Below are 57,671 nucleotides of genomic sequence, written 5' to 3' on the forward strand. Positions count from 1 at the left end.
TGGCTCAAGAGCCTCACCTGGCCCGTCGACGAGTCCTACCACCCGAATGTGAACGGTCAGGCGCTCGGTTACCTGCCCGCCCTGGAGGCCGTCACCGGCTGAGCCCGCCCGGGACCTGGACGCCGGGGTTAGCTAGCGTTAACATCCTCAGTGACGTTAACGGCAGCTAACCCCAAAGGGGTGGGATGGACACTCCGGCGCTCACCAGCTCAGCCGATCCGCAGAGCGACGCGTTCGCCCGTAATATCAGCGGGCACGCCGAACTCGTCGAGGATCTCCGCAAGCGGCTCGCCGTCGCCCGGCTCGGCGGATCCGAGAAGGCCCGTGCCCGGCATGTGGAACGCGGCAAGCTCCTGCCGAGGGACCGCGTCGACGCGCTGCTCGACCCGGGCTCGCCGTTTCTGGAGCTCTCGCCGCTCGCCGCCACCGGCCTCTACGACGACGAGGCGCCCTCGGCCGGGATCATCACCGGCATCGGGCGCGTGTCCGGCCGCGAGTGCGTGGTCGTCGCCAACGACGCGACGGTGAAGGGCGGAACCTACTACCCGGTCACGGTCAAGAAGCACCTGCGCGCGCAGGAGGTGGCGCTGCACAACAACCTCCCGTGCGTCTACCTCGTCGACTCCGGCGGCGCCTTCCTGCCCCGGCAGGACGACGTGTTCCCCGACCGCGAGCACTTCGGCCGCATCTTCTACAACCAGGCCACGATGTCCGCGCGCGGAATCCCGCAGATCGCCGCCGTGCTCGGCTCGTGCACGGCAGGCGGCGCGTACGTGCCCGCGATGAGCGACGAGGCCGTGATCGTGCGCAACCAGGGCACGATCTTCCTCGGCGGGCCGCCGCTGGTGAAGGCCGCGACCGGTGAGGTCGTGACGGCCGAGGAGCTCGGCGGCGGCGACGTGCACGCCCGCCAGTCCGGCGTCACCGACCACCTCGCCGCCGACGACGCGGACGCGCTGCGCATCGTGCGCTCGATCGTGTCGACGCTCGGCCCGCGCCCGTCCCGGCCGTGGGACGTCCTGCCGAGCGAGGAGCCCGCGCTCGACCCGCGTGAGCTGTACGGCGTGGTGCCCACCGACCCGCGCACGCCCTACGACGTGCGCGAGGTCATCGCCCGGATCGTGGACGGCAGCCGGTTCGCCGAGTTCAAGAAGGAGTACGGCGCCACGCTCGTCACGGGCTTCGCGCGCATCCACGGGCACCCGGTGGGCATCATCGCCAACAACGGCGTGCTGTTCGCCGAGTCGGCGATGAAGGGCGCGCACTTCATCGAGCTGTGCGACAAGCGCTCGATCCCGTTGCTGTTCCTGCAGAACATCACCGGGTTCATGGTCGGAAAGGACTACGAGGCGGGCGGCATCGCCAAGCACGGCGCCAAGATGGTCACCGCGGTAGCGTGCGCGCGCGTGCCCAAGTTCACCGTGATCATCGGCGGTTCGTTCGGCGCGGGGAACTACTCGATGTGCGGGCGGGCCTACTCGCCCCGGTTCCTGTGGATGTGGCCGAACGCGCGGATCTCCGTGATGGGCGGCGAGCAGGCGGCCTCGGTGCTCGCCACCGTGCGCAGGGACGCGATGGAGGCCAAGGGCACCGAATGGTCCACTGAGGACGAAGAGGCGTTCAAGGACCCGATCCGCGCGCAGTACGAGGAGCAGGGCAACCCGTACTACTCGACGGCCCGGCTGTGGGATGACGGCGTGATCGACCCGCTCGACACGCGCATGACGCTGGGGCTTGCGCTGTCCGCAGCGGCCAACGCGCCGCTCGAACCCGTCGGCTACGGCGTCTTCCGGATGTGAGGGGACACATGTTCGACACAGTTCTGGTCGCCAACCGCGGGGAGATCGCCGTCCGCGTCATCGGCACGTTGCGGCGCATGGGGATCCGCTCGGTCGCCGTCTACAGCGATGCCGACGCCGGGGCGCGGCACGTGCGGGAGGCCGACGCCGCCGTGCGGATCGGCCCGGCCGAGGCGGCGAGGAGCTACCTGTCCCTGCCCGACGTAGTGCGTGCCGCGGTGGAGTCCGGGGCGCAGGCCGTGCACCCGGGCTACGGCTTCCTCTCCGAGAACGCCGCGTTCGCGAAGGCCTGCGAGGAGGCAGGCCTGGTGTTCGTCGGCCCGCCCGTGAGCGCGATCGACGCGATGGGCGACAAGATCCGCGCCAAGGCCACGGTCTCGGCCGCCGGCGTTCCCGTCGTTCCCGGCGAGTCCGGTGTGGACACTGTGGGCGACATCGCCGCCGCCGCCGAGCGGGTCGGCTACCCGGTGCTGCTCAAGCCCTCCGCTGGCGGTGGCGGCAAGGGCATGCGGCTGGTGACGGAGCCCGGCGAGCTGGCCGAGGCCGTCGAGTCCGCGCAGCGCGAGGCCAGGGGCGCGTTCGGCGACGACCGGCTGCTGGTCGAGCGGTTCGTGGAGAGCCCGCGGCACATCGAGATCCAGGTGCTGGCCGATGCGCACGGCAACGTGATCCACCTCGGCGAGCGCGAGTGCAGCCTGCAGCGGCGGCACCAGAAGATCATCGAGGAGGCTCCGTCGGCGCTGCTGGACGAGGCGACGCGGGAGCGGATGGGTTCCTCGGCCGTGGAGGCCGCCCGCTCGGTCGGCTACGTCGGCGCCGGCACGGTCGAGTTCATCGTTTCCTCGGCCCGGCCGGACGAGTTCTTCTTCCTGGAGATGAACACGCGGCTGCAGGTGGAGCACCCGGTGACCGAACTGGTGACGGGCCTCGACCTGGTCGAGTGGCAGCTGCGCGTCGCGGCGGGGGAGCCGCTGGGCGTGAGCCAGCAGGACGTCCGCCTCGAAGGCCACGCCGTGGAAGCCCGCGTCTACGCCGAAGATCCCACGCGCGGCTTCATCCCCACGGGCGGCACGGTGCTCGGGCTCGCGGAGCCGTCGGGCACCGGCGTGCGCGTGGACTCCGGGCTCTCCGAGGGCAGCGTGGTCGGCTCCAACTACGATCCGATGCTCGCGAAGGTGATCGCGTGGGGCCCCGACCGCGCCTCGGCGCTGCACCGGCTCGACCGGGCGCTCGCCGACACCGCGGTGCTCGGCGTGCACACCAACGTCGCGTTCCTCCGCGCGTTGCTGCAGGACCCCGACGTGCGGGCGGGCGACCTCGACACCGGGCTCGTGGAACGCAAGCTGTCCGCGCTCGTGTCCGACGGCGTGCCCGGCGACTTCCTCGTCGCGGGCGCGCTCGACCGCCTGCTGGCGCTGTACCCGAGCGGTCCCGTGGTGGACCCCTGGGACGTGCCGAGCGGCTGGCGGCTCGGCGCGAGCGCGAGCGTGACGTTCCGGCTGCGGGCCGAGCAGACCGAGTCGCTCGTGCGCGTGGAGGGCTCCCCCGAGGACGCGCGCGTGAGCATCGGCGACGCCGAGCCCGTCGAGGCATCGGCCGAGCGCACCGCGGCGGGGCTCGCCATGCGCCACGACGGCGAGTACCTGCGCTACCGGCGCGCCGAGTCGCCGGACGGCACGGTGTGGCTCGCCCGTGAGGGCCGCGGCGTCGCGCTCGGCGAGCGGCCGAACCTGCTGGCTTCCCACGCCGAGGACGCAGAGGCCGGACCCGTCACGAGCCCCATGCCCGGCACGGTGCTCGTGGTCAAGGTCGCCAAGGGCGACGTCGTGGCGGCGGGAGCGCCGCTGCTCGTCGTCGAGGCCATGAAGATGGAGCACACCATCACCGCGCCGGTCGACGGCGTCGTCACCGAACTCCACGTCCAGGCAGGCCAGCAGGTCGCGCTGGACGAGGCACTCGCCCTGGTCACCCCCGAGGAGCACGCATCATGATCGACTTCAGGCTCGACGACGAGTACGAGGCCCTGCGCAAGACCGTCCACGACTTCGCGCAGAACGAGGTGTCGCCGGTGATCGGCGGCTACTACGAGCGCGAGGAGTTCCCGTACCCGCTCGTCGCGAAGATGGGCGAGATGGGCCTGTTCGGCCTGCCCTTCCCTGAGGAGTACGGCGGCATGGGCGGCGACTACTTCGCACTGTGCCTCGCGTTGGAGGAGTTGGCGCGCGTCGACTCGTCCGTGGCGGTGACGCTGGAGGCCGGCGTCTCGCTCGGCGCGATGCCGATCTACCGCTTCGGCTCCGCCGAGCAGAAACGCGAGTGGCTGCCCGCCCTGTGCTCGGGTGAGGCGCTCGGTGGGTTCGGGCTCACCGAGCCGGGTGGCGGCTCCGACGCGGGCGCCACGCGCACCACGGCCAAGCTCGACAACGGAGAATGGGTGATCAACGGCAGCAAGGCGTTCATCACCAACTCCGGCACCGACATCACGCGTCTGGTGACCATCACGGCCATCACGGGCGAGGCAGGCGGGCGCAAGGAGATCTCGGCGATCATCGTGCCGTCGGGCACGCCCGGGTTCACGGTGGCGCCGAAGTACTCGAAGGTCGGCTGGAACGCCTCCGACACGCACGAGCTGGCGTTCTCCGACTGCCGCGTGCCCGAGGAGAACCTCGTGGGCGAGCGCGGGCGCGGCTACGCGCAGTTCCTGTCCATTCTGGATGAAGGCAGGATCGCGATCGCCGCGCTGGGCGTCGGACTCGCGCAGGGCTGTGTGGACGAGTGCCTGCGCTACGTCGGCGAGCGCGAGGCGTTCGGCAACAAGATCGGCTCCTACCAGGCGATCCAGTTCAAGATCGCCGACATGGAGCTGCGCGCGCACACCGCGCGGCTGGCGTACTACGAGGCGGCCTCGAAGATGCTGCGCGGCGAGCCGTTCAAGAAGGAGGCGGCGATCGCCAAGCTGGCGTCGTCCAACGCGGCGATGGACAACTCCCGCGACGCGACGCAGATCTTCGGCGGCTACGGCTTCATGAACGAGTTCGCCGTGGGCCGGTTCTACCGCGACGCGAAGATCCTCGAGGTCGGCGAGGGTACGAGCGAGGTGCAGCGCATGCTCATCGCGAGGGAACTCGGCCTGCGCTGAGTCCCCCCTCGACCGCAATGAAGGCCACCTTGCCTGCGTTCAACGCAGTGAAGGTGGCCTTCACTGCGGACGGGGTGGCCCCTGCCGGCCGTGGGGCGGGTTGGGCGCCGCGTATCCTCATCGCGCTATGACGGAACCGACGATCCGGCCCGGCGTCGCCGCCGACGCCGGCCTCCTGCTGGCGATGTTCGACGGCGCGGTCGCGTGGCTCACCGAGCGTGGCCGGGAGGGTCAGTGGGGCTCGACGCCGTGGTCGCAGGACCCGAAGCGCGTCGAGCGCGTCAACGGCATGGCCAGCGGCGGCAAACTGCTGATCGCCGAGCTCGACGGCGACGCCGCGGGCGCGCTCATCCTCACCGAGCAGCCGCCCGCCCACATCCCACCGGTCACCGAGCGCGAGCTCTACATCGACCTGCTGATCACCGCGCGACGGCACACCGGGCGGGGCGTCGGCTCCTTCCTGCTCCGCCACGCGCGGGACGAGGCACGCAGGCGCGGCATCGGCCTCGTGCGCGTCGACTGCTGGGCCGGTGGTGACGGTGCGCTCGTGCGCTACTACACCGGGCAGGGATTCACGCCCACTGAGCGGTTCCACGTGGGGGACTGGACCGGCCAGGTCTTCGAGGACCGGCTCGACGGCGCGGGCGTGGGTTAACGTATCCCTGGCAGGCCGAGGGGAGACGCGATGACATCACCGACATCACCGCCCGCGCGACTGGTGTCGGCGGCGTCCAACGTGGCGGCGAAGGTGCTGCGGGGCGGTGTCGCCGACCTGCGCCCGGTGCCGAGGGTGCTCATCGACCAGGGGCCCAACCGGTCGGTCTACCGGCTCACCGGCACCGGCGGCGGACGTGCGCCCTCCGGGCCTCCCGTGCTGCTCGTGCCACCGCTGGCCGCACCCGCGCTGTGCTTCGACCTGCGCCGCGGCTGCAGCCTCGCCGAGCACCTCGTGGAGGGCGGCAGGCGGACCTACCTCGTCGACTACGGCAACGTCGCGTTCTCCGACCGGCGCCTCGGCATCGAACACTGGATCGAGGAGGTGCTGCCCAGGGCGATCCGCAAGGTCAGCGCCGACTCCGGCGGCCAGGGCGTGCACGTCGTCGCGTGGTGCCTCGGCGGCATCTTCTCCCTGCTCACCACGGCCGACCAGCCGAAGCTGCCGGTCGAGTCGATCACCACCATCGCGTCGCCCTTCGACTTCACGGCCATCCCGCTGGTGGCGCCGTTCCGGCCGCTCGTGGAGTTCACCGGAGGGCACCTGCTCACGCCGTTCTACCGGGCCCTCGGCGGGGCACCGTCCTATTTGGTCAGCAAGGTCTTCAGGGCGACGGGCTTCAACAAGGAGATCACCAAGCCGCTCGCGATCCTGCGCAACCTCGACGACCGCGACTTCCTCGCCCAGATCGAGGCCGTCGACCATTTCATGGACAACATGATCGCCTACCCCGGCCGGACGTTCGGCCAGCTCTACCACCGGTTCTTCCGCGCCAACGACCTCGCGGAGGGCAGCGTGGACCTCGGCGGCAGGGTGATCTCGCTCTCCGGCGTCAAGGTCCCCACGCTCGTGATCGCGGGCGAGAACGACACGATCGCGCCGCGGCGCGCCGTCGAGCGGCTGGTCGGCCTGCTGGACAACGCGCCGCAGGTGCGGTTCGAGGTCGCTCCCGGCGGGCACCTCGGCGTGCTGACGGGCCGCAGGGCGCGCGGGACGACGTGGCGCTACGTCGACTCGTTCCTCGACGCGCAGTTGACCTCCAGTTAGCTGGAGGTTGCAGGCTGGCGGAATGAGCCCAGCACCCATCATCGAGGACCGCTCCGAGCACGAGGCCGACCTCGCGGAGATCAGGCAGATCATCGCCGACACCGAGACCGCCTACAACACCAACGACGCCGACCTGCTGACCGCGCACTTCGCCCGCAATGCGACGGTCGTGAACGCCTTGGGCGTGCGGCTGTCCGGCCGGGACGCCCTGCTCGAGGCCAACCGCGCGGGGCTGGCGGGGTTCCTGCGCGACCAGTACGCGAGCTACGAACTGTTCGATGTCCTGTTCGTCCGGCCCGATGTCGCGCTCGCGCACAAGGGTGCGCGGGCGACGGACGCCACGGGGGAGCTGATCGATCTGGACCACGCGATGGTCGCCCTGTACGTGCTGGTGAAGGAGGACGGCCGCTGGTGGGTGATCGCGAGGCAGAACACCCTCGTACCGGAGAAGACGGGGTAGACTGGCGCGCATGACCATCCGCCGCGAGTGGTGGTGGCTGTCCTAGGACGGCCACCACTTCCGCATGCGCGAAATCCGGGCCGTCTTCGTACGGCCCCCGCGGCGGATCCGCGTTCCCGGCCGGCTCGAAGACCGCCCCTGACCTCGAAGGGGTAGCCATGACCGGCATCCGGGTGCTGACGGGCGACCGGCCCACCGGACCGCTCCACATCGGACATTACTTCGGCAGCCTGCGTAACCGGGTCCGCCTGCAAGGGCAGGGCGCCGACCTGTTCGTCGTGATCGCCGACTACCAGGTGCTCACCGACCGCGACGTCGCCGAGAACCTCCAGGAGTACGTGGAGGAACTGCTGCTCGACTACCTCGCGGTGGGCATCGACCCTGCCGCGAGCACGATCTTCACCCACAGCCACGTCGCGTCGCTCAACCAGCTCCTGCTGCCGCTGCTGAGTCTCGTGAGCGTCGCGGAGCTGCGGCGAAACCCGACCGTGAAGGACGAGATCGCGGCGAGCAGGCAGGCACGTGTCAGCGGGCTGATGTTCACTTACCCCGTGCACCAGGCGGCCGACATCCTGTTCTGCGGCGCCGATGTCGTGCCGGTAGGCCAGGACCAGCTGCCGCACCTGGAGCTGACCCGGCTGCTCGCCCGCCGGTTCAACGAGCGCTACGGGCAGCTGTTCACCGAGCCCGAGGCGCTGCTCGGGGAGGCGCCGGCCCTGCTCGGCGTCGACGGCAGGAAGATGAGCAAGAGCAGGGAAAACGCGATCGCGCTCGGTGCGGGCGAGGACGAGACGGCGAACCTGATCCGGCGGGCGAAGACCGACGCGGAGCGCGTGATTACCTACGAGCCGGAGCGCAGGCCCGAGGTGTCGAGCCTGGTGCTGCTGGCCGCGCTGTGCCAGGACCGCCGACCCGAGGACGTGGCCGAGGAGGTGGGCGACGGCGGTGCGGGACGGCTCAAGGCCGTGGTCACCGAGGCGCTCAACGAGCACCTGCGGCCGATCCGGGCGAGGCGCGCCGAGCTCGCCCGTGACCGCGGTGAGTTGCGCCGGATCCTGTGCGCGGGCAACGAGAAGGCGAACGCGGTCGCGGACCGCACGCTCGAGGCCGTCCGTGACCGCATGGGGATGGTCTACAGCTAGCTCTCCTGCCAGGCGCGCTGGGAGCGGGTGATGATCTCGAGTGCGGTTCTGAACGTCCGGTAGGTCTGCTCGCCCAGCTCCTCGCGGTGCCGCTGTTCGATCGCCGCGAGGATGGCGCGGGCCTTGGCGACCTCGTCCAGACCGATCCCGAGCCGAACGCGGGGTGCCCGGCACCCCGCGTTCCGCTCTGCTTACTGCTGGGCCCGCAGGGCCGCCAGCTGCTGTTCGAACGGGATCACCTCGTCCGTGGCGTGACTCGTGGCCGGCCTGCCCGCCATGAGCTCGGCCAGTTCCCCCGCCGCGCGGGCGATGCGGCCGGAGAGCCCCTCGGCGTCGGCCGCGCCCCAGTCCTCGGCCGCGGCGTAGACGGCCGTGGGCACGACCACCGCCCGCAGGTAGGCGAACATCGGGCGCAGGGCGTGTTCCAGCGCGAGCGAGTGGCGGGGCGTGCCGCCGGTCGCCGCGATCAGCACGGGCTTGCCGGTGAGCGCGGTGTTGTCCACGACGTCGAAGAACGACTTGAACAGCCCGCTGTAGGAGGCGGTGAAGATCGGGGTGACGGCGATGAGCGCGTCGGCCGCCGTCACCGCCTCCAGCTCGGCGTTCAGTGCGGGGCTGGGGAAGCCGGTGACGAAGTTGTTGGCGATGTCCACGGCCAGCTCGCGCAGCTCGATCACGTGGACGTCCACCCCACGGCCCTCGTCGGCGAGCTGCCTGGTGACGGCCTCGCCGAGCCGGTCGGACAGCAGCCGCGTGGACGACGGCTGGGTGAGCCCGGCCGTGACGACCACCAGCTTCAGCGGGTTCATCGTGCCTCCACGGGGACCTCGTCGGGCTTGTTGGCGAGCAGCGACTCGTGCGTGGGCGCGTCCGGGACCTCGGCAGGCCGGTTCTTCGCGAACTCCTTCCGCAGCACGGGAACCACCTCCTCGCCCAGGATGTCCAGCTGCTCGAGGACGGTCTTGAGCGGCAGGCCGGCGTGGTCCATCAGGAACAGCTGGCGCTGGTAGTCGCCGAAGTACTCGCGGAAGGTGAGCGTCTTGTCGATCACCTGCTGCGGGCTGCCGACGGTCAGCGGCGTCTGCTCGGTGAAGTCCTCCAGCGAAGGGCCGTGACCGTACACCGGCGCGTTGTCGAAGTAGGGACGGAACTCGCGCACCGCGTCCTGGCTGTTCTTGCGCATGAACACCTGCCCGCCGAGCCCGACGATCGCCTGCTCGGGCGTTCCGTGGCCGTAGTGGGCGTAGCGCTCGCGGTAGAGGCCGATGAGGCGCATGTAGTGCTCCTTCGGCCAGAAGATGTTGTTGGCGAAGAAGCCGTCGCCGTAGTAGGCGGCCTGCTCCGCGATCTCCGGGCTGCGGATGGAGCCGTGCCAGACGAACGGCGGAACGCCGTCGAGCGGGCGCGGGGTCGAGGTGAAGCCCTGGAGTGGGGTGCGGAAGCGGCCCTTCCAGTCGACGACGTCCTTGCGCCAGAGTTCGTGCAGCAGGGCGTAGTTCTCGATGGCGAGCGGGATGCCCTGGCGGATGTCCTGCCCGAACCAGGGGTAGACGGGACCGGTGTTGCCGCGGCCCATCATCACGTCGACGCGGCCGTCGGCGAGGTGCTGGAGCATGGCGAAGTCCTCGGCGATCTTCACCGGGTCGTTGGTGGTGATCAGCGTGGTGGACGTGGAGAGGATCAGCCGCTCGGTGCGCGCGGCGATGTAGCCGAGCATCGTCGTGGGCGAGGACGGCACGAAGGGCGGGTTGTGGTGCTCACCGGTGGCGAAGACGTCGAGCCCGACCTCCTCGGCCTTGAGCGCGATGCGGACCATCGCCTTGATGCGCTCGTACTCGGTCGGCGTCGTGCCGTTGGTGGGATCGGTCGTGACGTCGCCGACGGTGAAGATCCCGAACTGCATCCCAATCACCTTGCTCGGAAGTAGTTGCTTGCTCAACTACCTACCCTAACGGCAAGGTGGCCGGAGGTATTCCTTGGCTGAGGGTGGGTTCCTGACCTGCAGTGAAGGCCACCTTCACTGCGTTGAACGCAGGCAAGGTGGCCTTCACTGCAGAGGGAGGCTTGTGGCTACCTCAGCTCCGCGCTCGTCTTTCCCAGGAGCCTGCGGGCGACGATGAGTTGCTGGATCTGCTGCGTGCCTTCGAAGATGTCCAGGATCTTGCGGCCGGTCAGCGGCCACCTGGCGAATTGAGCTAGAAACCGCCTCTGACCTGCGCAGACGTTTGCCGTCGTTTCTCGCGGCTACTCGCCTCTGCTCGACCTCCCACGGCCTGGAGACGGCCTGGCGCGAGCCTGCCCAGCTCACCCCGTCCACCCCGACATGAAGCCGAACACGCGGCCGGTGGTGCCGTGTCAAGGGTCGAAGATCGCGCAGCGACGCGCCAGCGCCCTTGACGCGGTGCGACCGGCCGTTGTCACGATCCGGCGTCGGGGCGGAGGGAGCCCGTAACGGATCACTCGCAGTGAGCGACCGACGAGATACGACGCTGATGAGGGGACTGGGGCTTGCTCGACGTGGACATGCGCGCCGCTGGCGGCTGGCGACCCGTGCCGGGCGTTGCGGGCCGCACCGGCCGGCCGCCGGGCGTAGCGGAGCGGGAGCCCGGTGTGCCGGGATGGGTGCGGCCCGCCGCCCGAGCACGATGTCGCGAGGCGACGTGCGCGCCGCCGTCGGCGGCGCGCCTTGATCCCATAGAGCCAAATTCGGCAAGGAATTATCATGTAACCCGATCGCGAGGTGGCTTCACGTTGAGCGACGAGGCGAAAGTCAGTAGTGCGCCCTCAGAGAACGAGATAGAAACACTCGTGCGCTGCTTCCATCTCGGAGACTTCATTGAGCTGGGGTTCTTCGATCATGAATACGATCCGCCTCGGGCGTTGACCTCGCAGATCAAGTTGACGCGGCTTGGAGCTCGGATTGCGAACCAGGAGAAAGGCGGAAGTGTTGGGCTTCACGAATCTCAGCTTGCCGTATTTCTAAACGGTTGGTCAGGGGCTGACATACTTATCGATCTAGAAGCCATCGACGTCGAGGCCCTTCGCGCGCATATCTCATCTGAGATAAAGAGGAAGAAGATAGTACTTCCGTGGGTTTATGGTAGGCGAATATACGACCTAATAGCCGATTCGGCTTTTCATGGTCACATTAGGCCAAGTTACGACGAAAGCAAGTCGCTTTTGGCGGATCTGCCGCAAGGTGTGTTTCAGCTGGGCCCCTATGTGTCCGGTCCGTATGGGTTGCTCGAGACGAAATACTGGCGAGACATTCCGCCGCCGTATGCTTTGCCTGGGTTTCATTGTGAAGAGATCGACTGTCACTCGGTTCATCCTATCTACTTGACATCCGGAGAGTGCAATTTAGAGAAGTCTACAGAGCAGATTAGAAAAAAGCTTTCGAAGAAGCATCAAAGGAATGAAGAATTTTTAGATGCCGTCACTAGATTCCTTGCAGCTAAGGTGCCGCCGTTCTCCTGGTCGCATAATGGTAGCCTCCCCTATTTCTTATTAGATTGCTTTACGACTGATGAGATTAGGTTGCTCCTTACTTCGCTTCTTGATTCTACGAATGGGAGCTTGAGGCGGCAGATTCGTGAGTCGATCGATATCGAAGTTCGTTCTGCGGCAGAGTTCGCGGCAAGTCTTGATGAAGCTCAACTACTGCAGATTACGTTGCTCGCTTCGGATAGGCAGATACATACCTGCTTGAATCGACTTATTCGAACGAGGGGAATTGAGATCCCAGCGGGAGAAGTTAGGAGTGCCCGTATAAGACAGGATGGATCAGGGCCGATGGATATCCGGCTGCAAGCTTCCGCTCTGGGGGTTCGGTACTCGCCACCGGAGGGGTTGATTCAACTTCGTCTCCGACAGCTAGTCTCTGCAATTTTCGCGCCTGGCGACCAAGATTCGACGAACAGAATTCGTTGGGCTCTTAGAAGATTCGAAGGGGATACGGCTGAGAAAAAGCTCTCTGTGGCGATGTCGGATGAGCCGCCACTGTCGATAGTAAGGAAGTTGATTGTTGCGGATGAAAAGGCATGTACTACGGTCCTCGAGCTTCTTGATCTCTCTCCGGAGCTGATTTCTAATCTGAGTGATGACGACATATGTGCGATTATATCTTGGCATATCGGATTCGATGATCAAAGCTCCGACGAGGCGCTAGTACATTTCCGTCGAAACCTCAGCGAAGTGCAAAGGATCGCGAGAAGTCTCCCGGCGCGGCTTGATAGAAAAGACGCGAGCGAGATTAGGGGTGATGCTAGTCAGCTATTTGTTAGTCTTGAGGAAGTACTTAAGGTTGTGCTATGTTTCACTGGTTGGGCGCTAATAAACGATCACTATGGTCAAGGCGCAGAGTTTGAATACTCGAAGGGCATTGCAAGCCAGTTTATGGACACGTGGCTGAAGGCTAGGCGGGTCAAGGTGGAATCCGATGCAATAGAGAATATGGCATTGGGTGATTTGTTGACCTGTTTTAGTGCTCTGGGCAATTTCTTTGCTGAGGCGTCGAGGAATTCCGATGGTCACAAAAGACCTGTTGCAGAGTGGCCGCGGACAATTAGAGAGGTAAGTTCACCTTTTGAGTTTCCCTTCCAATCCAGGATCCCTTTCCTTGATCTGGAAGAGAGTGCTCGTGACATGATTGCGCAAACCTTAAGGTCTGTTGTGAAAGGGCTCAATTCTGCTGGTGTTCTTTCTGTGCGTAACGGGTTCATGCACCACAATGAAGAGGTGCCGACGAGAGATGACATCTTGCGGTCGGCGGCCGAGGTTGATATTCGAGTGAGTGAACTGGTCAACATGGGGCTTTATCCATTGACCTTCTCAATGTACTCGACAGACGTTGACATGTATGGTCGTCGACGTGTCCTGATGCGATCAGATGGTGGCCCCGAGGTTTGGCTGAAGCGGCCTAGTATTGTTCATCTTTCCGGTTTTCCGAGCGTTGGCGAGCGGCAAGTCCTAGTCGTTGGAGCGGTGCTGCGGACGGGTGATGAGCCGCTACGTTTTCGAGCGGTAAGCGACTCGGCATATCGAGAATTCTGGCGCAATTTTCCGAGGCGCCCGGCGCGTCGCGTCGAGCATTCGTTGTCAAATCCACTGGTTTCCTTTGGTTCCACTAACCTAATTTAAGAGTGTGTGCTCACAGATTCTTGGTTAGCTTGGTTACTTCAGCCGAGATGCTCGGCGTTGTCGCAGTGATAGAGGTTGTGCTGAAACAGTATTTTTTCCCCGTGCTATCTGTGAGAGCTGCGCCGGATTCCTTGGACAAGAGGGCTCCTGCAGCCATGTCCCAGGGCTTGTTGCTGAGGATCACGCACGCATCAGTGCGGCCTTCGGCTACCCAGGCGAGATCTAACGACGCCGCACCGAACATGCGCACACGCTCGACGTTCTCGGCCAACGCCTGCGTGACGGCGAATCGGCGGCGGTTCTTCTCGGCTGCTCCTTCGCCAGTGGCGTAGTCGCCGATGGAGACGATGGCGCGGTTTAGGTCGGTGGTTTCGCTGGCGTGGATGGGTTTGTCGTTGCAGTACGCTCCGCCGCCTTTGGTGGCGTGGTAGCGCAGGTTGAGGAACGGCGCGACGATGACGCCCACGACGGGTTCGCCTCGGTGGACCAGGGCTAGCGAGGTGGCGCAGAGTGGGATGCCGTGGGTGAAGTTCGAGGTGCCGTCGATGGGGTCGAGGGCCCACACGTACTCGGTGCTCTCATCGATGCTGCCGCCGCCTTCCTCTTCGCCGAGGAAGTCGATGTCCGGGGTTGCGCGGCGTAGGTGGTCTTGGATCTCGTGTTGGATCTTGACGTCCAGCTCGGTCACGTAGTCGCGGTCACCCTTGGCGCGGACGGCCCCCGGCGCTGAGGTCGTCATGAACTTCGCGCCGATGTCGGCGGCTTCCTGCGCGATCGTGAGCAGGTCGTTCAGGTCCTTCACGTGGTGACCTCCGTGCTACGCGCCCACATCGACTCGAACACCTGCGAGAACGTCTCGAACAGGCCCGGTGGTCCAGGCTGCTTCTCGATCACCAGCGTCGGGGACTCGACCCCGCGGGCATCTGGCAGGTAGGGCTGTACAACGCAGGTGGCGTCATCGATCACGGTGATGTTGAACCGCACGGCCTCGTCGTAGGTGCGGATGCGCAGGTTCCCCCGCGCCTCGGGCGAGAGCTTGCCTTGGAGGCGCTGCAACGTCTGGATGTTCAGCGTGGTGAGCGTGGAGAGCACGCCCTGGGGGTGCGACTCCTCCTGCTCGCGCTCGGTGATATAGCGGCCGGCCGGGTCGAGGAACAGGCACTGGACCACGGTCCCCGATTCGAGCAGGTCTAGTAGCGATCGGTCGGGGTAGCTCTGGCACAGCAGGTTGAGCGAGAGGCCGACCATGTTGATCTGCTCGGCTCCGTCGAAGAGCTTGTGCGGTGGGATCTCGTGCGAGAACGCGGGTCGGCTCGGGAACACGGCGGTCACGTCGGCCATGCCCTGCGCGGTTGGCTGTGCTGCCTTTGCCGGGCGGCCCGTGCCGGTCGAGGCTGGGGGCTCGGGTACGAACTCGATGCCCCCTGTGTGCTCCTGGAAGAGCTGTTCGGCCGTCCAGCCGGGCAACATCGCTTCCAGTATCCGGCAGTGGTGTGCGTACGGCAGGCCCTGGATATCGCGAGAGAGCCAACGGTAGAACTGCGCCTTGCTCGGCCAGCTCCCGACAAGATCGGGCTCAATCTGCTTCGCGAGCTTGTCGTACTCCTTGCAGAACGCGCGGTGCCCTTGCAGGTGCCGCTGCCGCAGCAGGACCTTCAGCACGATCGGCTTGTCGGCCATCGACTCATCCCCCGTGACGTCGGTGAAGAGACGACCGTACCACTCGGATGAGACAAAGACGAGACTTGACGAGAGTTAGAAGTTCGAGACGCGACATGCGCGGTGTCGTGACGGGACCCACACCTGACCGAATCTAGGAGTGTGCCGCCGAACCGTGCGGCCGGACGGAGACAGGAAAGGGTCACAACAGCTATGGCGATCCCCAAGGGGTACCGATTCCCGATCGAGTTCGATGACGCGTTCCCGCAGGGGCTGGTGATGGTCGGTGAGGTGTCGCCGGACAACGAGTACCAGTCGCGTGAGGACCGTGCGATGGGCAAGCCTGCCCGGCAGCGCATCGATGAGGTGACCGGCAAGCGGCAGTGGAAGGTCACGGTCACCGACCCGACCGAGCCGAACGCCAAGCGGGCGTCCTACGAGGTCACGTTGCTGGCTGATGTGCAGCCGGTGCCGACGACCCCGGAGGCGCTGCCGGGTATGCGGCCGATCGAATTGGCCGGGCTGACCGCTGAGCCGCGCGTGGCGGGCAACGGTGAGTTCAAGTACCAGTCCTACGTGTTCCGGGCGACCGGCTTCAAAAACGCCGCTGCCGGTGGCGGCCGGTCGGCTCAGTCCGGGAAGTCGTCCGCTCCGGCGGGCGAGTCCGCTGCCAAGGCCGCGTGAGCGCGCGGTAACGCCTGACTGGAGGCGTCGTGATGGTGGCGAAGAAGTTGGTCCGGGCTTGGGAAGAGGCGTACCGGCGCTACGGCGCGGCCTCGGATCTGGCGGCCCGGACTCGTGAGGTGGACGCGGCGACGGCTCAGGAGATGGCTTCGGCTTCCTGGGCCGTCGCGGCCGCCTGGCGAAGCATCGCCGGTGATCCGGAGTTGTCCTGGTGGATGTTGGCGGCGCTGGAATCGGCGGCGCAGGCGTTCGAGGAGCAGGCGCAGGACTGGCAGGCGCGCTCGGCCGCTCGCTCGTGCGGGATGGCCTCCGTACGGCCGCCCGAACGGGCTGGCGCTCGTCGGCGCGGGTGAGCGTGATGGACATGAGCAAAGGGGTGAATCGGTGAGTCAGGAAGGGTGGCGGCTGGCGAAGCAGGCGCGCACGTTGATGCAGGCACACGAAGCGCTCAGCGCGCTGATGCCGGGTGAGGACGCTTCGCCTGCGGCACGGCTGGAGTTCTACCGGCGCAGTGCGGCGGTGTACGCGGCGGTCGCGGAGATCGACCGGGGCCACCACCACGAGGCGCTGTACTGGGCGGAGCGTGAGCAACGGAGAGCGGAGGCGCTGGCGCAACGGTAGCAAACCGAGACGCCGAAGAAAACAACAAAGTCCACTATAGACAATCAACGCACGCTGGGTCGTGCGGCGATGAAGCACGTCCTGAAAACGGAACTTTGAACCATAAGGCGCAGAAGCGGAACCTGGCTACCAACCTTGCCGCTCCTGCGCTGTCCACACCAGACGGAGTAGACATTGGCAACCATAGACAACGATCGCCGATCGATGTCAACCCGGGTCACCCGGATGCGATGCGAATCATGCAAGCGGTTCGCCCGGCTGGCCCCTGGCGACAAGAAATGCGCGGCCTGCGCTGGTCGCCTTCCCCTCGACGTCCCGAGCGGGGATCGAGGTGAGGCCCGATGAGCGTGCACGGTTCGCGTTGGGCCGACCCGGCACCGCTGGAGATCTCCCGGCCTCGCCTGCCGTGGTGGACCCTCCTGCCGCGCTGGGTCAAGTACCTCATCGCGCCGTTCGTGTTCACCTGGCTTGTGTGCTGGCTGCTGTTGCAGCTCGGCCGGGTGCTCTGGCGCTACCCGCTGACAGTCACGGTCGCGGTGCTCGTCGGCTGGCTCCAGGCCACGGCGGGGCACTGGGTTCTGGCTTTCACACTGCTGGCCGTCGTCCTGGTGCTTGCGTTGTGGCGCTGGCGGCATGCCTCGTCGTTCGACCGCTTCGTGGCACCGCAGCCGCGCACGGAGTTTCGCCGGTTCTCGGTGTACGCGTGCCAGTGGCGCACGGTGATGCGGCTGTCGGACCTGGTGAAGACCAGCCGGGGCAAGGAGTACCGACCGAAGCTCGGGTGGGTGCGCTCAGAGGGCTGGCGTGATCGGGTGCGCGTGCGGATGGTGAAGGGGCAGGCACCCGAACAGTGGGAGCTGCGGGCCTCGGGTCTGGCTCACGCGTTCAAGGCCAAGTCGTGCCGGGTGCGGGTGCGCAAGCCGGGTCGGCTCGAACTCGACCTGGTGCACCGGGATCCGCTCGTGCGGCCGGTTCCCGTGCCCGCGCTCACCGACGATGCGGCCAGCGTGGATCTGAAGCGCGTGACGGTGGGCCGGACGGAGACCGGCAAGCCGTGGCGGGTTCGGCTGCTCGGCACGCACCTGCTGACCGTGGGTGTCTCGGGTGCGGGCAAGGGCTCGCTGCTGTGGTCGATCGTGTGGGCGCTCGCGCCGTTGATCCGCAGTGGCCGCGTTCGGCTGGCGGGGATCGACCCCAAGGGCGGCATGGAGCTCGGCCAAGCTCCGGAGGTGTTCAGCCGGGTCGTGTTCGACAACGGCCCTGATGCCGTAGCGCTGCTGGAAGAGATCGCGGCCACCGTAAAGGAACGCGCGACCCGGTACCGAGGCAGATTGCGGGCGTGGACCCCAGAGACGGGCGACCCGTTCATCCTGCTCGTGGTCGACGAGCTGGCCGACGTGATCGCCTACCAAACCGACAAGGGCCTGCGAGAGCGGGCAAGCCGGGCCGTGCAGACCATCACGAGTCAGGGCCGTGCCCCCGGCGTGTGCGTGCTCGGTCTGCTCCAGGACCCGCGCAAGGAGGTCATCAGCTTCCGGCACCTGTTCTCCACGCGCATCGCGATGCGGCTGGACGAGAAGGCGCAGGTCGACATGGTGCTTGGCGATGGCGTGCGGGAACGTGGGGCGACGGCGCATGAGATCTCCGAGCACACGCCCGGTGTCGGCTGGGCCAAGGAAGAGGGACGACGGGAACCGTTCCGGGCACGGGCCTTCCACGTCACAGACACCGACCTGGATGAGCTGGTCACCTATGTGACCGGGGTGCCGGTCCACCGTGCTGACGTGCTGGCCTTCCCCACACCGCAGGACGGGTCGCAGAGCGGGGGTGTTGCGGCATGACCGAGGTCGCTTCGTTCCCTGCCGATGTCGCGGGGCAGACCCGTGCGCAGCGGATGCGGCAGCCGCTCTCGGCCGAGGTCATCAAGGCCACGGCGGAGAAGCACGGCGTGTGTGTCCGGCCTTTCACGATGGAGGTGGGCGATCCGGACACCGGTGAGTTGCGGTACGTCGCTGTGCCGTGCGGGTCCACGGTCGAGTCGGTGTGCGCTCCGTGCGCGAAGAAGGCCAAGGCGCTGCGGATGGTGCAGTGCCGGGAAGGCTGGCACCTGACCGAGGAACCGGACTTCACCCCGGAGCCACCGACCCGCCAGCAGACCGAGCTGCTCGAGTTCCGGGCCGATCTCGTGCACGCCTATCGGCAGGCCCTGGCCGAGGGCGTCGAGTGCGATGCGGAGGAGCTGCGCGAAGAGATCCGGGGCGTCGACGAAGAACTTCGGCAACTCGGCATGCGGGGTCGGCTGCCCTCGCCGGAGCCTCCGGGCAAGAGGCCGGCCAAGCGCTCCACGAAGCGGCGGCAGGATGCCCCGGACCTGCCTACCCGCAAGGTCGCCAAGACCACGGTGGGACGCGAGTACGCAGGGAAGTTCCGGCCGTCCATGTTCGTCACGCTCACCTGTGACACCTATGGGCGAGTGCGGGAGGACGGCACACCCGTTGACCCGGCGAGCTACGACTATCGACGGGCGGCGCGGGATGCGGTGCATTTCTCGTCGCTGGTGGACCGGTGGTGGCAGAACCTGCGTCGGGTCGTCGGCTGGGACGTGCAGTACTTCGCGACGGTCGAGCCGCAGAAGCGGACGGCCCCGCACCTGCACGCCGCTATCCGGGGATCGATTTCGCACGAGGTCATCCGGCAGGTCACCGCGGCCACCTACCACCAAGTCTGGTGGCCTGCGCATGATTGGCTCGTCTACGACGGCGACCAGGTGCCCGTCTGGGACTCGCGTACGGCCTGCTTCGTGGACCCGGCCACGCGGCGTCCGTTGACAGAGTGGCACGACGCCGTGGAAGCCGTGGAGGAACCGGCGCATGTGGTCACCTTCGGGCGGCAGGTGCACTCCAAGGGCATCCTCGGCGGCACCGAGGAAGCCGGGCGGCACATCGGCTACCTGACCAAGTACCTCACCAAGTCCACGGGCGAGGTCGTCGAGGCCACCAGCAACCGGCAACGGGATCACCACGACCGGCTACACGCGGAGCTGGCGATCACCCCGTGCTCGCCCCGGTGCGCGGTCTGGCTGCTCTACGGCATCCAACCCGTGGGCGCGAACCCCAAGACCGTGCCCGGCAGGTGCAAGGGCCGGGCACATCGGCGCACCACCCTTGGCCTGCCCGGACGGCGGGTGCTCGTGTCGCGCAAGTGGTCCGGCAAGTCGCTGGCCGACCACAAGGCCGACCGCAAGCGGTTCGTGCGGGACATGCTCGCCGGAGTCGGCATCGAGAAACCGGAGGAAGACACCTCCCGACTGATCTGGCGCAAGGTCGCGCCTGGTGACCAGCAGGTTCCGCCGAGGGCTCATCTGCTCATGCACGCGATCGCCGAACGGGTCACGTGGAAGGCCGAGTACGACCGGGCGCTACTCGCCGCACAAGGGCCACCAGGTGCGCCAGAAACTTCGGCAATTCAGCAGGCGGCTTGATGACAGGGGGAACGTGATGGGCACGGTGTCGAAATTCGAGCGGCTGTGGACGATCGAGGAGGTCTCCGACTACCTCGGCATCCCGGTGAAGACGCTCTACCAGTGGAAGTGGCGTGGTGAGGGTCCACCGGTCCGCAAGATCGGCCGTCACCTTCGCTACGACCCGGCCAAGGTGCGGGCCTGGGTTGACGGATCGGCGGAGGCGGCCTGATGGGACACATCCAGGACCGTTGGTTCCGGCCTGCTCGTGACCCGGAGACGGGCAAGATTCTGCTCGACGGGCGGAACAGGCCGGTCATGGAGCGCACCGAGCTGTACGGCAAGGGCAAGCGCTACAAGGTGCGCTACCTCGACCCGGACGGCGAGGAACGGTCGAAGTCCTTCCCGGACAAGCAGAAGAAGCGGGCCGAAGACTTCTTGATCGAGATGGAGTCGGACAAGCGGGAGGGCAAGTACGTCGATCCGCAGGCGGCGCGGAAGAAGTTCCGGCAGGTCGCCGAGAACTGGTTGATGGGGCAGTCACCGGACGCTGCCACGCGGGCCGTGCTGCGCAGCCGGTTGGAGAGCCAGATCTACCCGCGCTTCGGTGACCTGCGTATCGGGTCCATCAAGCCGTCCACGGTGCGCGAGTGGCTGGGATACCTCGACAGTCGGAAGTTCAGCGAGAACTACAAACTCGTGCTGTTCACGGTGCTGTCCGGTGTCCTGGACTCGGCCGTGGAGGACAAGCTTATCCGGGAGAACCCGTGCCGGGCCAAGACGGTGCGTCGCCCGGTCGGCCGGAGTCCAAAGGTCGTGGTGTGGCCGGAGGAGCGCGTGAGCACCGTGCGCGGCGGGCTGGAGGAGCGCTACTCCGTGATCGTGCCGCTCGGTGCGGGCCTCGGCCTGCGGCAAGGGGAAATCCTGGGCTTCTCGCCGGACGACCTCGATGATGACGAGATGACCGTGCACCTCCAGCGACAGATCCGGACCATCGGCCGGACGCTGGTGTTCGCGCCACCGAAGGGAGGCAAGACGCGGATCGTGCCCGTGTCGACAAGTGTCCTCGCGGAGATCCGCGATCACGAGTCTCGGTATCCGGCCGTTGCGGTCACGTTGCCGTGGCGGGAGCCGGAAGGTGAGCCGGTGACGGTGCGGTTGCTCATCACCGGTGAAGAGGGACGGCTTTACTCGGGTGACCTGTTCGCCAAGGTGGTGTGGCGGGGCGCGTTCCGGGAAGCCGAGCTGGTGTATCGCGGGCGCGCGGATGGGATGCACGCGCTGCGGCACTTCTACGCGTCGGTGCTGCTCTCGCAGGGCGTGTCCATCAAGGAGCTGGCCGACTACCTCGGGCACGCCGACCCCGGGTTCACCCTACGGACCTACACGCATTTGGTGCCGTCCAGCCACGAGCGCGCTCGGGTGGCCGTCGACGGAGTGTTCGGACGGCCTGAGCCGAATGACGGCCTACAGGCGGCCTGATCATGAAACCAGGATTCGTGATGCTCCGAGAGAAGGAAACCGCCCGTTCACTGCGAGACACAGTGGACGGGCGGTTTCCCTTGCTGCGTAAGCTACTTCAGCTCGGCGGAGGTCTTTCCGAGAAGGCGACGGGCCACGATCAGTTGCTGGATTTGTTGCGTGCCTTCGAAGATGTCCAGGATCTTCGCATCGCGGCTCCACTTTTCCAGCAGGAGTTCCTCCGTGTAGCCCAGCGTGCCCGCCAGTTCGACGCAGCGGAGCGTGATGTCGACCACCGAGCGGCCCGCCTTCGCCTTCGCCATCGACGCCTGCAGTGAGTTCGGCTTGCGGTTGTCCGCCATCCACGCCGATTCCAGCGCCAGCAGGTACGCCGCCTCGTAGTCGGCCTCCAGCTGCAGATAGGTGGCCGCTGCCGCGTGTTGCGTGTTCGCCGGCTTGTCGTAGTCCACCTTCACGCCCGCCTCGGCCAGCAGGCGCCCCGTCTCCTCCAGCGCCGCCCTCGCCACGCCGATCGCCATCGCGGCCACGAGCGGGCGGGTGTTGTCGAAGGTCTGCATGACCCCGGCGAAGCCCTTGCTCGTGTCGATCTCCGGCGTCCCCAGCAGATTTTCCCGGGGTACCCGGCAGTTCTCGAACCGCAGCACCGCCGTGTCCGACGCCCTGATGCCGAGTTTGTGCTCCAGCCGCACGACCTCGAAACCGGGTGTGCCCTTCTCGACCACGAACGACTTGATCGCCGCGCGGCCCTTCGACTTGTCCAGGGTGGCCCAGACCACCACGGCGTCGGCTCGCTGGCCCGCGGTCACGAAGATCTTCTCGCCGTTCAGCACGTACTCGTCGCCGTCGAGCGTCGCGGTCGCCGTGATCGCGGCCGAGTCGGAGCCACAACCCGGCTCCGTGATCGCCATCGCCGCCCACATGCCCGCGAAGCGCTGCAACTGCTCGTCGTTGGCGACCGACGCGATCGCCGCGTTGCCGAGACCCTGCCTTGGCATCGACAGCAGCAGCGCCACGTCGCCCCAGCACATCTCGATCGCGCCGAGCACCGTGCTCAGGTTGCCGCCGTTGCGATTGCCCTTCGTGTCGTCGTCCTTGCGCCGCACACCGGCAGCGCCCGCGCCGCCCTCACCCGAGGAGTTGAGTCCGTCGAGCAGCGCCGCCAGCATGTCCAGCTCCGCCGGGTACGAGTGCTCGGCGCGGTCGTACTTACGCGAAATGGGCCGGAAGACCTCGGCCGCGGCCTGGTACGCCTGGTTGACCAGCGTCTGGGCCTTCTTCGGAATCTCGAGATTGATCACTGCAGCCCCTTAGAGAAGAACAACGCCTTCGAGCACGCCGATCGCGCGCAGGTCCCGGTACCAGCGCTCGACGGGGTGCTCCTTCACGAAGCCGTGCCCGCCAAGCAGCTGCACGCCCGCGCTGCCGATCTGCATGCCCTTGTCGGTCGCGAGCTTGCGCGCCAGCGCGACCTCCCGCGCGTACGGCTTGCCCTGCTCGGCCCTCGCCGCCGCCTTCAGCGTCACCAGGCGCAGGCCCTCGAGCTCGATCGCGATGTCGGCCACCTGGAACGCCACGCCCTGACGGTGGCTCACCGGCTCGCCGAACGCCTGCCGCTCGTTGACGTAGGGGATCACGTAGTCGAGCACGGCCTTGCCGGTGCCGCACGCGAGCGCCGCCCAGCCGAGCCGCGAGAGGCGCACGACGTCGGCGAAGGCGTCCGGCTTGCCGCCGCCGAGCAGCGCGCCCGCCGGCAGGTTCACCTTGTCCAGCAACAACTTCCCGGTCGCCGCGCCCCGCAGGCCCATCGCGGGCTCTGCCTCGATGCTCACGCCCTCGCTGGACGACTCGATGATGAACAGCGCGGGGCCGCGGCCCTCCAGATCGGCGGACACGACGAACAGCTCCGCCTGTGCCGCGCGCGGAACGAGCGACTTCGCGCCGTCGAGCCGGTAGCCCTTCGGGGTGCGCCTGGCCGTGACCGAGGGCTTGAACGGGTCGAACAGCGCGGTCCGCTCCTGAAGGGCCAGTGCCGCCGCGGGCACGTTCTCGCCGACGAACGACGGCAGGTAGGTCGCCTGTTGATCCTCGTCGCCCCACTGCACGAGGGCGGTGCTGACGGCGGAGGGGGCGAGCACCGCGACGGCCAGCCCCAGGTCGCCGTGCGCGAGCGCCTCGGCGACGAGCGCGTTGGTGACCACGGAGCGCTCGGTGCCGACCCCGCCCAGCTCCTCGGGGATGCCGACGAGCGTCACGCCCAGCTCGCTCGCGCGGCCGAGCAGACCGTCCGGTGGGGCCAGCTTCGTGTCGGCCTCGGCCGCGGCGGGCCGCAGCTGCTCGGCGGCGAACTCGCCGACCGTCTCGACGATCAGCTGCTGATCCTCGGTGGGCGTCAGGTCGAACAGCCCGGCGTCGGGGGCCGGCGCCAGCCTCGCGGGCTTGCCGAGCCGCGACGTCGCCTTGAACGCCCTGCTGGTGGCACCCACCGCGCGGAACCCGCCCCTGGTGGCGGCCGAGACGACGTTCTCGACGGGTTTGCGCAGGCCCGCACGCTCGATCGTCCTGCTGCCGGCCAGCCGCGTGAGCGCGGCGAGGCCCCATCCCATCGCATCGCGCTTGCGCTGCGGAGTCTGTCGGCTCACGGTCATCCCCTTCGCTACCTACTCGCGAGTAGGTTAACGCCTCGTGGGGGCCGCGCGCCAGAGGGCCCGCTCAGTGCGCGAGCAGGCGGGCGCGCCGCTGCGCGAGCACGACGCGCTCGAACGTCACGAGCGCCGCTGTGACCGCCGCGACCGCGGCGACGAGCGCGGCCGCGGGCAGCAGCTCCAGCGCGGGCGTCACGGCGAGCAGGAACGCGGCGACCGCGAGGCGCTGCACGTTCCAGCCGCCGAGGTTGCGCCTGCGCAGCGCGCTCAGCGCCACGAGATAGAGCGCGAGCCCGCCCGTCATCGCCCACAGCGCGACGCCGTGCAATGCCGCGCCGGGCGGGTAGTGCTCGGTGTCGGCCACGTAGAGCAGTGCCTTCTTCATCCCGAGCGCGAGCAGCACGATCCCGGCGACGAGTGGCAGGTGCAGGTACGTGTAGGAGTCGGTCGCCAGCCTGACGCGCTCCTCGCCGGTCGCGGTCGTGAGCCTGCGCTCCGCGACGTGAGCGACCACCCCGAAGTACAGCCACCACATGCCCGCCGACACCGACAGCGCGAGCCCCGAGGTGAGCAGCACCAGCCACGACATCGGCAGGGTGCTGATGCCGACGCCGATCGCCACGATCGACTCGCCCAGGGCGATGATCACCACGAGCCCGAAGCGTTCCGCGAAGTGTCCCGGCGCGGGCACCCGCCAGCCCCGCGCCCCCGCGACGTGCACGCCGACGTAGTCGATGCCGAGCGCGAGCACCCAGAGCCCGAGCTGCGTCCAGCCACCGGTGAACGCGGCACCGGCGAGGATGAGCGCGCCGCAGATGCCGGGCGCGGTGCTGCGCAGCACCACCGAGCGCAGCTCGGGATCCTCCCTCGCCGCCCCGAGGTAGGCCACCAGGTGCAGCAGCCGCACGAGCAGGTAGCAGACGGCGAACAGCAGCGGTGCGTACAGCCCGCCCTCGAAGTCCCCGAACGCCTCCGGAATGGTGAGCGCCATCAGCATGATCACCGTCATGGCGCCGAACAGCGCCCAGCGGGCGGCACCCTCGTCGGCGCGGACGGTGGTGCCGAGCCAGGCGTAGGCGCACCAGCACCACCACAGCACGGCGACCACGACGACTCCCTGGCCGAGCCCGAGCAGCGTGAGGTGATCGGACATCAGCTGCACGGTCTGCGTGATCGCGTAGACGAAGACGAGGTCGAAGAACAGCTCCAGGGTGGTCACCCGGTGGCCCTCGGTGACCGCGGTCAGGCGACGCGACGTCGGCATGCGGTCACAGTGACACGCATCACACGATCAGGGGAGAGTCGTTCGCCTCAGGCGATATCGAGCGCCGCCGACATGAGCGCGACGAGCTCGGCGGCGAGTCCCGGCCGCCCGCTGACGCGCCGGGTGCGCGTGAGGTCGTTGGCGATCGTCAGCGCCGCGTGCACGGTGATCTTGGCCTCGCGCTGGTTCAGCTCCGGGTGCGCCGCCTCCAGCAGCGAGACCCACCTGGCGACGTAGTCGCGCTGGATGCGCACGAGGTCGGTGCGGTCGCGGTCGTCGATGTGCACGCGGTCGACGGAGAACGACACCAGCAGCTCGGGCGGTCCCGTGAGCGTCTGCACGTAGGACTCGGCGAGCCCGCGCAGCGCCTGCCGCTCGTCCGACGGCGCCTCCGTCCGCAAGGCGTGGTCCGCGGCCAGCGCGAGCCGGTCGGCCGCCCTGCGGCCGATGGCGCCGAGCAGGCCCGCCTTGCTGGGAAAGTGCCGGTACACGCTCGGCCCCGCGATACCCGCGGCCTTGCCGATGTCCTCCATGCTCACGGCCGTGAAACCGCGCTTGCGGAAGAGCTCGGCCGCCGCGGTGAGCAGCTGTTCGCGACGCGACGGAGGGGTGAGCGGGGCGGGGGGTTCCGGCGCGGGTTCACCGTCGGGCTCCGGCAGGTCGGTGTGCAGCACCCGCAGCGCGATGTCCACGAGCAGCTGGCCGAACCGCCGCTTCGCGACGCTCGTGTGGTGCACCGACACGCTGCCGAACACCGACAGCACCGCCCAGCACAGCAGCTCGGCGTCGTCGGCGGCCAGCTCGGGCCGCACGCGCATGAGCAGCTTCGCCCACAGCGCGAGCATCGCCGTCGAGCGCTCGCGGACGGCCTGCTGGTCCTCGGCGCCGAGGTGGCGGCCCTCCCAGCGCCACAGCGCGGCGACCTCACGGCGCTCCACCGACTTGGTGGCGAGGCTGGTGAGCAGTGCCCTGATCTGTTCCGGCGTCGGCGTCTCGGCGAGCTCGAACGCGCCTTCGGTGGCGGTCTCCATCTCCTCGATGCCGCTGAGCAGCACGTGCCCGAGGATCGCCTGCTTGTCGGCGAAATGCCGGTACAGCGCGGGGCCGGTGACCCCGGCGGCTGCGGCGATGTCGTTGATGCCGACGCCGTGGTAGCCGCGGGCACGAAACAGCTCCGACGCGACCGCGGCCAGCTGGCTCTTCCGGTCGCGCGGGCGTTTGCTCTTGGGGGCTCGCTCGTTCATACGTGATCCAACCTTAGCGTCAGTTGACCGTATGACAACCCGTTGACAGCATGGGAAGGAGGCGGATTATGTTAGTAGCGATTAGCGCAGCGATGGAGGCCGTGGGGCAGGAAGGACCGTTGGTGTGAGTACAGAGGCGTTCATCTACGAGGCGATCCGGACGCCTCGTGGCAGGAACAAGGGCGGATCCCTGCACGGGACCAAGCCGATCGACCTGGTGGTCGGCCTGATCGACGAGCTGAAGGCGCGGCACCCCAACCTAGACCCCGCGCTGATCGACGACATCATCCTCGGCGTCGTGTCGCCCGTCGGCGACCAGGGCGCCGACATCGCACGCGCCGCCGCGATGGCGGCGGGCCTGCCCGACACGGTGGCAGGCGTGCAGCTGAACCGCTTCTGCGCCTCCGGGCTCGAAGCGGTCAACCAGGCCGCGCAGAAGGTACGGGCCGGCTGGGACAACCTGCTGATCGGCGGTGGCGTCGAGTCGATGTCGCGCGTGCCGATGGGCTCCGACGGCGGCCCGATGTTCACCGACCCCGCCACGAACTACGACACGTACTTCGTGCCGCAGGGCATCGGCGCCGACCTGATCGCCACGATCGAGGGCTTCTCCCGCGAGGACGTCGACGCCTTCGCCGTGCGCTCGCAGGACCTGGCCGAGAAGGCGTGGGCGGGCGGCTACTTCGCCAAGTCGGTCGTGCCGGTCAAGGACATGAACGGCGTGACGATCCTCGACCACGACGAGCACCGGCGCCCCGGGTCCACCGTGGAGAGCCTGGGCAAGCTCAAGCCCGCGTTCGAGGGCATCGGCGAGATGGGCGGCTTCGACGCCGTGGCGCTGCAGAAGTACCACTCGGTCGAGAAGATCAACCACGTGCACACCGGCGGTAACTCCTCCGGCATCGTCGACGGCGCGGCGCTCGTGCTCGTCGGCAACGAGGAGGTCGGCAAGACCATCGGTATCGAGCCGCGCGCGCGGATCGTCGCGACGGCCGTCACCGGCACCGATCCGACGATCATGCTCACCGGGCCGACGCCCGCCACGCAGAAGGTGCTCAAGAAGGCGGGCCTCACCGTCGACGACATCGACCTGTTCGAGCTGAACGAGGCCTTCGCGTCCGTCGTCCTCAAGTGGATGAAGGACCTGAAGCTGCCCGACGAGAAGGTCAACGTCAACGGTGGCGCCATCGCGATGGGTCACCCGCTCGGAGCCACCGGCGCGATGATCCTCGGCACGATGGTGGACGAGCTGGAGCGCCGCCAGGCCCGGCGGGCGCTCGTGACGTTGTGCATCGGCGGCGGCATGGGCCTCGCCACGATCATCGAGAGGGTTTGAGCATGGCCGAGGCGAAGACCATTCGCTGGGAACAGGACGACGACGGCATCGTCCTGCTGACGATGGACGACCCGAAGCAGTCGGCCAACACGATGAACGCCGACTACCGCGAGTCGATGGGCGCCATCGTCGACCGGCTGGAGGCGGAGAAGGACTCGATCACCGGTGTGGTGCTGACGTCGGCGAAGAAGACGTTCTTCGCCGGTGGTGACCTCAACGACCTGATCCAGGCCACACCCGAGCACGCCGAGGCCATCACGCAGCAGGGCAACGAGCTCAAGGCGCAGCTGCGCAGGCTGGAGACCTTCGGCAAGCCCGTGGTCGCCGCCATCAACGGCGCCGCGCTGGGCGGCGGGCTCGAGATCGCGCTCGCGTGTCACCACCGCATCGCCGCCGACGTCAAGGGCAGCGTCATCGGCCTGCCCGAGGTGACGCTGGGCCTGCTGCCCGGCGGCGGCGGCATCGTGCGCACCGTGCGCCTGCTCGGCATCCAGAACGCTATCCTGAACGTGCTCGTGCAGGGCCAGCGGCACAAGCCCGCCAAGGCACTGGAGCTCGGCCTCGTGCACGAGCTGGTGTCCACTGTGGACGAGCTGGTGCCGAAGGCCAAGGAGTGGATCAAGGCCAACCCCGAGGCCGTGCAGCCGTGGGACGCCAAGGGCTACAAGATCCCCGGCGGCAGCCCGTCGAACCCGGGCTTCGCCGCGAACCTGCCCGCGTTCCCGGCAAACCTGCGCAAGCAGCTCAAGGGTGCGCCGATGCCTGCTCCGCGGGCGATCCTGTCGGCGGCCATCGAGGGCGCGCAGGTGGACTTCGAGACCGCGTCGCTCATCGAGACCCGGTACTTCACGAGCCTCGTGATCGGCCAGGTCGCGAAGAACATGACCAAGGCGTTCTTCTTCGACCTGCAGCACATCAACTCCGGCGGCTCGCGGCCCGACGGCTACGAGAAGTATCAGGCGAAGAAGGTCGGCGTGCTCGGCGCGGGCATGATGGGCGCCGCGATCGCCTACGTCTCCGCCAAGGCGGGCATCGAGGTGGTGCTCAAGGACGTCTCGCAGGAGAACGCCGAGAAGGGCAAGGGCTACGCCGTCAAGCTGGAGGAGAAGGCCCGGGGGCGCGGCAAGACCACGCAGGCGAAGTCCGACGAGCTGCTCGCGCGGATCAAGCCCACGGCCGATCCTGCCGACCTCAAGGGCGTCGACTTCGTGATCGAGGCCGTGTTCGAGAGCCAGGAGCTCAAGCACAAGGTCTTCCAGGAGATCGAGGGCGTGGTGAACCCGGACGCGGTGCTGGGCTCCAACACCTCGACGCTGCCGATCACCGGGCTCGCCGAGGGCGTGCAGCGGCAGGAGGACTTCATCGGCATCCACTTCTTCTCGCCGGTGGACAAGATGCCGCTCGTGGAGATCATCCGCGGTGAGAAGACCTCCGACGCCACGCTCGCGAAGGTCTTCGACTACACGCTGCAGATCAAGAAGACCCCGATCGTCGTCAACGACAGCCGGGGGTTCTTCACCAGCCGCGTCATCGGCACGTTCATCAACGAGGCCGTCGCCGCCGTGGGCGAGGGCGTGGAGCCCGCCAGCGTCGAGCAGGCCGGTTCGCAGGCCGGTTACCCGGCGCCGCCGCTGCAGCTGATGGACGAGCTGACGCTGACCCTGCCGCGCAAGATCCGGCAGGAGACGCGGGCCGCGGTGGAGGCCGCGGGCGGCACGTGGACCGAGCACCCCGCCGAGGCCGTCATCGACCGGATGATCGACGAGTTCGACCGCAAGGGCCGCTCCAGTGGGGCCGGCTTCTACGAGTACGACGAGAGCGGCAAGCGCACCCGGATCTGGCCGGGGCTGCGTGAGGCGTTCAACTCGGGCTCCGCGGCGATCCCGTTCGAGGACCTCAAGGAGCGCATGCTCTTCGCCGAGGCGCTGGAGACCGTGAAGTGCTTCGACGAGGGCGTGCTCACCTCGGTGCAGGACGCCAACATCGGCTCGATCTTCGGCATCGGGTTCCCGGCGTGGACGGGCGGTGTCATCCAGTACATCAACCAGTACCCGGGTGGCCTGAAGGGCTTCGTCGCGCGCTCGCGTGAGCTGGCGCAGCGCTACGGCGACCACTTCAACCCGCCGCAGTCCCTGGTGGACAAGGCCGAGAAGGGCGAGATCTTCGAGTAGGTCCGCCGGCTGTCCCCCAAGGCCACCTTTGTTGCGCTCAACGCACCAAAGGTGGCCTTGGGTGCATTGAGGGGCAGCTTTCAGAGTAGGAGGCGGTCGACCACTATCGCGGTGGCGTTGTCGCGGCTGCCGAACGTCCTCGCGGCGGTGACGAGCGCGTTGGCCGTGTCACCGGCCCGCACGCCGTCGGCCAGGATGCCCTTGATCTGCACCAGGTCCAGCAGCTTGTGCACACCGTCGCTGCTCAGCACCAGCCTGCCGGGCCCGGCGCCGACCCGCGCCCGCCCGATGTCGCTCTCCTTCGCCGTGCGCACCGAGTCGGTCACCATGTGCTCCAGCCTCGGCGACGGCTCCACGCCGCCCCGGCGCCAGAACTCCGCGAGCGTGTGGTCCACCGTGATCTGGTGCAGCACGCGGCCGTTCCAGCGGTAGGCCCGGCAGTCGCCGACCCACGCGATGTCGACCGTCTCCTCGTCGGTTCCTTCCGGCGGGAACACGGCGACGACCAGCACGGCGTCGGCCTTCGGCTGCTCGAACTGCGCCAGCAGCTCCTGTTGCGCCCGCAGCAGCCCGCCGACGGCTCCGTGGCGGACGGCCTGCGCCGCCGCGGTGCTCGCCGAGAGCCGGGCCGCGCGGGCGGCGAGCAGGTGGTCGCCGACGCCATCGGCGACCACGAACGCCATGCGCCCGCTCGCTTCGTCCGTGTGGGTGGCCACGGCGTCGGCGTTGATGTCGCGCGGGCCCCGGTCGCTCGCCGCGTCGGACCGCGTGTGGACCTTCAGCGGCAGGTGGGGAGTGGTCAGCACGGCCGTACCTCCTCCGAGCGGTGGCCGACCCCCGACGATCGGCCGTTACCTGCTCAACGCCGGAACCGCCGTGCTTACTCCAAGAGTTTCCTGTGAATCCCCGTCACCGGGTCACAGCAGCGGCGGGATCGCCGCGTCGATCAGGTGCGGCCCCGGCTCGGCGAGCGCCCGCGAGAACTGCTCGGCCAGCTCCTCGGCGGTCGTCGCGCGGGTCGCCGGGACGCCGAGACCCTCGGAGATCTTCACGAAGTCCAGCTCGGGCGGGGACAGGTCGAGCAGGCTCTTCGCCTTCGGCCCCGAGCCCTCGGCGCCGACCCGCTGCAGCTCCATCCGCAGGATCGCGTACGCGCGGTTGTTGAGGATCACCGTGGTGACGTTCAGGTTCTCGCGTGCCTGCGTCCACAGCGCGGAGATCGTGTAGAGCGCGCTGCCGTCGGACTCCAGGTTGATCACCGGGCGGTCCGGTGCGGCGATCGCGGCACCCGTCGCCACGGGCATGCCCTGGCCGATCGCGCCGCCGGTGAGGGTGAGCACGTCGTGGCGGGGTGCGCCGGCGGTCGCGCCGGGTAGCAGCAGGCCGGACGTGTTCGCCTCGTCGGAGATGATCGCCTGCTCCGGCAGCAGCGCGCCAATCACCTGCACCCAGTTCTGCGCGGTCAGCTCGCCGCTCGGCAGCTCGGGCCGCTGCGGCTGCGCGAGCACCGGCTCCGTGCCCGCGGCGACCAGCTCGGCCAGGTCCTCCAGCGCGCCCACCACGTCGTCCTCGACGGCCGCGAGCGTGTGCACCTGCGCGCCCTCGGGCACGAGGTCGCTCGCCTTGCCGGGGTAGGCGAAGAACGACACCGGCGGCCTGGTGCCCGCGACGATCACGTGCCGCGTGCCCTCGAGCTGGTAGGCGACCTGCTCGGCGAGGTAGCCGAGCCGCTCGATCGCGGGCAGGCCCGCGCCCCGTTCGAGCCGGCCCGGGAACGTCTCGATGAACGGCCTCGCCCCGGTGGCCTTCGCGATCCGGCTCGCGGCGCGCAGCCCGCTCTCGCGGCACGCGTCCCCGCCGAGCAGCAGCGCCACGGGCTCGCCCGTGCGCAGCACCTCGGCGACCGACTTCACCGTGGTCTCCGCGACCGGTTTCGCCGTGCGCGGCGGCACGGGCGGGCACGGCCTGCCGCCGTCGCCCCACGAGACGTCCGCGGGCAGGATCAGCGTGGCGACGCGGCCCGGCGCGTCCTGCGCGGCGCCCACCGCGGCGGCCGCGTCCGCGCCGACGTCGGCGGTGCTCTCGCTGCGCCTCACCCAGCCGTTCAGCGAACCGGCGACGGCCTCGATGTCGGATTCCAGGGGCGCGTCGTAGCGCTTGTGGTAGGTCGCGTGGTCGCCGATGACGTTGACCACCGGGGTGTTGGCGCGGCGCGCGTTGTGCAGGTTCGCCAGGCCGTTGCCGAGGCCGGGGCCGAGGTGCAGCAGAGTCGCCGCGGGCTTGCCGGCGATGCGCGCGTAGCCGTCGGCGGCACCGGTGACGACGCCTTCGGCGAGCCCGAGCACGCCCCTCATCTCCGGTGCCGTGTCGAGTGCGGCGACGAAGTGCATCTCGGACGTGCCCGGATTCGAGAAGCACACGTCGACCCCCGCGTCGACGAGCGTCCGGATCAGCGACTGCGCGCCGTTCATGGTCCTCCTCAGGAGATGACTAGTCGAAAAGTACGCCGGGGTTGAGGATCCCGGCCGGGTCGAAGGCGGTCTTGATCCGCTTCATCAGCTCCACCTTGGCCGGGTCCTCGAGCTCCAGCCAGTGCTCCTTCTTCGCGCGGCCGATGCCGTGCTCACCGGAGATCGCGCCGCCGAGCTCCATGCCCACGGCAAAGATGTCGTGCAGCAGGCTCGCGCGCTTGGCCGGGTCCTTCTGGAAGATGCCCAGATGCACGTTGCCGTCGCCGGCGTGCCCGCAGCCGACCACGCCCGACTCGGTCTTGGCGGCGATTTCCCTTGCCCTGCTGAGGAACTCGGGCATCGCGGCCCTGGGCACCACCACGTCGATCACGTCGTCGGCACCCGCCGACTTCGCCGTCCAGAACGCCTTCTCGCGGGCCTCGATGAGCTTGCGGGCCGAGCCGCCCTCCAGCACGTAGACGTCGGTGGCGCCGAGCCCGGACAGCAGCTCGCCGAGCGCCTGCACGTCGTCGTCGAGCCGGTCGGTCTCGCGGTTCTCCAGCCCCACCACGAGGTACGCCTGCGACGCGTCGCGCACCTTGTCGGGGATGCCGAGCGAGAGCTGCGCGGTGTAGGTGATCGCGGCCATCGTGAGCGCGTCGATGTATTCGAGGATGTGCGGCGCGAGCCCGCTCGACACGATCGCCGGGACGGCCGCCATCACCTGGTCCAGGTCGCTGAACGGGGCGAGCACGGTGGCCCCGTGGGTGAGCCTGGGGTGCAGCCGGACGGTGATCTCGGTGGCCAGCGCGAGCGTGCCCTCGGAGCCGATCACGAGCTGCGTGAGGTCGTAGCCCGTGGAGGTCTTCACGATCTTGCCGCCGGTGCGGATGACCTCGCCGGTGGCCAGAACCGCTTGCAGGCCAAGGACGTTGTTGCGCGTGACGCCGTACTTGACGGCCCGCATGCCGCCCGCGTTGGTGCCGACGTTGCCGCCGACGCTCGCACTCATCTCGCCGGGGTAGACGGTGTAGCCGAGGCCGCTCTCGGCGGTCCGTTCGTCCAGTTCGGACAGTGTGGCGCCGGGCTGCACCACCGCGACGTGGTTGGTGGTGTCGATCTCGAGGATCGCGTTCATGCGCTCGAAGGAGACGAGGATCCCGTCGGGATGGGGCCGGGCGGCGGCGGAGAGCCCGCTGCCGGAACCTCGGGCGGTGACGGGGATGCGGTGTTCGGTCGCCGTGGTGAGGACGGCGGCGACCTCGTCGGTGGTGGCCGGCTTGACCACGTACCGGGGCTTGACGGGTTCGCCGACGAGTGCTTCGTCGCCCGCGTAGTCCTCGGTGACGGCCTCGCCGGTCAGGAGGTGCTGATCGCCGACGATCTCGGCCAGTCGCTGCGCAACGTCGCCCATGGCGGAAGCCTAGTACGACCGCGCGGCTGAAAGCTATTCACGTTCGCCGCCGGGGCGGGGCCGGTCCGCGCCAACGTACCGACCCCGCCCTCGGCTTCAGCTCAACGGCCTCAGACCAGCCAGCCCAGGATGTTGGCCAGGTGCGCGAGGATGCCGGTGATGATGTCGCCGCCGTGGGTGACGAAGATCTGCATTTCGAGGGGCTCCTTAACAGGAAAATCGGTTACACGGATTGCCGTGTGCACACAGCTGCTTTCGAAAGCCAGGCAAGGTTTTCAAGGCGGTGCGGCGGTGTCAAAGAGCCGGAAACGCGGTGAAGCGGAACCCGAAATCCCTTCAGTTTAAACACGTAAGTCTTTCGGGTTTTGCACCGGCCCAGGGCTTCCACTCCGTTGGTGACGATGCGTAGTCACCAACGGAGTGGTCACCCGGGGTAACGGTGATCTTGATGCGATGTTCGGGGGCTGTCGGCCCACGAACGAGTTAAGGCGGTGGCACTACAGGTGAATTCGCGCCTTCCACCCGTCCGAGTGACTCAGGCCCGTGCGTACGTCATGGTCTCGCCCTCTACGCCGCGTAGCCAGAGGTCCTGCGCGGCCGCCGCCATCTCGGGCAGCCCCTCCTCGATCGTGGCGAACACGTTGCCGGGGACCCAGCCCGCGTCGCCGTTGATGAGCAGGTTGTTGCGGCCGTAGAAAATGGCGAGATCGGTGGCGCCCTGCGCGCTGTGCGCCTCGCTGCCCTCGTCGTAGCCGTAGGCCGGGTTGCCGATCTCCCACGGCTCGAAACCGAAGTACACGACGTCACCGGGAATGGGTGTGATCGTGGGATTCTCGCGGCCGGGCTTCGGGTCGGCGAACGGCGGCACGAGGGTGTAGACCTCGTTGCGGGCGTACTTGGCGTGGTAGGCCGAGCCGCTCTGCGGCAGCGCGTCCCACACCGCCTGGCAGGTTCGTGGCGCCTCGTCGTCGAGCAGGCGCGCACGGCACGAGACGCCGCGCTTGTCGAGGGTGATCGTGATGTAGCGGGCCACTGGGACTCTCCTAGCGCTCTCTTCGGTTATTTGGTGACGGTCGCGACGACGTCGGTCCAGATCTCGAGTGCCTCGTCGATCTGCTCGGACGTGACGATCAGCGGCGGGATCATCCGCACGACGTTCATGTAGGCGCCGCACGTGAGCATGAGCAGCCCGCGCTCGGCGGCGAGCTTCTGCGCGGCCTGCGCCGTGGCGTTGTCGGGCTTGCCGTCGGCGGTGGTGAACTCCGAGCCGACCAGCAGGCCGAGGCCGCGGACGTCGCCGATCGCCGGGGTCTTGTCGCCGATGGCGCGCACGCCGTCGAGCAGCTGGCGGCCTCGGGCGGCGGCGTTCTCGACGAGGCCCTCCTCCTTGATCACCTCGAGCGTGGCCAGCGCGGCGGCGCACGCGACGGCGTTGCCGCCGTAGGTGCCGCCCTGCGAGCCCGGCCACGCCTTCGCCATCAGCTCCTGCGAGGCGGCGATGCCCGAGATCGGGAAGCCGCTCGCGAGGCCCTTGGCGATCGTGATGACGTCGGGACGGACGTCGAAGTGCTCGTGCCCCCAGAACTTGCCCGTGCGGCCGAAGCCGGTCTGGATCTCGTCGATGACCAGCAGGATGCCGTGCTCGTCGGCGCGGGCGCGCAGGCCGGCCATGAACTCGGGGTTGGCGGGCACGTAGCCGCCCTCGCCGAGCATGGGCTCGATGAAGAACGCGGCCGTCTCTCCCGGGGAGGTCTGCGTCGCGAAGAGGTAGTCCAGCTCGCGCAGCGCGAAGTCGGTGGCGGTCTTCTCGTCCCAGCCGTAGCGGTAGGCGAACGGGAACGGCGCCACGTGCACGCCGCCCATGAGCGGCGAGAAGCCCGCGCTGAACCGGGTGCCCGAGGTGGTCATGGTCGCGGCGGCGACGGTGCGGCCGTGGAAGCCGCCCTGGAACACCACGACGTTGGGCCTGCCGGTGGCCTGCCGGGTCAGCCGCAGCGCGGCCTCCACCGCCTCGCTGCCCGAGTTGGAGAAGAAAAGCGAGTCGAGCCCGCTCGGCAGCACCTCGGTGAGGCGCTCGGTCAGTTCGAGCAGCGGCTTGTGCATCACGGTGGTGTACTGGCCGTGGATGAGCTTGCCGATCTGCTCCTGGGCGGCCCGTACGACCTTCGGGTGGCAGTGGCCGGTGCTCGTCACGCCGATACCGGCGGTGAAGTCGAGGTGGCGGCGGCCGTCGACGTCATAGAGGTAGACGCCCTCGCCGTGGTCGACGACGACCGGCGTGGCCTGCTTGAGGATGGGGGACAGCTTGGCCATGACAGCGGCCTCCTTCGGACATGGAAGGGGTAAGACCTGGAGGGTTGTAGATTGTCAACAATATTCGTAGCATGGCCGTCGTAGCGCGGTCAAAACCAAGGGAGCCCAGGAGCTGTGGAATGAGCACGGTCAGCGAGTCCGGCGTGGTCAGCGCGGTGAACAAGGAGCTGTTCATCGGCGGGAAGTGGACCGCCGCGAGCGGTGGCAGGACGTTCCCCGTCCAGGATCCGGCGACCGGTGAGGTGTTGTGCGAGGTCGCCGACGCCTCACCCGAGGACGGTATCGCCGCCCTCGACGCCGCGGTCGCCGCGCAGGGGGACTGGGCGGCGCACCCGCCGCGCGAACGGGGCGAGATCCTGCGCAGGGCCTACGACGCGCTCATGGCGCGCCAGGAGGAGCTCGCGCTGCTCATGACGCTCGAGATGGGCAAGCCGCTGGCCGAGGCGCGCGGCGAGATCGCCTACGCCGCCGAGTTCTTCCGGTGGTTCGCCGAGGAGGCCGTGCGCATCGACGGCGGCTACGCCACCGCACCCAACGGCAGCGGCCGTTTCCTCATCGCCAAGCAGCCGGTGGGGCCCTCGCTGCTGATCACGCCGTGGAACTTCCCGATGGCCATGGGCACCCGCAAGATCGGGCCCGCCGTCGCCGCCGGGTGCACGATGGTGATCAAGCCGGCCGCACAGACACCGCTGTCGATGCTGGCGCTCGCCCAGATCCTCGCCGACGCCGGCCTGCCCGAGGGCGTGCTCAACGTCGTCACCACCTCCAGCGCGGGCTCCGTGATGGAGCCGCTGATCCGCGACGGCCGCGCGCGTAAGCTCTCCTTCACCGGCTCGACGGCCGTCGGCCGCAAGCTGCTGGAGCAGTGCGCCGACAAGGTGCTGCGCACGTCGATGGAGCTGGGCGGCAACGCGCCGTTCCTCGTCTTCGACGACGCCGACCTCGACGCCGCCGTCGAGGGCGCCATGCAGGCGAAGATGCGCAACATCGGCGAGGCGTGCACCGCCGCCAACCGCTTCTACGTGCAGCGGGGCGTCGCCGACGAGTTCGCGCGCAGGCTCACCGAGCGCATGGCCGCGCTGCCGATCGGCCGGGGCACCGAGGACGGCGTCGTGGTGGGCCCGCTCATCGACGAGGCCGCGATCGAGAAGGTCAGCGAGCTGGTGAGCGACGCCGCGCAGCGCGGCGCGAAGGTGCTCACCGGTGGGGCCACTGTGGACGGTCCGGGCAACTTCTACCAGCCGACCGTGCTCACCGACGTGCCCCAGGCCGCGCGGATGACCAGCGAGGAGATCTTCGGCCCGGTGGCGCCGATCTCGGTGTTCGACACCGAGGACGAGGTGATCGCCAAGGCCAACGACACCGAGTACGGCCTGGTCAGCTACGTCTTCACCAGTGACCTCAAGCGCTCGCTGCGCGTGTGCGAGCGGCTGGAGACCGGCATGGTCGGCCTCAACCAGGGCATCGTGTCGAACCCGGCGGCGCCGTTCGGCGGTGTCAAGCAGTCCGGCCTCGGGCGTGAGGGCGGCACGGTCGGCATCGACGAGTTCCTCGAGACTAAGTACATCGCGGTGAGCCTGTGACCGACTACCGGATCGCCTCGATCCCCGGCGACGGCATCGGCGTCGACGTCCAGATCGAGGCACAGAAAGTCCTTGACGCGGCTGCGAAACGGTTCGGCTTCGGTCTGGAGTGGACGGAGTTCGACTGGAGCTGCGAGCGCTACGCCAAGACCGGCACGATGATGCCGGAGGACGGCATCGAGCAGCTGAGCGGGTTCGACTCGATCCTGCTGGGCGCCGTCGGTTTCCCCGGCGTGCCCGACCACGTCTCCCTGTGGGGACTGCTCATCCCGGTGCGCAGGGCGTTCCAGCAGTACGTCAACCTGCGGCCCGTGCGGCTGCTGCCGGGCACCACGTCGGTGCTCGCCGGGCGGTCGGCCGACGAGCTGGAGATGGTGATCGTCCGCGAGAACTCCGAGGGCGAGTACTCCACGCTCGGCGGCAGGCACAACTCCGGGCAACCGGGCGAGTTCGCGCTGCAGGAGGCCGTGTTCACGCGCGTGGGCGTCGAGCGGATCATCAGGTACGCCTTCGAGGTGGCGCGCACCCGCAGCGGCCGCGTGACCTCGGCGACCAAGTCCAACGGCATCATCCACACGATGCCGTTCTGGGACGAGATCTTCGGCGAGGTCGCGGCGGAGTACCCGGACGTGAAGTCCGAGCTGACCCACATCGACGCGCTCGCGGCGCGGATGGTGCAGCAGCCGGACCGGCTCGACGTGGTGGTGGGTTCCAACCTGTTCGGCGACATCCTGAGCGACCTCGCGGCGGCCGTCACGGGCGGGCTCGGCATGGCGCCGTCGGGTAACCTCAACCCGGAGCGCGCGTACCCGTCGATGTTCGAAGCCGTGCACGGCAGCGCCCCGGACATCGCTGGCCAGGGCATCGCCAACCCGGTGGCCCAGGTCCTCGCGGCGACGATGATGCTGGAGCACCTCGGTGAGACCGATGCCGCGGCGGCCGTCAACGCGGCGGTGGAGAAGGTGCTGAGCGAGGGAGTGGCCCTGACCCCCGACCTCGGCGGCAAGGCCACCACCGCCCAGCTCGGCACGGCGATCGCGGAGGCGATCTAGCCCCAGTCAACCGCAGTGAAGGCCACCCTCACCGCGTGGAATCAGCACAGCGGCGCGGAGCGCCCCCACTTGGGTGGGGGGAGACGGGTGGGCGCAGGCATGGTGGCCTTCACTGCGGCCACCCCTAAGAGAGCGCGGTCAGCAGGAACGCGGACAGGAAACCGGCGGTCGTGACCAGTCCCACCGAACGGCCGCCGTTTTCGTAGGCCTCGGGCGCCATCGTGTCGGCGAGCATCGTGAGGATCGCGCCGCCCGCGAAGGCGTTGACGAACGCGACCACGGACGGGTCCGCCGTGTCGAGCAGCAGGTAACCGGCGAGCGCGGCGAGGCCGCTCGTGATCGTCACCGTCGTCCACAGGCCCAGCACCCCGGCCGGGCGCCACGAGCGTGCCCGCAGGCCCACCGTCGCGGCGACCGCCTCCGGCAGGTTCGATAGGAACACCGCCGCGAGCACCGCCAGGCCGATCGTGTCGCTCGTGACGAGCGTCAGGCCGAGCACGATCGACTCGGGGATCCCGTCGAGCACGATGCCGAGCACGATCGCGGGCGCCGAGGAGTTCGCCGGGTGGTCGCCGCTGCGTTTGCGGTTGTGCCCGCCGATCCGGTCGATCAGCGCGTCGCCCGTGTAGAAGACCAGCGCGCCCGCGAGCATGCCCACCCCGACGCCGACCGCCGAGCGCTCGAACGAGTCCTCGACGAGCTCGTAGGCGACGGCGCTGGTGAGCACGCCCGTGCCGAACGCCATGATCAGGCCCAGCGCGCGGCGGGGAACCCGCAGCCACAGAGCGAGCAGTCCGCCGAGGATCAGCGACGACGCCGCGAGCGCGCCCCAGGCGAACGCGGCCACGGCTCAGGCTTCCACGGCCGGGCCCGGCTGACCGCGCTTGGCGTTGCCCACGGTCGTGATCAGCCACGTCAGCGCCACGAACACCACGGCGATCACCAGGCTCAGCACCGCGACCGTGCCGTAGCCGTTCTCGTCAGGATCGAGGAACGGGTAGGGGTACCAGTGCAGGGCCGGGCCGCGGACGAGGGTGAACGCGAGGTAGGCGAGCGGAAACACCAGCCACCACAACGCTTTCCGCAGCGCGATGCGGCGGCGCGGCGGGTCGGCGAGCCAGTCCACCGCCACCAGGATCGGCAGCACGACGTGGAGGATCCGGTTGGCGTACAACGGGGTTCCGACGTCGATGCCGCGCAGCAGGACCGCGTAGACGATCCCCGTGGTCAGCATGTAGAGCACGGCCGCGCCCCGCACCGGCCCCGGCACCTCCGTGAAAGCACCGGCCAGCAGCACCAGCGCGGCGAACACGTTGGAAAGCACCGTGAAGTACCCGAAGTGCGTCACCGGGTTGAAGCGGGGGCCGAGGTGGACGATCAGGTAGATCTCCGCGGAGACGACCAGGCCGAATCCGGCAAGGCGCAGCAGAGTGAGCACCCGGGTTCTCGTCAGCACCCTGTCATTGAAGCGGCAGCCCCGGCGTCCCCGCAGTGCATGGCAAGGGGATTGCCCCGGTCGGGTCACCGCGGTTCCCGATGATCAAGGACTTGCCCTGCTCATGCATACCTTCCGACGGATCTGGGCACTACTTCCCGCATGAAGCTGTTCGGGGTGTCCGTACCGGGTCCGTTGTCCGTCGTCGGCGCCACCGTGGGAACCGCTCGCGGGCTCGCCACGCTGGCCACGCGGCCGCGACGGCACGTGTGGTCCTGCCCTGGCCGGTTGCACATCGAGGCACATGGCGTGCACGGCACGGGCAGCGAGCGCGTCGCCAGGCGGATCGAGCGCGCGCTGGAGGAGCACGCGGGTGTGGAGTGGGCGCGGGTCAACGCGCCGTCCTCGCGTGTGATCGTCGCGGTGACCGACCCGCCGCCGAGGACCCACGAGCTCGTGCGGATCGTCGAGCGCGCGGAGTCGGAGCCGTCGTGCCGCGAGGAGGAGGCCGCCGAGGACGAGCTGCACCACCCCGCCGACGGGCTGCGCGGCACACGGCTGCTGCCCACCCTCGCCACGGACGTCTTCGGGGTCGGCATGTCGCTGGTCACGCGCCTCGCGCCGTGGGCGCCCCTGCCGTCCGAACTGGCCTCGCTGCCCGCGCTCGTCGACCACCACCCCGCTCTGAAGGAACGGATGGCGCAGCGGGCCCGCAGTCACGAGCGGGCCGACTCGATGACGTCGATGTTCGCCGCGCTCGCACAGGGACTCGCGGGCGGCGGTGAGGGCGCCGTCCTCGACGCCGCGCAGCGGATGGGCCAGTGGCGTGAGGCGCGGGCGCACGAACGGGCGTGGTGCGACGCGGAGAACGGGCTCATCACCGGACCGGACTTCGCCGGCGCCGAGTCGTGCGCGATCGAGCGGCCGGCGCCGCTGCCCGAGGGAGACGTCGAGCAGTACGAGCGCAAGATCCTCACGCTGGGCGCGACGGCGAGCGCGGTCGCGGTGCCGTTCGCGGGCCCGCGCAGGGCGCTGGCGCTCGGCTACTCGGCCGTCCCCAAGTCGGCCGAGGTGGGCAGGTCCGCGTTCGCGAGCGCGCTCGGCGCGGTGCTGGCCCGCAGGGGAGCGCTCGTCATGGACCGCTTGGCGCTGCGCAGGCTCGACCGCATCGACACCCTCGTGCTCGACCGGTCCGCGCTGGAGACGGGCCGCTCGGTGCTGAAGGACCTCGCCCCGCTGCCGGGCGCCGACCACCACGCGGTCGCCGAGCTGGCCTGGCGGCTGTTCGACCCGGCCTCGGCCGAGGAGGTGCGCACCGAGGCAGAGTGGCGGCTCGGCCCGCTCGACGTGCTGGACGTGCACGGCGGCGAGGACGAACGGAAGCGGTTCGAACAGCAGGGCGCCACCGGGGTACTGGGGCTCGTCGAGGGCGAGAGCTTGCAGGCCGTGCTGGCGCTCGGCGGGGAACAGCTGCCCGGCGTGCACACCCTGACGGCGGCCGCGCAGCGGTCGGGCCTGCGCGTGGTGGACGCCGACAAGCCGTTCGCGTGCGTGCGGGAACTGCAGGAACAGGGCGCGGGCGTGCTGCTGGTCTCCACCGATCGGCGTGCGCTCGGCGCCGCCGACTGCGGTGTCGGCACCCACCGCGACGGCGAGCCCGCGCCGTGGGGCGCTCACGTGCTGGCCGGTGACGACATCGCCGTGGTCGCGCTGCTCGTGGAGGCGGTCACCGCGGCGAAGACCGTGAACTCCGACAGCATCCGCATCGCGCAGGCGTCCACCGGCGTCGGCGTGGTGACGGCGCTGCAACCGGGCCGCACGAGCCCGACGTCGCGCGGCATGCGGGCGGTCAACGCCGGTGCGGGCATCGCGCTCGTCAACGCACGCCGCAGGGCGAACCGGCTGGAGGTGCCGGAGGGCGCGATCCCGGACACCGTGCCGTGGCACCTCATGCCCGCCGAGGCCGTGCTGGCCCGGCTGGACGTGACCGCGGAGGGGCTCACCGACGAGCGGGCCCGCCGCCGGGCACGCGGCGGGGGCGGCGGCCGGGTCCGCAAGACCCTCGGCGAGGCGTTCGTGGAGGAGCTGGCGAACCCGCTGACGCCGGTGCTCGCCGGCGGTGCCGCGCTGTCGGCCGCGGTCGGCTCACCGGTGGACGCCGCGCTGGTGGCAGGGGTGACCGGGCTGTCCGCGCTGATCGGCAGCATCCAGCAGGTGCGGACCGAACGGGAGCTGGCCGATCTGCTGAGCCGCTCGTCCGTCAGCGCGACCGTGCTGCGGGCCGGCGAGGAGCGCGTGATCAGCGCCGACGACCTGGTGCCCGGCGACGTCGTGGCGGTGACGGCCGGCGACGTGGTGCCCGCCGACTGCCGCCTGCTGGAGGCCGACGGACTGGAGGCCGACGAGTCGTCGCTCACGGGGGAGTCGCTGCCGGTGGCGAAGGACCCGGCGCCGGTGGTGGCCGGGGAGATCGCCGAGCGCACGTCGATGCTCTACGAGGGCACGACCGTCGCGGCGGGCGAGGCGACGGCCGTGGTGGTGGCCGTCGGCGACGACACCGAGGCCGGGCGCAGCATGGCGATCGCGCGGCAGGGCGCGCCGAGCACCGGCGTCGAGCGGCGGCTGACCGAGCTGACGGAGAAGAGCATGCCGCTCGCCGTGGGCTCGGCCGCGGCCGTGGCGGGTGCCGGGCTGCTGCGGGGCGTGCCCTTGCGGGAGAGCCTCGGCGCGGCGGTGAACCTCGCGGTCGCGTCGGTGCCGGAGGGCCTGCCGTTCCTGGTGAACGCCGCCCAGCTGGCCGCGGCGAGGCGGCTGGCCGAGCTCGGCGCGCTCGTGCGCAACCCGCGCAGCATCGAGGCGCTCGGCCGGGTCGACGTGCTGTGCTTCGACAAGACCGGGACCCTCACCGAGGGCAAGCTGAGCGTCAGCGAGCTCGACGACGGCGAGCGGCGGTGCCGCGTCGACGCGCTGCAGGAACCCGTGCGGCCGGTGCTCGCCGCCGCGCTGCGGGCGACCCCGCACGCGGACAGCCCCGGCGACCTTCCACATGCGACGGACCGCGCGATCGTCGAGGCGGGACAACGGCTGAAGATGACCGCGGCCGCGGGTGCTTCCGGGTGGGCGCTGGAGTCGTCGGCTCCGTTCGAGCCCTCCCGCGGCTACCACGCGGCGGTGGGCCGGACGAAGAAGGGCCTGCTGCTGAGCGTCAAGGGCGCGCCAGAGGAGGTGCTGCCGCGCTGCTCGCTCGACGGCCGCGCCCGTAAGCGCATGAGCGGCCGGATGCGGGCGCTCGCGAAGGCGGGGCACCGGGTGCTCGCGGTCGCCGAGCGCACCGTCGGCACCGGCGAGATCACCGACGACCTCGTGCGCGAGCTGACCTTCCGCGGGTTCGTCGCCATCTCCGACCCGGTGCGCGGCAGTGCGGCACCGGCGGCCGCGCAGCTGCGGGACGCCGGCGTGCACATCGTGATGATCACCGGCGACCACCCGGTGACCGGCGAGGCGATCGCGTCGGAGATCAACGGTGAGAGCGACCTGCACGTGGTGACCGGCGCCGACATCGACGAGCTTGACGACGAGCGGCTCAAGGAGGTGCTGCCCGGCGTCGACGTGGTGGCGCGGTGCAGCCCGACGCAGAAGGTGCGGATCATCCAGGCGTACCAGGGTCTCGGCAAGACCGTGGCCATGACCGGCGACGGCGCCAACGACGCGCCGGCGATCCGGCTCGCCGACGTGGGCATCGCGCTCGGCGGGCACGGCACCCCGGCCGCGAAGGCGGCGGCCGACCTCGTGGTGACCGACGACCGGCTGGAGACGATCATCGCGGCGCTCGTGGAGGGACGCGCGATGTGGGCGTCGGTGCGCTCGGCGCTCGGGGTGCTGCTCGGCGGGAACCTCGGCGAGATCGGGTTCAACGTGCTGGGTGCGGCGCTGACCGGGCGCTCGCCGCTGAGTGCGCGGCAGCTGCTGCTGGTGAACCTGCTGACCGACCTGGCCCCTTCGCTGGCGATCGCGTTGCGGCGGCCCGACAACGAGACGGTGGAGGAGCTGCTGCAGGAGGGCCCGGAGAGCTCGCTCGGCGGCAGGCTCTACCGCGAGATCGGGTTCCGGGCCGGGTCGACCACGGCGGGCGCGACGGCCGCGTGGTCGCTCGCGCGGGTCACCGGCAGGCGGCGCAGGGCCTCGACGGTGGCGCTGGCCGCGCTGGTGGGCACGCAGCTCGGGCAGACGCTGCTGACGGGCGGGCGCAGCCCGGCGGTGCTCGCGAGCGGACTCGGGTCGGCGGCGGTGCTGGCGGCGGTGATCCAGACGCCGGGCGTGAGCCGGTTCTTCGGCTGCACGCCACTGGGCCCGGTCGGCTGGGGCATCGCGCTGGGCAGCGCGGGCGCGGCGAGTGTCCTCGGAGCCGTCGTGCAGTGACGGACGCGCTCCCACCGTGTCGGACATGGACGCCGAGTTGTCAGACGAGCGTGTGCCCGTGGCCAGCCCGCAGTGATCGACCGCAGTGAAGGCCACCATGCCTGCGTTCAACGCAGTGAAGGCCACCATGCCTGCGCCCACCCGTCTCCCACCACCACCCGAACGGAGACGCTCCGCGCCGCTGTGCTGATTCCACGCAGTGAAGGTGGCCTTCACTGCGGTCGGTGTGTCGCTCAGGCCAGGTCGACGCCGTCGCGCGTCAGGTCCGGCGCGGGGCCCGAGTGCAGGCTCGTGCCAGGGGCCAGGCGCTGCACCGCGTCGTCCATGTGCGCTTCGAGCAGCGCCAGCATCGACTGCTCGTCGCCCGAGCGCAGGGCCTCGATGATCTTGTTGTGCTCGGTGACGCGCTCGTCAACGCCCTGGTAGTTCTTGCTGTAGGTGCTCTGCAGCGCGGACAGGCACATGCGCGTCTCGATGAGCAGTGTCCGCGCCATCCTGGCCAGGCGCCTGCTGCCCGACGCCTCGATCAGCGCCTCGTGGAAGCGCAGGTCCGCCTCGGTGAGCGCGGTGGGGTCGTCCTGCTCGTCGGCGTGGGCCATGGCCTCGACGGCCTCGTCGAGGATCCCGGCCACGCGTTCCCGGTCGCCCGAGCGCACCACGCGCGTCGCCGCGGCCCGCTCGACCGCGGAGCGCGCGGAGTAGATGTCGTAGACGTCGCCCGGTTCGAGGTCGATCACGAACAGGCCCCGGTGCCGTTCGCTGCGCAGCAGGCCCTCGGACACCAGCCGTTGCATGGCCTCGCGCAGGGGCCCGCGCGAGACCTGGAACCGTGCGGCCAGCTCGGTCTCGCCGAGTTGCGCGCCGGGCGGCAGCGAACCGGTCATGATCGCGTCCCTGAGCTGGCGCGCGATGATGGCCGCGGTGGATTCCCGGTTGACCGGTTCGATGTCCGCCAGCATGCTCACGCGCCCTTCGTCCGGAACAGGGTGCCGAGGCCGGGGGCCTCGCGGGTCGCGCCGGTCAGGCGCAGGCCCTCCCACACGGTGACCTGGTTGGCCGTCAGCACGGGCTTGCCGATGCGCTCCTCGATCATGTCGATCAGCGCGAGCGTGCGCATCGCGGTGTCGGGCACGAGCAGCGCGTCGGCGTCCGGGTGGTCGCGGCTGACGATCAGCTCGACGACCTGCTCAGGGGCCAGCTCGCCCACCTCGGCCGCCGTGTCGATGTCGGCGGCCGACATGGAGAGGACCTCGATGCCGCCCCGGCCGAGGAACTCCACGAACAGCTTCGCGACGTCGTCGGGGTAGCTCGCGGCGACGGCGACACTGCGCAGGCTCAGCGCGTTCGCCGCCCGCACGAAGGCGAACGACGTGCTCGACGCGGGCAGCCCGCCCGCGGCGGCCGAGAGCTTGGCGACCTGCTCCTCGGCGCCGTCCCAGCCGTAGACGAAGCTGCCGCTCGTGCACGCCCACACCACGGCCGACGGCTCGTACTTGGCGAGCAGCGCGGCGCCCTCGGCGAGCCGGGCCGGGGAGCCCAGGTCGAGCAGCTCGGCGACGGCGTGCAGGTCGGTGCCGTAGATGTGCTCGACGGGCAGCCTCGCACCGTCACCGAGCATGCGCTCGGCGAGCGGGTAGTCGTCCTCCGCCGCGTGGTCCGGGTAGATGAAGCCGACCGTGGGCACTGGTGCACCTCCTCGCAGATTGTCGACAATCCTACTAGAACGGGTCAAGATACCTCACGCAGCCACTTGCCCGGCCCGACGATGGGCAGTCCCATGCGCTTGAGGCACGCCCACATCGTCAGCTGGTTGGCCGTGAGCACCGGCTTGCCGAGCCGCTCCTCGAGCGGCTCGATCACGTCGTAGGTAGGCAGGTTGGTGCAGCTGACGAAGATGGCCTCGGCTGCGCTGTGGTCGGCGGCGAGAATGCGCTCGGCGATGGTGCGGTAGCTGACCTTCCAGATGCCGCCGCCGAGTCCGAGGTGGTCGCTCGACATCGTCTTCACGCCGAGCTCGTCGAGGAACTCGTGCAGCTTGCCGGTGAGGTCCGCGTCGTAGGGCGTGAGCACCGAGACGCGGGAGAGGTTCAGCTGCTGCAGCACCTCCGCGAGCGCGCCCGAGGTCGTCACCGCCGTGGGGGCACCGGCGTCGCAGATCACCTTGCGCAGCGTCTTCTCCGCGTCCACCCCACTGACGAAGCTGCCCGACGTGCACAGGTATGCCACGACCTCCGGCTCCACATGCAACACGTCACGCGTGGCGGCCGCGAGGTGGTGCGCGTTGCTGACCAGGTGGGCCATCTCCATGCTCACCGGCACGGGTTCGTACGGAGTCCTGGCGAGGTGCAGCGAGACCTCCATCGGCACCCACCGCCAGAGCTCGCGTTCCAGCGCGAGATCGAACGGCGCGATCACGCCGATTCCCCGCTGGGCCAACGGCCCTTCGAAGGCGGGGAAGTCCAGGGCTGCGAAATCCAAGGCTCCGACCTCCGACGGCTTTCTTTGCAGGAGTGTGCCTCCGGGGTGACTCCTCGGATTGTTGACAATCATACGACCGGCTCTTACCGTGTCAACGTGAGTGGCACGGAATCACCGGTGCTCGCGGTGCTCTGCGGGGACAAGCACCCCCCGGACATGGAGCCCATCGAGCAAGTGGCGGCAGTTCGTTACACCGATGCCGACGGCCTTGCCGATGCCCTGCGAGACGCCGACGCGTTGTTCGTCTACGACTTTCTCTCCACGGCGGTACCCGGCGCCTGGCATGCCGCAAACCGTTTGCGCTGGTTGCACATCGCGAGCGCGGGCGTCGACCCCGTGATGTTCCCCGCGCTGCGCGAGAGCGACGTGGTACTGACCAATTCGCGGGGTGTGTTCGACAACTCCATCGCGGAGTACGTCCTCGGGCAGATCCTTGCGTTCGCAAAGGATTTCGCCAGATCGATCAAGCTCCAGCGCGAGCGGACGTGGCGGCACCGGGAGAGCGAGCGCATCGAGGGCCGCTCGGTGCTCGTGGTCGGCACCGGGCCGATCGGACGGTCGATCGCGCGGCTGCTGCGCGCCGTGGGCATGCACGTCGCGGGCGCGGGTCGCACGGCGCGTGACGGCGACCCCGACTTCGGGACCGTGCACGCCTCGGCGCGGCTGAACGAGCACCTCCCGGAGTTCGATTACGTCGTGGCGGTCGCGCCGCTGACCGAACAGACAAAAGGGATGTTCGACGCGGCCGCCTTCGCCGCGATGAAGCCGGGTGCCCGCTTCGTCAACGTCGGCAGGGGCGAGCTCGTGGTCACCGGCGACCTCGTGGAGGCACTGCGCGCCGAGCGGATCGCGGGCGCGGCACTCGACGTCTTCGACACCGAGCCGCTGCCCCCCGACAATCCGCTGTGGACGATGGAGAACGTGCACATCTCGCCGCACATGTCGGGCGACTTCGTCGGCTGGCGCAACGCGCTGGTCGAGGTCTTCGCCGACAACTTCCGGCGATGGCGCGCCGGGCAGCCCCTGGTCAACGTGGTCGACAAGGGTTTGGGCTACGTTCCGTCAGGTGGTTGACGGGCGAGGCGGCCTGCCTCGCCGGTGACGCCGCACGCCGAGCCGCTACCAGCACCGAGGAGAGACATGCCGAGCACCGGAACCCTGCTGACCGCGAGCGAACTGGTCGCGGCCTACTCGTCGGGGGAACTGTCTCCGGTGGAGGCGACCAAGGCCTCGCTCGACGTGATCGAGCAGCACGACAAGGAGCTCAACGCCTTCACGCTCGTCGACCCCGAGGTGGCGCTCGACCAGGCACGGGCTTCGGAGGAGCGCTGGCGGGAGGGCAATCCGATCGGCTGGCTCGACGGCGTGCCCGCCTCGATCAAGGACATGTTCCTGACCCAGGGCTGGCCGACCTTGCGCGGCTCGGTGTGCATCGACCGCGACCAGCCGTGGGAGGTGGACAGCCCGGTGACCGCGCGCATGCGGGAGAACGGGCTCGTGCTGCTCGGCAAGACCACCACCCCCGAGCTGGGCTGGAAGGGCGTCACCGACAACCCGCTCGACGGCATCACCCGCAACCCGTGGAACCCCGCGCTCACGCCCGGTGGCTCCAGCGGCGGCAGCGCGGTCGCGGTCGCGACGGGCATGAGCGAGCTGTCCGTGGGCACCGACGGCGGCGGCTCCGTGCGCATTCCCGCGTCGTTCTGCGGCATCGTCGGGTTCAAGCCCACGGCGGGCCGCGTCCCGCTGTTTCCCGCGAGCCCGTTCGGCGCGCTCGCCCACGCCGGCCCGATGGCGCGCTCGGTGGACGACGTCGCGCTGCTGCTCGACGTGCTGGCCACGACGGACCACCGCGACCCGAGCGCGCTGGCGCCGCCGATCGGCACCTACCGCGAGGCCGTGCGCCGCGACGTCCGAGGGCTGCGGGCCGCGTTCTCGCCCGCGCTCGGCTACATCGACGTGGACCCCGAGGTGGCGCAGGCGGTCGTGTCGACGGTCGCGGCGCTGACCGAGGCGGGGCTGTCGGTGGAGGAGGCCGACCCCGGCTTCGCCGACCCCGTCGAGGCGTTCGACGTGCTGTGGTCCACGGGCGCGGCGAAATGGCTCGACTCGTTCCCCGCCGGTTCGGAGGAGCGGATCGACCAGGGCCTGCGCAGGGTGTGGGAACAGGGGCGCACCTACTCGGCGAGCGACTACCTCGACGCGCAGGCCACGCGCGCGGCGCTCGGCATCCACATGGGCGAGTTCCACCTGCGCTACGACGTGCTGATCACGCCGACGATGCCGATCCAGCCGTTCGAGGCCGGCCACGACGTGCCGCCCGGCAGCGGGCTCGAGAGCTGGCCACAGTGGACGCGGTTCACATACCCGTTCAACATGACCCAGCAGCCCGCGATCACGGTGCCGGCCGGGTTCACGTCGCAGGGGCTGCCGGTGGGCCTGCAGATCGTCGGCCCTCGCCACTCCGACGACCTCGTGCTCGCGGTGGCGAAGCTGGTCGAGGAGATCCGTCCCTGGGCCACCGACCGCCCCGCGGGCTCCCCGCGTTGATCGTCCCCCAAGGCCACCTTAGGTGCGTTGAACGCAACAAAGGTGGCCTTGGGGAGCGTCAACCGGGCGCGAGTGGGGGCATCGCGGCGCCGCCGAGTGCCAGTTGGCGAGGAAGCCGGTTGTCGCCCTGTGCGCGCTTTCCGCGGGGAGAGGTGGGTCCCGACCGCAGTGAAGGCCACCTTCACTGCGTTGAACGCAGGCAAGGTGGCCTTCACTGCGGCTGGGCGAGGGCTACCGGGCCGCGTACTCCAGCTCCGCCAGTGCGGTGTCCAGGTGCAGCAGGAGCCGCTGGAGGTGGGGCACGCTGCGGCGGCAACCGGTGATGCCGAAGTCGAGGTTGTCGCCGTTGTTGGTCAGCGTGATGTTGAGCGCCTGCCCGTCGAGCAGCACCGACGCCGGGTAGATGCCGTCGAGCGTCGCCCCGTTCCAGTACATCTGCTTGCGCGGGCCCGGCACGTTCGAGATCACGATGTTGAACGGCGGGCGCGTGTGGTTGGCGTACCCGGGCAGCGGTGAGGCGCCGAGCGGAGCGATGTTGAGCGCCGACAGCAGCAGGATCTGCAACGGCGTCAGCTCCTTGAACAGGCGCTTGCCGTCGGCCATCGAGCGGGAGATCACGGCGAGCCGCTCCGCCGGATCGGACCGGTCGGTGCCGAGGTTGCACAGCAGCGCTCCGATCTGGTTGCCGGATGCCTCGCCCGCGTCGGCACGGCTGCGCAGCGACACCGGCACCATCGCGGTCAGCGGCGCGTCCGGAAGCGCGCGCTGCTCGATGAGGTAGTCACGCAGCGCCCCCGCGCACATCGCGAGCACCACGTCGTTGCGCGACACCCCGGCCGCCGTCGCCACCTTGCGCACGCGCTCCAGCGGCCACGACTGCGCGGCGAACCGGCGCGCACCACCGATCGCGACGTTGAACATCGTCCTCGGCGCCTGCAACGGCAGGGTCAGCGTGTGCTCGCGGAACGCCTCGGTCGCCACCTTCGCCGTCATCCTCGGCACGCCGGCGAGCTGTTTCGCCGTGCTGCCCGCTCCGCGCAGCAGCGCGAGCGCGTCGGGCCTGCCGCGCCTCGGCTGGGCAGGCCCCCGCGAACCCCACGGTGGCGGCCCGTCCATCGCCAGCGGATCGTCGCTCAGGGTGCTCTGCAGCTGGCGCAGGGCCGAGACGCCGTCCATCAGCGCGTGGTGGATCTTGCTGTACAACGCGAACCGGCCGTCGTTGAGGCCCTCGACGAGGTGCACCTCCCAGAGCGGCCGGTGCCGGTCGAGCAGCGTGCTGTGCCAGCGCGACGTCAGCTCCAGCAGCTCCCTGATCCGCCCCGGCTGGGGCAGGGCCGAATGCCGGAAGTGGTAGTCGAGATCGAGCTCCGAGTCCTCGGCCCACGCGAGGTAGCCCCTGGTGTTGACGGGGCGGGCAGGCCGGCGCCGGAACAGGCTGCGCACGCCGGAGTTCTCCAGCAGACTCTCGCGGAGTGATTTCAGGTAATCCGGCCCCGCGCCGTCGGGTTTGGTGAACAGCTGGAGCCCGCCCACGTGCATGGGGTGTTCCCTGGTCTCGATGAACAGGAACATCGAGTCCGTCACTGGCATCATCGGCATGACGTCCACCCTCGCGTCGCTCGGCCGGCGTTCGATGTGCGCCGTGTGGCGAGTCTACGTACTAGGGTCACTGGCATGACCATTCCGACCGATCCCGAAACCGGCGAGTTTCATCGGGCCCCCAACAGGTTCGCCGAGCGGATCACGGCGGACGGTCGCGACGGCTGGCCCGTCGAACCCGGCCGCTACCGGCTCGTGGTCAGCAGGGCGTGCCCGTGGGCGAGCCGGGCGCTCGTGGTGCGGCGGCTGCTCGGGCTGGAGTCCGTGCTGTCGGTCGCCGTGGCCGACCCGATCCAGGACGAGCGGAGCTGGCGGTTCACGCTCGACCCCGGTGGCGTCGATCCCGCGCTGGGTATCCGTTTTCTGCACGAGGCGTACGCGAAGGCCGACCCGGACTACGACGGCGGCATCAGCGTGCCCGCGATCGTCGACGTGCCCAGCGGCAGGCTCGTCACCAACGACTACCCGCAGATCACCCTGGACCTCTCGACCGAGTGGACCGCCCACCACCGCGAGGGCGCGCCCCAGCTGTACCCGGAAGCGCTGCGCGAGGAGATCGACGAGGTCAACCGCGGCGTGTACGCGGACGTCAACGCGGCCGTGTACGAGGCGGGGTTCGCGTCGAAGCAGCCGGCCTACGAGGACGCCTACGACCGGCTCTTCGCCCGCCTCGACGCGCTGTCGAAGCGGCTGGAAAGCCAGCGCTACCTCGTGGGCGACACCATCACCGAGGCCGACATCCGGTTGTTCACCACGCTCGTCCGCTTCGACGCGGTGTACCACGGGCACTTCAAGTGCAACCGGAACAAGCTGACCGAGCTGCCCGTGCTGTGGGCGTACGCGCGCGACCTCTTCCAGACCCCGGGGTTCGGCGACACCGTCGACTTCGACCACATCAAGCGGCACTACTACCAGGTGCACGAGCAGATCAACCCGGCGCGCATCGTGCCGAAAGGTCCGGACCTTTCACTGTGGGCGACGCCGCACGGCCGCGAGGCGCTCGGCGGCAGGCCGTTCGGCGACGGTACGCCTCCCGGGCCGCCGCCTGCCGAGGAGTCCCTGCCGCCACAGTGGTGAACGCTGCTCGTATCCTCGCGTCGTGGGTCGGACCGGAGCGCAGCATCTCGTCTCTGCACTGGGCGAGCTCGGGGTCGACGTCGCGTTCGGCCTGCCCGGAGTGCACAACCTGCCCATCTGGGAGGCACTGTCCTCGGCGGGTATCCGGATCATCGGGGTCCGCCACGAGCAGGCGGCCGGGTTCGCCGCCGACGGCTACGCCCGCGCCACCGGCAGGCTCGGCGTCGCCGTGGTCACCACCGGCCCGGGGGCGGCCAACACCCTCGGCGCCGTGGGCGAGGCGATGGCGTCGGCGTCGCCGGTGCTGGTGCTCGCCACCGACATTCCCTCCACCCTGCGCAGGCCAGGTATCACGCGCGGTGTGCTGCACGAGACCAGTGACCAGCAGGCGATGTTCGCACCCGTCACCAAGGCGGGCTTCACCGTCGAGCATCCCGACGACCTCGCGGGCACGGTGCGGCGCGCCGCGAGGCTCGCGCTGCGGCCGCAGAGCGGTCCCGTGTACGTCGGGATTCCCACGGACTTCCTCACCGCGGAGTGCTTGGACCGCAACGATTCCGAGCCCACCGAGCTGCTCCACACCCTCGACGTCGAGGACCTCGACCGGGCCCGCGAGGTGCTCGCCGCCGCCGAACGCCCGCTGATCTGGGCGGGCGGGGGCGCGCTGCGCTCGGGTGCGGGCGAGGCCGTCGGCAGGCTCGCCGAGACGCTCGCGGCGCCGATCATCACCACGTTCGCCGCCCGCGGTATCGTGCCGCCCGACCACCCGTGCCGTGCGTCCAACCCCGTGCACACACCGGAGGTCGGTGCGCTGTGGGACGAGGCCGACGTCGTGCTCGCCGTCGGCACCGACTTCGACGGGCTCATGACCCAGAACTGGCGGATGCCGCAGCCGCCGAGGCTCATCGCCGTCAATGTCGACCCCGCCGACGCCGCGAAGAACTACCCGCCGGACCTGCTGCTGCTCGGCGACGCGCGGCAGGTGGTGGAGCGCCTGCTCACCGGGCTCGCCGCTCGGCCGGGCCTCGACGGGCTCTCGCGCAGGCTCGACGAGATCGAGGTGCGCGTGCGGCGCCGGGTCCGCAAAGAGGAGCCCCAGGCGGCGGAATTCCTTGCCGCGCTGGGGGAAACGCTGCCCGACGACTCGGTGCTCGTGTCGGACATGTGCGTGGCCGGCTACTGGGTCGGCGGCTTCTACCGGATCGCGGCGCCGCGCAAGCTCGCCTACCCGATGGGCTGGGGCACGCTCGGGTTCGGCTTCCCCGCCTCGCTCGGCGTCGCCGCCGCCGCGCAGGGCCGGGCGGTGTGCATCACGGGTGACGGCGGGTTCCTCTACGGCGTCGGCGAACTGGCCACGGCGGTGCAGGAGAACCTGCCGATCACGGTGGTCGTCGTCGACGACGGCGGCTACGGGATGCTCCGCTACGACCAGACGAGGGCCGGGCTGCCGCACCGGGGTGTCGACCTCGTCACACCGGACTTCGTCGGGCTGGCCAAGTCGTTCGGCGTCTACGCCGACCGGGTGGACGGCTTCGGCAGGGCGTTTCGCAGGCTGCTGCGGGAGTTCACGCGAGCCGACGAGCCGAACGTGCTGGTGGTGAGCGCGGAGCTGAGCCCGCCGCTCAACACCTCGCCCCGGTGGTACCGCAAGTAGGCGCGGCCCGACGCACAATGGCGGTATGGACGACACCGCCGCACGCATTCTCCGGGACTCGAAGACGATCGCCGTGGTGGGCCTGAGCCGCCATCCGGCCAAGGCCGCCCACTCGGTGCCCGCCGCCATGCAGGCCGCCGGGTTCCGCGTGCTCCCGGTGAACCCGACCGCCGACGTGCTGCTCGGCGAGCGCGTCTACCGTTCGCTCTCCGACATTCCGGACGAGGTCGACGTCGTGAACGTGTTCCGGCCCTCGCCCGAGGCCGCCGGGGTCGCGCGCGAGGCCGTGCGGATCGGCGCGAAGGCGCTGTGGTTGCAGCAGGACATCGTGTCGCCGGAAGCCCGGGCGATCGCCGAGGAGGCCGGGCTGGCCTACGTCGAGGACCAGTGCATGGCCGTGGTCCGCGCCATCAACGGCATCCGCAAGTAGCTACTCCTCGGCGAGGTACAGCAGATCGTTCACGCTCAGCAGGCCGAGGAACGCGCTGACCGGCCGGGGAAGCGCGCCGCGGGTCTCATCGTGCACGAGCCGCGGCCGCACGAGGCGCACCGTGCGGCCGCGGGTCTCCAGCTCGCAGCCGCCCTCGGCGAGGACGTTGCGCACCCAGTCGGTGTCAGGGCCGTAGGTGAGCGCGATGACGTAGCCGCCCTTGATCGGGAACACGTTCAGCGGCGTGCGGTACGTTCTGCCGGACTTGCGTCCCCGGTGCACGAGGATGCCGAACCACGGCAGCCGTCCCGCGCCCACGCTCGCGACACGGTTGGTGACGACGCGGTTGAAGCGGGCGAGTCCCCTCGGTAGTGGCATGGCCCGCAGTCTGCCGTAACCGGGCCCCTCGCGTGTGAGGATGCGGGGGTGCATCTGCTGGAGCGGCGCGCGGCCCGGCGCCGGAGCCTCGGGTTCTGGCTGGTGGCGACCGCGCTGTTCCTGCTCATGTTCGCCGCCAGCGCGCCCTCGCCGCTCTACGTCGTGTACCAGGGGCTGTGGGGGTTCAGCCCGGCCACGCTCACCGCGGTGTTCGCCGTCTACGTGCTCGCGTTGCTGGCCATGCTCGTGTCGGCGGGCGGGCTGTCCGACTTCGTCGGCCGCAGGCCCGTGCTCGCGGCGGCCATCGCGGTCGAGGCGGTGAGCATGCTGCTGTTCCTGCTCGCCGACGGCGTCGGCTGGCTCTACGCGGCCCGGATCCTGCAGGGCGTCGGCACGGGGCTGGCGACGGGCGTGATCAGCGCGTCGCTGATCGACCTCGAACGCAGGCCGGGCTTCGGCGCGCTCGTCAACAGCGCGGTGCCCACGGCGGGGCTCGCGGCGGGCGCGCTCGGCACGGGGCTGCTCGTGCAGTACGCACCGGCGCCGACACGCCTGGTGTACGCGCTGCTGCTCGGCGCGTTCGTGCTCACCGGCCTCGCGCTCGCGGTCATGCCGGAGCCGGTGCGCCGCAGGCACGGCGCGCTGCGCTCGCTGCTGCCGGAGCTGGGCGTGCCGAAACCCGCGCGCCTCGCGTTCGTGGTGGTGCTGCCCTCGCTCATGGCCACGTGGTCGCTCGGCGGGCTCTACCTCTCCCTCGGGCGGTCGCTGGTGGTGGAGGTGCTCGGTGTCACCTCGCCCATAGCGGGCGGGCTCGTGATCTTCCTGCTGATGGGCACCGGGTCGGTCGCATCGGTGCTGCTGCGCGGACGGGACTCCCGTACGGCGATCGTCGCGGGCGGGCTGCTGCTGGCGGGTGGCGTCGCGTTGCTGCTGCTGGCGCTCGCGCTGCCCTCGCCCGCGCTGTTCTTCGCGGGCACGGTGGTGAGCGGTTCCGGCTTCGGCGCGTCGTTCCTCGGCGCGTTCCGCACGGCCACTAGCCTCGCCGAGCCCGGCAGCAGGGCCGCGCTCGTCGCGACCCTCTACACGGCGTCGTACCTGTCGTTCAGCCTGCCCTCGCTCGCTGCCGGCCTCGCCGCGACGCATCTCGGCCTGCATCCCTCCGCAACGGGTTATGGGCTGGTGGTGATCGTGCTCGCACTGACGGCCGTGGCCGCGACCGTTCGCTTCGCGCGGAAAACCCGCGACAGGACGGACGAATCCGGCTAATCTCACCGCATGCCGTTCCTTTGACGTAGGACACCGCTTCCCGCCGACGCCCGCCCGTTCGCCCGGCTGATCCGGCTGTGGGCGCTGCTCGCGGACGTCGTGCCCCTGTACCCGCTGTACGCGCTGCTGTTCGCCGACACCGGGCTTTCCGACGCTGAGATCTCCGCGCTGTTCGCGATCTGGTCGGTGGTCGGCATCGTCGTCGAGGTGCCCACGGGCGCGCTCGCCGACCGGTTCTCCCGCAAGAGCGCCCTCGTGGCGGGCGGGGTGCTGCAGGCGGCGGGTTACGCGCTGTGGACGGCGACTCCCGGCTTCGCCGCGTTCGCCGCCGGTTTCGTGCTGTGGGGGCTCGGCGGCTCGCTCGTGTCCGGTTCCGTGGAGGCGCTGCTCTACGACGGCCTGGCCGCGACCGGCGCGCAGGAGCACTTCACGCGGATCTACGGCCAGGTCGGCGCGTTCGAGCTGATCGCGCAGATCCCGGCCGCGGTCGCCGCGACGGTGCTGTTCCCGCTCGGCGGCTACGAGCTCGTCGGCTGGGCCAGCGTCGCCACCTGCCTCATGGCGGCGTTCGTCGCCTCCCGCATCCCCGAGCCGCCGCGCACCGAGTCCGGCGAGGACGACGGCGAGGACAACGGCGAGGAGGAGGGAAGCTACCTCGCGACCCTGCGCACGGGTGTCATGGAGGCGGTGCGCAGCCCCGCCGTGCGCGGGGCCGTCGTGGCCGTGGCCCTGCTGACCTCGCTCGACGGCATCGAGGAGTACTTCCCGCTGCTCGCCCGCGACTGGCACGTGCCGGTCGACGCGATCCCGCTCGCGGTGGTGGCGATCCCGCTCGCCGGTGCCGCGGGCTCGGCGCTCGCGGGCAGGCTCGACCGCCTTCGCCCGTTCTCGCTCGCGCTCGTGCTCCTCGCGGGCGTGGCCCTGTTCGGACTCGCGGGTCTGCTCGGGGTGCCGGCGGGCCTGGTGCTGGTGGGCCTGTTCTACGCGGTGTACCGGGCGGTGCTGGTGGTGGCCAACGCCCGGCTGCAGGAACGCATCGACGGCACCGCCCGCGCCACGGTCACCTCGGTCGCCGGGCTCGGCACGGATCTCGCCGGGCTGCTGCTCTACGCGGCGTGGGCCGCGGCCGGACTGCCCGCGGCGCTCGTGCTCGCGCTCGTGGTGGCCGCCGTGCTGCCGATCGGGCTGCGGCGGCGGTCGGCGGCAGGCACGCGCACGTAGTCTGCGGGCATGCTGATCGACGACCTCAGGCGAGAGCTGCCCGCCGACCGCCTCGTGGAAGACCAGGACGTCGCCTCCGGCTACCTCCACGACGAGGCCGAATGGGCGCCGCACGGCAAGCCCGTCGCGGTGGTGCGGCCGCGCACGGCCGAGGAGATCCAGGCCGTGGTCAGGGCCTGCGTCCGGCACGGTGTCCCGCTCGTGCCGCGTGGCGCGGGCACCGGGCTGTCCGGCGGGGCCAACGCCGTCGACGGCGGCGTGGTGCTCTCCACCGAGCAGCTGTCGGCGATCCGCGAGATCAACCCGCTGGAGCGGCTCGCGGTCGTGGAGCCGGGTGTCGTCAACGAC

50 protein-coding genes (2 of these 50 cut by a window edge) are annotated in these 57,671 nt (G+C 69.6%); 29 read left to right on the top strand and 21 right to left on the bottom strand.

The genetic code is table 11. The features are described 5' to 3' along the window. From BA062_RS16820 to trpS, 8 genes are all read left to right on the top strand, one after another. Positions 1-102 carry the end of an SGNH/GDSL hydrolase family protein gene (locus BA062_RS16820; protein WP_110337703.1) on the top strand. 687 nt of this gene lie to the left of the window's left edge, so 102 of the gene's 789 nt are visible here — the last part of the coding sequence; the start codon falls outside the window, past its left edge; the stop codon is at positions 100-102. An 83-nt stretch (positions 103-185) separates the two neighbouring features. Further along, positions 186-1,799, top strand: coding sequence for a carboxyl transferase domain-containing protein (locus BA062_RS16825; RefSeq protein WP_110337705.1), 1,614 nt, complete (start codon positions 186-188; stop codon positions 1,797-1,799). Positions 1,800-1,807: 8 nt separating this feature from the next. After that, entirely contained in the window at positions 1,808-3,790 is a 1,983-nt protein-coding gene (locus BA062_RS16830; RefSeq protein WP_110337707.1) for an acetyl/propionyl/methylcrotonyl-CoA carboxylase subunit alpha, read from the top strand. After that, complete coding sequence (locus tag BA062_RS16835; protein ID WP_110337709.1) at positions 3,787-4,938, top strand: acyl-CoA dehydrogenase family protein; 1,152 nt, start codon at positions 3,787-3,789, stop codon at positions 4,936-4,938. The genes BA062_RS16830 and BA062_RS16835 overlap by 4 nt, the downstream gene beginning before the upstream one ends. Positions 4,939-5,065: 127 nt before the next feature. Then, positions 5,066-5,593 (top strand): GNAT family N-acetyltransferase, encoded by a 528-nt coding sequence (locus BA062_RS16840; RefSeq protein WP_110337711.1) that lies wholly within the window; start codon positions 5,066-5,068, stop codon positions 5,591-5,593. A gap of 30 nt (positions 5,594-5,623) precedes the next feature. Then, the gene (locus BA062_RS16845; protein ID WP_110337713.1) at positions 5,624-6,700 is read left to right on the top strand and encodes an alpha/beta fold hydrolase; all 1,077 of its coding nucleotides are present in this window, start codon (positions 5,624-5,626) and stop codon (positions 6,698-6,700) included. A 22-nt stretch (positions 6,701-6,722) separates the two neighbouring features. Next, positions 6,723-7,160, top strand: a complete 438-nt coding sequence (locus BA062_RS16850; protein ID WP_110337715.1) for an SgcJ/EcaC family oxidoreductase — start codon at positions 6,723-6,725, stop codon at positions 7,158-7,160. A gap of 158 nt (positions 7,161-7,318) precedes the next feature. Beyond that, positions 7,319-8,302 carry a tryptophan--tRNA ligase gene (gene trpS / locus BA062_RS16855; protein WP_110337717.1) on the top strand — a complete coding sequence of 328 codons (984 nt, stop codon included), beginning with the start codon at positions 7,319-7,321 and terminating at the stop codon, positions 8,300-8,302. Positions 8,303-8,493: 191 nt separating this feature from the next. Here the strand turns inward: trpS and BA062_RS16860 are convergent, their stop codons facing one another. Both BA062_RS16860 and BA062_RS16865 read right to left on the bottom strand, forming a co-directional pair. Then, a complete protein-coding gene (locus tag BA062_RS16860; RefSeq protein WP_110337719.1) occupies positions 8,494-9,111 on the bottom strand; it encodes an FMN reductase in 618 nt (205 codons plus the stop codon). Further along, positions 9,108-10,205, bottom strand: coding sequence for an LLM class flavin-dependent oxidoreductase (locus tag BA062_RS16865; protein ID WP_110337721.1), 1,098 nt, complete (start codon positions 10,203-10,205; stop codon positions 9,108-9,110). Before BA062_RS16865 ends, BA062_RS16860 begins: the two co-directional genes overlap by 4 nt. A gap of 848 nt (positions 10,206-11,053) precedes the next feature. Between BA062_RS16865 and BA062_RS39530 the strand changes: the two genes are divergently transcribed. Further along, positions 11,054-13,441, top strand: a complete 2,388-nt coding sequence (locus tag BA062_RS39530) for a hypothetical protein (RefSeq protein ID WP_146240047.1) — start codon at positions 11,054-11,056, stop codon at positions 13,439-13,441. A gap of 10 nt (positions 13,442-13,451) precedes the next feature. Here BA062_RS39530 and BA062_RS16870 read toward each other — a convergent pair whose 3' ends face one another. Next, positions 13,452-14,243, bottom strand: a complete 792-nt coding sequence (locus BA062_RS16870; RefSeq protein WP_110337723.1) for an inositol monophosphatase family protein — start codon at positions 14,241-14,243, stop codon at positions 13,452-13,454. Then, positions 14,240-15,121: a DUF5919 domain-containing protein gene (locus tag BA062_RS16875; protein ID WP_110337725.1), complete on the bottom strand. Its 882-nt coding sequence runs from the start codon at positions 15,119-15,121 to the stop codon at positions 14,240-14,242. The genes BA062_RS16870 and BA062_RS16875 overlap by 4 nt, the downstream gene beginning before the upstream one ends. Positions 15,122-15,313: 192 nt before the next feature. On the opposite strand from BA062_RS16875, the gene BA062_RS16880 reads away from it, so the two are divergent. From BA062_RS16880 to BA062_RS16910, 7 genes are all read left to right on the top strand, one after another. Continuing rightward, positions 15,314-15,784, top strand: coding sequence for a hypothetical protein (locus BA062_RS16880; RefSeq protein WP_110337727.1), 471 nt, complete (start codon positions 15,314-15,316; stop codon positions 15,782-15,784). 29 nt (positions 15,785-15,813) lie between these two features. Further along, positions 15,814-16,137: a hypothetical protein gene (locus BA062_RS16885; protein ID WP_110337729.1), complete on the top strand. Its 324-nt coding sequence runs from the start codon at positions 15,814-15,816 to the stop codon at positions 16,135-16,137. A gap of 31 nt (positions 16,138-16,168) precedes the next feature. Beyond that, positions 16,169-16,405, top strand: a complete 237-nt coding sequence (locus tag BA062_RS16890; RefSeq protein ID WP_228714189.1) for an AMED_5909 family protein — start codon at positions 16,169-16,171, stop codon at positions 16,403-16,405. A 341-nt stretch (positions 16,406-16,746) separates the two neighbouring features. Next, on the top strand, positions 16,747-18,246 hold the full coding sequence (locus BA062_RS16895; protein ID WP_245959861.1) for an FtsK/SpoIIIE domain-containing protein: 1,500 nt from the start codon (positions 16,747-16,749) through the stop codon (positions 18,244-18,246). Next, complete coding sequence (locus BA062_RS16900) at positions 18,243-19,886, top strand: replication initiator (RefSeq protein WP_110337733.1); 1,644 nt, start codon at positions 18,243-18,245, stop codon at positions 19,884-19,886. Before BA062_RS16895 ends, BA062_RS16900 begins: the two co-directional genes overlap by 4 nt. A 16-nt stretch (positions 19,887-19,902) precedes the next feature. Next, on the top strand, positions 19,903-20,097 hold the full coding sequence (locus BA062_RS16905; RefSeq protein WP_110337735.1) for a helix-turn-helix transcriptional regulator: 195 nt from the start codon (positions 19,903-19,905) through the stop codon (positions 20,095-20,097). Then, positions 20,097-21,347 carry a tyrosine-type recombinase/integrase gene (locus BA062_RS16910; RefSeq protein ID WP_110337737.1) on the top strand — a complete coding sequence of 417 codons (1,251 nt, stop codon included), beginning with the start codon at positions 20,097-20,099 and terminating at the stop codon, positions 21,345-21,347. Before BA062_RS16905 ends, BA062_RS16910 begins: the two co-directional genes overlap by 1 nt. Positions 21,348-21,439: 92 nt before the next feature. Here the strand turns inward: BA062_RS16910 and BA062_RS16915 are convergent, their stop codons facing one another. The 4 genes from BA062_RS16915 to BA062_RS16930 form a co-directional block, all read right to left on the bottom strand. Continuing rightward, a complete protein-coding gene (locus BA062_RS16915; protein ID WP_110337739.1) occupies positions 21,440-22,645 on the bottom strand; it encodes an acyl-CoA dehydrogenase family protein in 1,206 nt (401 codons plus the stop codon). 9 nt (positions 22,646-22,654) lie between these two features. Beyond that, the gene (locus tag BA062_RS16920) at positions 22,655-23,950 is read right to left on the bottom strand and encodes an acyl-CoA dehydrogenase family protein (protein WP_110338305.1); all 1,296 of its coding nucleotides are present in this window, start codon (positions 23,948-23,950) and stop codon (positions 22,655-22,657) included. Positions 23,951-24,056: 106 nt separating this feature from the next. Continuing rightward, on the bottom strand, positions 24,057-25,253 hold the full coding sequence (locus BA062_RS16925; protein ID WP_110337741.1) for a low temperature requirement protein A: 1,197 nt from the start codon (positions 25,251-25,253) through the stop codon (positions 24,057-24,059). 47 nt (positions 25,254-25,300) lie between these two features. Then, on the bottom strand, positions 25,301-26,497 hold the full coding sequence (locus BA062_RS16930; protein ID WP_110337743.1) for a TetR/AcrR family transcriptional regulator: 1,197 nt from the start codon (positions 26,495-26,497) through the stop codon (positions 25,301-25,303). A 124-nt stretch (positions 26,498-26,621) separates the two neighbouring features. Here BA062_RS16930 and BA062_RS16935 point away from each other — a divergent pair, with 124 nt between their 5' ends. Both BA062_RS16935 and BA062_RS16940 read left to right on the top strand, forming a co-directional pair. Further along, positions 26,622-27,833 carry an acetyl-CoA C-acetyltransferase gene (locus BA062_RS16935; RefSeq protein WP_110337745.1) on the top strand — a complete coding sequence of 404 codons (1,212 nt, stop codon included), beginning with the start codon at positions 26,622-26,624 and terminating at the stop codon, positions 27,831-27,833. A gap of 2 nt (positions 27,834-27,835) precedes the next feature. Then, positions 27,836-30,004, top strand: coding sequence for a 3-hydroxyacyl-CoA dehydrogenase NAD-binding domain-containing protein (locus BA062_RS16940; RefSeq protein WP_110337747.1), 2,169 nt, complete (start codon positions 27,836-27,838; stop codon positions 30,002-30,004). Positions 30,005-30,084: 80 nt separating this feature from the next. Here the strand turns inward: BA062_RS16940 and BA062_RS16945 are convergent, their stop codons facing one another. The 6 genes from BA062_RS16945 to BA062_RS16965 all read right to left on the bottom strand — a co-directional run bounded on the left by BA062_RS16945 (position 30,085) and on the right by BA062_RS16965 (position 36,181). Then, positions 30,085-30,810 carry a PP2C family protein-serine/threonine phosphatase gene (locus tag BA062_RS16945; RefSeq protein ID WP_245959862.1) on the bottom strand — a complete coding sequence of 242 codons (726 nt, stop codon included), beginning with the start codon at positions 30,808-30,810 and terminating at the stop codon, positions 30,085-30,087. A gap of 111 nt (positions 30,811-30,921) precedes the next feature. After that, the gene (locus BA062_RS16950) at positions 30,922-32,475 is read right to left on the bottom strand and encodes an acetolactate synthase large subunit (RefSeq protein ID WP_110337749.1); all 1,554 of its coding nucleotides are present in this window, start codon (positions 32,473-32,475) and stop codon (positions 30,922-30,924) included. A 19-nt stretch (positions 32,476-32,494) separates the two neighbouring features. Further along, positions 32,495-33,868 (bottom strand): FAD-binding oxidoreductase, encoded by a 1,374-nt coding sequence (locus BA062_RS16955; protein ID WP_110337751.1) that lies wholly within the window; start codon positions 33,866-33,868, stop codon positions 32,495-32,497. A gap of 110 nt (positions 33,869-33,978) precedes the next feature. Continuing rightward, positions 33,979-34,113, bottom strand: coding sequence for a hypothetical protein (locus BA062_RS40985; protein WP_281271643.1), 135 nt, complete (start codon positions 34,111-34,113; stop codon positions 33,979-33,981). 290 nt (positions 34,114-34,403) lie between these two features. After that, positions 34,404-34,901 carry a DUF3830 family protein gene (locus BA062_RS16960; RefSeq protein WP_110337753.1) on the bottom strand — a complete coding sequence of 166 codons (498 nt, stop codon included), beginning with the start codon at positions 34,899-34,901 and terminating at the stop codon, positions 34,404-34,406. A gap of 26 nt (positions 34,902-34,927) precedes the next feature. Continuing rightward, the gene (locus BA062_RS16965; RefSeq protein ID WP_110337755.1) at positions 34,928-36,181 is read right to left on the bottom strand and encodes an aspartate aminotransferase family protein; all 1,254 of its coding nucleotides are present in this window, start codon (positions 36,179-36,181) and stop codon (positions 34,928-34,930) included. A gap of 119 nt (positions 36,182-36,300) precedes the next feature. Between BA062_RS16965 and BA062_RS16970 the strand changes: the two genes are divergently transcribed. Continuing rightward, positions 36,301-37,764 carry an NAD-dependent succinate-semialdehyde dehydrogenase gene (locus BA062_RS16970; protein WP_110337757.1) on the top strand — a complete coding sequence of 488 codons (1,464 nt, stop codon included), beginning with the start codon at positions 36,301-36,303 and terminating at the stop codon, positions 37,762-37,764. Beyond that, complete coding sequence (locus tag BA062_RS16975; RefSeq protein WP_110337759.1) at positions 37,761-38,816, top strand: tartrate dehydrogenase; 1,056 nt, start codon at positions 37,761-37,763, stop codon at positions 38,814-38,816. The genes BA062_RS16970 and BA062_RS16975 overlap by 4 nt, the downstream gene beginning before the upstream one ends. 124 nt (positions 38,817-38,940) lie before the next feature. Here BA062_RS16975 and BA062_RS16980 read toward each other — a convergent pair whose 3' ends face one another. Both BA062_RS16980 and BA062_RS16985 read right to left on the bottom strand, forming a co-directional pair. Further along, positions 38,941-39,663 carry a ZIP family metal transporter gene (locus BA062_RS16980; RefSeq protein ID WP_110337761.1) on the bottom strand — a complete coding sequence of 241 codons (723 nt, stop codon included), beginning with the start codon at positions 39,661-39,663 and terminating at the stop codon, positions 38,941-38,943. A gap of 3 nt (positions 39,664-39,666) precedes the next feature. Beyond that, complete coding sequence (locus BA062_RS16985) at positions 39,667-40,272, bottom strand: Pr6Pr family membrane protein (protein WP_146240048.1); 606 nt, start codon at positions 40,270-40,272, stop codon at positions 39,667-39,669. 141 nt (positions 40,273-40,413) lie between these two features. On the opposite strand from BA062_RS16985, the gene BA062_RS16990 reads away from it, so the two are divergent. Next, positions 40,414-44,670 (top strand): cation-translocating P-type ATPase, encoded by a 4,257-nt coding sequence (locus BA062_RS16990; protein ID WP_110337765.1) that lies wholly within the window; start codon positions 40,414-40,416, stop codon positions 44,668-44,670. Positions 44,671-44,903: 233 nt separating this feature from the next. On the opposite strand, the gene BA062_RS16995 is transcribed toward BA062_RS16990, so the two are convergent. From BA062_RS16995 to BA062_RS17005, 3 genes are read right to left on the bottom strand one after another with little or no spacing between them, the layout of a single operon-like run. Further along, positions 44,904-45,629 carry a GntR family transcriptional regulator gene (locus tag BA062_RS16995; protein ID WP_110337767.1) on the bottom strand — a complete coding sequence of 242 codons (726 nt, stop codon included), beginning with the start codon at positions 45,627-45,629 and terminating at the stop codon, positions 44,904-44,906. A gap of 2 nt (positions 45,630-45,631) precedes the next feature. Continuing rightward, a complete protein-coding gene (locus BA062_RS17000; RefSeq protein ID WP_110337769.1) occupies positions 45,632-46,354 on the bottom strand; it encodes a maleate cis-trans isomerase family protein in 723 nt (240 codons plus the stop codon). A 44-nt stretch (positions 46,355-46,398) separates the two neighbouring features. Next, complete coding sequence (locus tag BA062_RS17005) at positions 46,399-47,148, bottom strand: maleate cis-trans isomerase family protein (RefSeq protein WP_110337771.1); 750 nt, start codon at positions 47,146-47,148, stop codon at positions 46,399-46,401. Positions 47,149-47,304: 156 nt separating this feature from the next. Between BA062_RS17005 and BA062_RS17010 the strand changes: the two genes are divergently transcribed. After that, complete coding sequence (locus BA062_RS17010; RefSeq protein WP_110338309.1) at positions 47,305-48,222, top strand: D-2-hydroxyacid dehydrogenase; 918 nt, start codon at positions 47,305-47,307, stop codon at positions 48,220-48,222. A gap of 66 nt (positions 48,223-48,288) precedes the next feature. Continuing rightward, complete coding sequence (locus tag BA062_RS17015; RefSeq protein WP_110337773.1) at positions 48,289-49,698, top strand: amidase; 1,410 nt, start codon at positions 48,289-48,291, stop codon at positions 49,696-49,698. Between the two features lie 231 nt (positions 49,699-49,929). On the opposite strand, the gene BA062_RS17020 is transcribed toward BA062_RS17015, so the two are convergent. After that, positions 49,930-51,297, bottom strand: coding sequence for a WS/DGAT/MGAT family O-acyltransferase (locus BA062_RS17020; protein WP_110338311.1), 1,368 nt, complete (start codon positions 51,295-51,297; stop codon positions 49,930-49,932). 75 nt (positions 51,298-51,372) lie between these two features. Between BA062_RS17020 and BA062_RS17025 the strand changes: the two genes are divergently transcribed. The 3 genes from BA062_RS17025 to BA062_RS17035 are packed head-to-tail and all read left to right on the top strand — an operon-like array spanning position 51,373 to position 54,458. Continuing rightward, positions 51,373-52,374 (top strand): glutathione S-transferase family protein, encoded by a 1,002-nt coding sequence (locus BA062_RS17025; RefSeq protein ID WP_110337775.1) that lies wholly within the window; start codon positions 51,373-51,375, stop codon positions 52,372-52,374. 22 nt (positions 52,375-52,396) lie between these two features. Next, entirely contained in the window at positions 52,397-54,028 is a 1,632-nt protein-coding gene (locus BA062_RS17030; RefSeq protein WP_110337777.1) for a thiamine pyrophosphate-binding protein, read from the top strand. Positions 54,029-54,053: 25 nt separating this feature from the next. Further along, positions 54,054-54,458 carry a CoA-binding protein gene (locus tag BA062_RS17035; RefSeq protein WP_110337779.1) on the top strand — a complete coding sequence of 135 codons (405 nt, stop codon included), beginning with the start codon at positions 54,054-54,056 and terminating at the stop codon, positions 54,456-54,458. On the opposite strand, the gene BA062_RS17040 is transcribed toward BA062_RS17035, so the two are convergent. Further along, a complete protein-coding gene (locus tag BA062_RS17040; RefSeq protein ID WP_110338313.1) occupies positions 54,459-54,836 on the bottom strand; it encodes a nitroreductase family deazaflavin-dependent oxidoreductase in 378 nt (125 codons plus the stop codon). A 48-nt stretch (positions 54,837-54,884) separates the two neighbouring features. On the opposite strand from BA062_RS17040, the gene BA062_RS17045 reads away from it, so the two are divergent. The 3 genes from BA062_RS17045 to BA062_RS17055 all read left to right on the top strand — a co-directional run. Next, positions 54,885-56,102: an MFS transporter gene (locus tag BA062_RS17045; RefSeq protein WP_245959863.1), complete on the top strand. Its 1,218-nt coding sequence runs from the start codon at positions 54,885-54,887 to the stop codon at positions 56,100-56,102. 99 nt (positions 56,103-56,201) lie between these two features. Beyond that, the gene (locus BA062_RS17050) at positions 56,202-57,323 is read left to right on the top strand and encodes an MFS transporter (RefSeq protein WP_245959864.1); all 1,122 of its coding nucleotides are present in this window, start codon (positions 56,202-56,204) and stop codon (positions 57,321-57,323) included. Between the two features lie 9 nt (positions 57,324-57,332). Continuing rightward, positions 57,333-57,671, top strand: the beginning of a protein-coding gene (locus BA062_RS17055) for an FAD-binding oxidoreductase (protein ID WP_110337783.1). 1,029 nt of this gene lie beyond the right edge of the window; the window shows 339 of its 1,368 coding nt (coding positions 1-339); it begins with the start codon at positions 57,333-57,335; its stop codon lies off the right edge, out of view.

Origin of the sequence: Prauserella flavalba (genome assembly GCF_003202235.1) — a bacterium.
GTDB lineage: Bacteria > Actinomycetota > Actinomycetes > Mycobacteriales > Pseudonocardiaceae > Prauserella_A > Prauserella_A flavalba.

Bases quoted from the DNA above. Each gene is read 5' to 3' on its own strand.
- BA062_RS16825 (WP_110337705.1), top strand. From the start codon at position 186: ATGGACACTCCGGCGCTCACCAGCTCAGCCGATCCGCAGAGCGACGCG.
- BA062_RS16830 (WP_110337707.1), top strand. From the start codon at position 1,808: ATGTTCGACACAGTTCTGGTCGCCAACCGCGGGGAGATCGCCGTCCGC.
- BA062_RS16835 (WP_110337709.1), top strand. From the start codon at position 3,787: ATGATCGACTTCAGGCTCGACGACGAGTACGAGGCCCTGCGCAAGACC.
- BA062_RS16840 (WP_110337711.1), top strand. From the start codon at position 5,066: ATGACGGAACCGACGATCCGGCCCGGCGTCGCCGCCGACGCCGGCCTC.
- BA062_RS16845 (WP_110337713.1), top strand. From the start codon at position 5,624: ATGACATCACCGACATCACCGCCCGCGCGACTGGTGTCGGCGGCGTCC.
- BA062_RS16850 (WP_110337715.1), top strand. From the start codon at position 6,723: ATGAGCCCAGCACCCATCATCGAGGACCGCTCCGAGCACGAGGCCGAC.
- trpS (WP_110337717.1), top strand. From the start codon at position 7,319: ATGACCGGCATCCGGGTGCTGACGGGCGACCGGCCCACCGGACCGCTC.
- BA062_RS16860 (WP_110337719.1), bottom strand. From the start codon at position 9,111: ATGAACCCGCTGAAGCTGGTGGTCGTCACGGCCGGGCTCACCCAGCCG.
- BA062_RS16865 (WP_110337721.1), bottom strand. From the start codon at position 10,205: ATGCAGTTCGGGATCTTCACCGTCGGCGACGTCACGACCGATCCCACC.
- BA062_RS16875 (WP_110337725.1), bottom strand. From the start codon at position 15,121: ATGGCCGACAAGCCGATCGTGCTGAAGGTCCTGCTGCGGCAGCGGCAC.
- BA062_RS16880 (WP_110337727.1), top strand. From the start codon at position 15,314: ATGGCGATCCCCAAGGGGTACCGATTCCCGATCGAGTTCGATGACGCG.
- BA062_RS16895 (WP_245959861.1), top strand. From the start codon at position 16,747: ATGAGCGTGCACGGTTCGCGTTGGGCCGACCCGGCACCGCTGGAGATC.
- BA062_RS16900 (WP_110337733.1), top strand. From the start codon at position 18,243: ATGACCGAGGTCGCTTCGTTCCCTGCCGATGTCGCGGGGCAGACCCGT.
- BA062_RS16905 (WP_110337735.1), top strand. From the start codon at position 19,903: ATGGGCACGGTGTCGAAATTCGAGCGGCTGTGGACGATCGAGGAGGTC.
- BA062_RS16910 (WP_110337737.1), top strand. From the start codon at position 20,097: ATGGGACACATCCAGGACCGTTGGTTCCGGCCTGCTCGTGACCCGGAG.
- BA062_RS16920 (WP_110338305.1), bottom strand. From the start codon at position 23,950: ATGGGATGGGGCCTCGCCGCGCTCACGCGGCTGGCCGGCAGCAGGACG.
- BA062_RS16925 (WP_110337741.1), bottom strand. From the start codon at position 25,253: ATGCCGACGTCGCGTCGCCTGACCGCGGTCACCGAGGGCCACCGGGTG.
- BA062_RS16930 (WP_110337743.1), bottom strand. From the start codon at position 26,497: ATGAACGAGCGAGCCCCCAAGAGCAAACGCCCGCGCGACCGGAAGAGC.
- BA062_RS16940 (WP_110337747.1), top strand. From the start codon at position 27,836: ATGGCCGAGGCGAAGACCATTCGCTGGGAACAGGACGACGACGGCATC.
- BA062_RS16950 (WP_110337749.1), bottom strand. From the start codon at position 32,475: ATGAACGGCGCGCAGTCGCTGATCCGGACGCTCGTCGACGCGGGGGTC.
- BA062_RS16955 (WP_110337751.1), bottom strand. From the start codon at position 33,868: ATGGGCGACGTTGCGCAGCGACTGGCCGAGATCGTCGGCGATCAGCAC.
- BA062_RS16965 (WP_110337755.1), bottom strand. From the start codon at position 36,181: ATGGCCAAGCTGTCCCCCATCCTCAAGCAGGCCACGCCGGTCGTCGTC.
- BA062_RS16970 (WP_110337757.1), top strand. From the start codon at position 36,301: ATGAGCACGGTCAGCGAGTCCGGCGTGGTCAGCGCGGTGAACAAGGAG.
- BA062_RS16990 (WP_110337765.1), top strand. From the start codon at position 40,414: ATGAAGCTGTTCGGGGTGTCCGTACCGGGTCCGTTGTCCGTCGTCGGC.
- BA062_RS16995 (WP_110337767.1), bottom strand. From the start codon at position 45,629: ATGCTGGCGGACATCGAACCGGTCAACCGGGAATCCACCGCGGCCATC.
- BA062_RS17010 (WP_110338309.1), top strand. From the start codon at position 47,305: ATGGAGCCCATCGAGCAAGTGGCGGCAGTTCGTTACACCGATGCCGAC.
- BA062_RS17015 (WP_110337773.1), top strand. From the start codon at position 48,289: ATGCCGAGCACCGGAACCCTGCTGACCGCGAGCGAACTGGTCGCGGCC.
- BA062_RS17020 (WP_110338311.1), bottom strand. From the start codon at position 51,297: ATGCCGATGATGCCAGTGACGGACTCGATGTTCCTGTTCATCGAGACC.
- BA062_RS17025 (WP_110337775.1), top strand. From the start codon at position 51,373: ATGACCATTCCGACCGATCCCGAAACCGGCGAGTTTCATCGGGCCCCC.
- BA062_RS17035 (WP_110337779.1), top strand. From the start codon at position 54,054: ATGGACGACACCGCCGCACGCATTCTCCGGGACTCGAAGACGATCGCC.
- BA062_RS17040 (WP_110338313.1), bottom strand. From the start codon at position 54,836: ATGCCACTACCGAGGGGACTCGCCCGCTTCAACCGCGTCGTCACCAAC.